The 53,067-nt window shown below is 67.7% G+C and carries 58 protein-coding genes and 1 pseudogene (2 of these 59 only partly in view); 20 read left to right on the top strand and 39 right to left on the bottom strand.

Features of this window, described 5'->3' with window-relative positions; translation table 11 throughout:
- The 5 genes in view from paaE to paaA are tightly spaced (at most 24 nt apart) and all read right to left on the bottom strand, a layout consistent with a single transcriptional unit that may run on beyond the window.
- Positions 1 to 884 carry the 5' portion of a 1,2-phenylacetyl-CoA epoxidase subunit PaaE gene (gene paaE, locus AHIS1636_RS10300; RefSeq protein ID WP_264795728.1) on the bottom strand. Its footprint begins 301 nt before the window's first position, so only the first 884 of its 1,185 coding nucleotides appear in the window; its start codon is at positions 882 to 884; the stop codon falls past the left edge of the window.
- A complete protein-coding gene (paaD, locus tag AHIS1636_RS10305) occupies positions 885 to 1,424 on the bottom strand; it encodes a 1,2-phenylacetyl-CoA epoxidase subunit PaaD (RefSeq protein ID WP_264795729.1) in 540 nt (179 codons plus the stop codon).
- Positions 1,425 to 1,429: 5 nt separating this feature from the next.
- Positions 1,430 to 2,257, bottom strand: a complete 828-nt coding sequence (gene paaC / locus AHIS1636_RS10310; RefSeq protein WP_264795730.1) for a 1,2-phenylacetyl-CoA epoxidase subunit PaaC — start codon at positions 2,255 to 2,257, stop codon at positions 1,430 to 1,432.
- The gene (gene paaB, locus AHIS1636_RS10315) at positions 2,254 to 2,586 is read right to left on the bottom strand and encodes a 1,2-phenylacetyl-CoA epoxidase subunit PaaB (RefSeq protein ID WP_262106331.1); all 333 of its coding nucleotides are present in this window, start codon (positions 2,584 to 2,586) and stop codon (positions 2,254 to 2,256) included. Before paaB ends, paaC begins: the two co-directional genes overlap by 4 nt.
- 24 nt (positions 2,587 to 2,610) lie before the next feature.
- Positions 2,611 to 3,594, bottom strand: a complete 984-nt coding sequence (gene paaA, locus AHIS1636_RS10320; RefSeq protein WP_264795731.1) for a 1,2-phenylacetyl-CoA epoxidase subunit PaaA — start codon at positions 3,592 to 3,594, stop codon at positions 2,611 to 2,613.
- A gap of 229 nt (positions 3,595 to 3,823) precedes the next feature.
- On the opposite strand from paaA, the gene AHIS1636_RS10325 reads away from it, so the two are divergent.
- The 5 genes from AHIS1636_RS10325 to AHIS1636_RS10345 all read left to right on the top strand — a co-directional run bounded on the left by AHIS1636_RS10325 (position 3,824) and on the right by AHIS1636_RS10345 (position 9,438).
- Positions 3,824 to 6,028, top strand: coding sequence for a S9 family peptidase (locus tag AHIS1636_RS10325; RefSeq protein ID WP_264795732.1), 2,205 nt, complete (start codon positions 3,824 to 3,826; stop codon positions 6,026 to 6,028).
- 141 nt (positions 6,029 to 6,169) lie between these two features.
- Positions 6,170 to 6,664, top strand: coding sequence for a hotdog fold thioesterase (locus AHIS1636_RS10330; protein ID WP_264795733.1), 495 nt, complete (start codon positions 6,170 to 6,172; stop codon positions 6,662 to 6,664).
- Between the two features lie 13 nt (positions 6,665 to 6,677).
- Positions 6,678 to 8,018 (top strand): phenylacetate--CoA ligase PaaK, encoded by a 1,341-nt coding sequence (gene paaK / locus AHIS1636_RS10335; protein WP_264795734.1) that lies wholly within the window; start codon positions 6,678 to 6,680, stop codon positions 8,016 to 8,018.
- A gap of 41 nt (positions 8,019 to 8,059) precedes the next feature.
- Positions 8,060 to 8,689: a TetR/AcrR family transcriptional regulator gene (locus AHIS1636_RS10340; protein ID WP_262105931.1), complete on the top strand. Its 630-nt coding sequence runs from the start codon at positions 8,060 to 8,062 to the stop codon at positions 8,687 to 8,689.
- Between the two features lie 101 nt (positions 8,690 to 8,790).
- Positions 8,791 to 9,438 carry a nicotinamide mononucleotide transporter gene (locus AHIS1636_RS10345; protein WP_264795735.1) on the top strand — a complete coding sequence of 216 codons (648 nt, stop codon included), beginning with the start codon at positions 8,791 to 8,793 and terminating at the stop codon, positions 9,436 to 9,438.
- 23 nt (positions 9,439 to 9,461) lie between these two features.
- Here the strand turns inward: AHIS1636_RS10345 and paaZ are convergent, their stop codons facing one another.
- The 3 genes from paaZ to AHIS1636_RS10360 form a co-directional block, all read right to left on the bottom strand.
- Entirely contained in the window at positions 9,462 to 11,534 is a 2,073-nt protein-coding gene (paaZ, locus tag AHIS1636_RS10350) for a phenylacetic acid degradation bifunctional protein PaaZ (RefSeq protein ID WP_264795736.1), read from the bottom strand.
- A gap of 209 nt (positions 11,535 to 11,743) precedes the next feature.
- Positions 11,744 to 12,451, bottom strand: coding sequence for a tyrosine-protein phosphatase (locus tag AHIS1636_RS10355; RefSeq protein WP_264795737.1), 708 nt, complete (start codon positions 12,449 to 12,451; stop codon positions 11,744 to 11,746).
- The gene (locus tag AHIS1636_RS10360) at positions 12,448 to 13,083 is read right to left on the bottom strand and encodes a GNAT family N-acetyltransferase (RefSeq protein ID WP_264795738.1); all 636 of its coding nucleotides are present in this window, start codon (positions 13,081 to 13,083) and stop codon (positions 12,448 to 12,450) included. Before AHIS1636_RS10360 ends, AHIS1636_RS10355 begins: the two co-directional genes overlap by 4 nt.
- Positions 13,084 to 13,138: 55 nt before the next feature.
- On the opposite strand from AHIS1636_RS10360, the gene AHIS1636_RS10365 reads away from it, so the two are divergent.
- The gene (locus tag AHIS1636_RS10365) at positions 13,139 to 14,008 is read left to right on the top strand and encodes an SGNH/GDSL hydrolase family protein (RefSeq protein WP_264795739.1); all 870 of its coding nucleotides are present in this window, start codon (positions 13,139 to 13,141) and stop codon (positions 14,006 to 14,008) included.
- Here the strand turns inward: AHIS1636_RS10365 and AHIS1636_RS10370 are convergent, their stop codons facing one another.
- The 5 genes from AHIS1636_RS10370 to AHIS1636_RS10390 form a co-directional block, all read right to left on the bottom strand.
- Positions 14,009 to 14,872, bottom strand: a complete 864-nt coding sequence (locus AHIS1636_RS10370) for a 3-hydroxyacyl-CoA dehydrogenase family protein (RefSeq protein WP_264795740.1) — start codon at positions 14,870 to 14,872, stop codon at positions 14,009 to 14,011. It abuts the gene before it with no gap.
- Positions 14,869 to 15,645, bottom strand: coding sequence for an enoyl-CoA hydratase/isomerase family protein (locus tag AHIS1636_RS10375; RefSeq protein WP_264795741.1), 777 nt, complete (start codon positions 15,643 to 15,645; stop codon positions 14,869 to 14,871). Before AHIS1636_RS10375 ends, AHIS1636_RS10370 begins: the two co-directional genes overlap by 4 nt.
- The gene (locus tag AHIS1636_RS10380; RefSeq protein WP_264795742.1) at positions 15,645 to 16,859 is read right to left on the bottom strand and encodes a thiolase family protein; all 1,215 of its coding nucleotides are present in this window, start codon (positions 16,857 to 16,859) and stop codon (positions 15,645 to 15,647) included. Before AHIS1636_RS10380 ends, AHIS1636_RS10375 begins: the two co-directional genes overlap by 1 nt.
- A 194-nt stretch (positions 16,860 to 17,053) precedes the next feature.
- The gene (locus AHIS1636_RS10385; RefSeq protein ID WP_264795743.1) at positions 17,054 to 17,542 is read right to left on the bottom strand and encodes an SRPBCC family protein; all 489 of its coding nucleotides are present in this window, start codon (positions 17,540 to 17,542) and stop codon (positions 17,054 to 17,056) included.
- On the bottom strand, positions 17,535 to 18,011 hold the full coding sequence (locus tag AHIS1636_RS10390; protein ID WP_264795744.1) for an SRPBCC family protein: 477 nt from the start codon (positions 18,009 to 18,011) through the stop codon (positions 17,535 to 17,537). Before AHIS1636_RS10390 ends, AHIS1636_RS10385 begins: the two co-directional genes overlap by 8 nt.
- Positions 18,012 to 18,176: 165 nt before the next feature.
- Here AHIS1636_RS10390 and AHIS1636_RS10395 point away from each other — a divergent pair, with 165 nt between their 5' ends.
- The 4 genes from AHIS1636_RS10395 to AHIS1636_RS10410 are packed head-to-tail and all read left to right on the top strand — an operon-like array spanning position 18,177 to position 21,741.
- Complete coding sequence (locus AHIS1636_RS10395; protein WP_264795745.1) at positions 18,177 to 18,614, top strand: VOC family protein; 438 nt, start codon at positions 18,177 to 18,179, stop codon at positions 18,612 to 18,614.
- Positions 18,615 to 18,671: 57 nt separating this feature from the next.
- The gene (locus AHIS1636_RS10400) at positions 18,672 to 19,649 is read left to right on the top strand and encodes a 1,4-dihydroxy-2-naphthoyl-CoA synthase (protein WP_264795746.1); all 978 of its coding nucleotides are present in this window, start codon (positions 18,672 to 18,674) and stop codon (positions 19,647 to 19,649) included.
- A 9-nt stretch (positions 19,650 to 19,658) separates the two neighbouring features.
- Entirely contained in the window at positions 19,659 to 20,804 is a 1,146-nt protein-coding gene (locus AHIS1636_RS10405; RefSeq protein ID WP_264795747.1) for an AMP-binding protein, read from the top strand.
- A gap of 55 nt (positions 20,805 to 20,859) precedes the next feature.
- Complete coding sequence (locus AHIS1636_RS10410; RefSeq protein ID WP_264795748.1) at positions 20,860 to 21,741, top strand: 1,4-dihydroxy-2-naphthoate polyprenyltransferase; 882 nt, start codon at positions 20,860 to 20,862, stop codon at positions 21,739 to 21,741.
- A gap of 13 nt (positions 21,742 to 21,754) precedes the next feature.
- Here AHIS1636_RS10410 and AHIS1636_RS10415 read toward each other — a convergent pair whose 3' ends face one another.
- Positions 21,755 to 22,069: a DUF4229 domain-containing protein gene (locus AHIS1636_RS10415; protein ID WP_264795749.1), complete on the bottom strand. Its 315-nt coding sequence runs from the start codon at positions 22,067 to 22,069 to the stop codon at positions 21,755 to 21,757.
- A 106-nt stretch (positions 22,070 to 22,175) separates the two neighbouring features.
- On the opposite strand from AHIS1636_RS10415, the gene AHIS1636_RS10420 reads away from it, so the two are divergent.
- Entirely contained in the window at positions 22,176 to 22,565 is a 390-nt protein-coding gene (locus tag AHIS1636_RS10420) for a PLD nuclease N-terminal domain-containing protein (protein ID WP_264795750.1), read from the top strand.
- 144 nt (positions 22,566 to 22,709) lie between these two features.
- Here the strand turns inward: AHIS1636_RS10420 and ccsB are convergent, their stop codons facing one another.
- The 5 genes from ccsB to AHIS1636_RS10445 are packed head-to-tail and all read right to left on the bottom strand — an operon-like array spanning position 22,710 to position 27,505.
- Complete coding sequence (gene ccsB, locus AHIS1636_RS10425; protein WP_264795751.1) at positions 22,710 to 23,732, bottom strand: c-type cytochrome biogenesis protein CcsB; 1,023 nt, start codon at positions 23,730 to 23,732, stop codon at positions 22,710 to 22,712.
- 14 nt (positions 23,733 to 23,746) lie between these two features.
- Positions 23,747 to 25,390 carry a cytochrome c biogenesis protein ResB gene (resB, locus tag AHIS1636_RS10430; RefSeq protein WP_264795752.1) on the bottom strand — a complete coding sequence of 548 codons (1,644 nt, stop codon included), beginning with the start codon at positions 25,388 to 25,390 and terminating at the stop codon, positions 23,747 to 23,749.
- Positions 25,390 to 26,172, bottom strand: coding sequence for a cytochrome c biogenesis CcdA family protein (locus AHIS1636_RS10435; protein ID WP_264795753.1), 783 nt, complete (start codon positions 26,170 to 26,172; stop codon positions 25,390 to 25,392). The genes resB and AHIS1636_RS10435 overlap by 1 nt, the downstream gene beginning before the upstream one ends.
- Before the next feature lie 2 nt (positions 26,173 to 26,174).
- Positions 26,175 to 26,789, bottom strand: a complete 615-nt coding sequence (locus AHIS1636_RS10440; protein ID WP_373875816.1) for a TlpA family protein disulfide reductase — start codon at positions 26,787 to 26,789, stop codon at positions 26,175 to 26,177.
- A 53-nt stretch (positions 26,790 to 26,842) separates the two neighbouring features.
- Entirely contained in the window at positions 26,843 to 27,505 is a 663-nt protein-coding gene (locus tag AHIS1636_RS10445; protein WP_264795754.1) for a histidine phosphatase family protein, read from the bottom strand.
- Between the two features lie 138 nt (positions 27,506 to 27,643).
- On the opposite strand from AHIS1636_RS10445, the gene AHIS1636_RS10450 reads away from it, so the two are divergent.
- Together AHIS1636_RS10450 and AHIS1636_RS10455 are read left to right on the top strand one after the other, a co-directional pair.
- Entirely contained in the window at positions 27,644 to 28,189 is a 546-nt protein-coding gene (locus AHIS1636_RS10450; RefSeq protein ID WP_264795755.1) for a YceI family protein, read from the top strand.
- Positions 28,190 to 28,366: 177 nt separating this feature from the next.
- Positions 28,367 to 29,209 (top strand): hypothetical protein, encoded by an 843-nt coding sequence (locus tag AHIS1636_RS10455; protein ID WP_264795756.1) that lies wholly within the window; start codon positions 28,367 to 28,369, stop codon positions 29,207 to 29,209.
- Positions 29,210 to 29,218: 9 nt separating this feature from the next.
- On the opposite strand, the gene AHIS1636_RS10460 is transcribed toward AHIS1636_RS10455, so the two are convergent.
- A complete protein-coding gene (locus AHIS1636_RS10460; protein ID WP_264795757.1) occupies positions 29,219 to 29,932 on the bottom strand; it encodes a redox-sensing transcriptional repressor Rex in 714 nt (237 codons plus the stop codon).
- A 76-nt stretch (positions 29,933 to 30,008) separates the two neighbouring features.
- Positions 30,009 to 30,266, bottom strand: coding sequence for a glutaredoxin family protein (locus AHIS1636_RS10465; RefSeq protein WP_264795758.1), 258 nt, complete (start codon positions 30,264 to 30,266; stop codon positions 30,009 to 30,011).
- 150 nt (positions 30,267 to 30,416) lie between these two features.
- Between AHIS1636_RS10465 and AHIS1636_RS10470 the strand changes: the two genes are divergently transcribed.
- On the top strand, positions 30,417 to 31,235 hold the full coding sequence (locus AHIS1636_RS10470; RefSeq protein WP_264795759.1) for an HAD family hydrolase: 819 nt from the start codon (positions 30,417 to 30,419) through the stop codon (positions 31,233 to 31,235).
- A 130-nt stretch (positions 31,236 to 31,365) separates the two neighbouring features.
- On the opposite strand, the gene AHIS1636_RS10475 is transcribed toward AHIS1636_RS10470, so the two are convergent.
- The 7 genes from AHIS1636_RS10475 to AHIS1636_RS10505 form a co-directional block, all read right to left on the bottom strand.
- Positions 31,366 to 31,464, bottom strand: coding sequence for a 30S ribosomal protein bS22 (locus AHIS1636_RS10475; RefSeq protein WP_003792170.1), 99 nt, complete (start codon positions 31,462 to 31,464; stop codon positions 31,366 to 31,368).
- A gap of 176 nt (positions 31,465 to 31,640) precedes the next feature.
- Positions 31,641 to 31,853, bottom strand: a complete 213-nt coding sequence (locus tag AHIS1636_RS10480) for a helix-turn-helix domain-containing protein (RefSeq protein ID WP_264795760.1) — start codon at positions 31,851 to 31,853, stop codon at positions 31,641 to 31,643.
- 178 nt (positions 31,854 to 32,031) lie between these two features.
- Positions 32,032 to 33,141, bottom strand: coding sequence for a 3-deoxy-7-phosphoheptulonate synthase (locus AHIS1636_RS10485; RefSeq protein ID WP_264795761.1), 1,110 nt, complete (start codon positions 33,139 to 33,141; stop codon positions 32,032 to 32,034).
- A gap of 245 nt (positions 33,142 to 33,386) precedes the next feature.
- Positions 33,387 to 34,277, bottom strand: coding sequence for an N-acetylglucosamine kinase (locus AHIS1636_RS10490; RefSeq protein WP_264795762.1), 891 nt, complete (start codon positions 34,275 to 34,277; stop codon positions 33,387 to 33,389).
- A 23-nt stretch (positions 34,278 to 34,300) separates the two neighbouring features.
- Positions 34,301 to 35,641, bottom strand: a complete 1,341-nt coding sequence (gene gdhA / locus AHIS1636_RS10495; RefSeq protein ID WP_264795763.1) for an NADP-specific glutamate dehydrogenase — start codon at positions 35,639 to 35,641, stop codon at positions 34,301 to 34,303.
- Between the two features lie 149 nt (positions 35,642 to 35,790).
- Positions 35,791 to 36,261: an ArsR/SmtB family transcription factor gene (locus AHIS1636_RS10500; protein WP_264795764.1), complete on the bottom strand. Its 471-nt coding sequence runs from the start codon at positions 36,259 to 36,261 to the stop codon at positions 35,791 to 35,793.
- 64 nt (positions 36,262 to 36,325) lie between these two features.
- Positions 36,326 to 37,537 (bottom strand): acetoin utilization protein AcuC, encoded by a 1,212-nt coding sequence (locus AHIS1636_RS10505; RefSeq protein WP_373875817.1) that lies wholly within the window; start codon positions 37,535 to 37,537, stop codon positions 36,326 to 36,328.
- Positions 37,538 to 37,661: 124 nt separating this feature from the next.
- On the opposite strand from AHIS1636_RS10505, the gene AHIS1636_RS10510 reads away from it, so the two are divergent.
- Positions 37,662 to 39,071 carry a TrkH family potassium uptake protein gene (locus AHIS1636_RS10510; RefSeq protein WP_264795765.1) on the top strand — a complete coding sequence of 470 codons (1,410 nt, stop codon included), beginning with the start codon at positions 37,662 to 37,664 and terminating at the stop codon, positions 39,069 to 39,071.
- A gap of 37 nt (positions 39,072 to 39,108) precedes the next feature.
- Positions 39,109 to 39,747: a potassium channel family protein gene (locus tag AHIS1636_RS10515; protein WP_264795912.1), complete on the top strand. Its 639-nt coding sequence runs from the start codon at positions 39,109 to 39,111 to the stop codon at positions 39,745 to 39,747.
- 4 nt (positions 39,748 to 39,751) lie between these two features.
- On the opposite strand, the gene proC is transcribed toward AHIS1636_RS10515, so the two are convergent.
- Positions 39,752 to 40,609, bottom strand: a complete 858-nt coding sequence (gene proC / locus AHIS1636_RS10520) for a pyrroline-5-carboxylate reductase (RefSeq protein WP_264795766.1) — start codon at positions 40,607 to 40,609, stop codon at positions 39,752 to 39,754.
- A gap of 424 nt (positions 40,610 to 41,033) precedes the next feature.
- On the opposite strand from proC, the gene AHIS1636_RS10525 reads away from it, so the two are divergent.
- The gene (locus tag AHIS1636_RS10525; RefSeq protein ID WP_264795767.1) at positions 41,034 to 42,815 is read left to right on the top strand and encodes an HNH endonuclease signature motif containing protein; all 1,782 of its coding nucleotides are present in this window, start codon (positions 41,034 to 41,036) and stop codon (positions 42,813 to 42,815) included.
- 58 nt (positions 42,816 to 42,873) lie between these two features.
- Complete coding sequence (locus AHIS1636_RS10530) at positions 42,874 to 43,170, top strand: cupin domain-containing protein (protein ID WP_264795768.1); 297 nt, start codon at positions 42,874 to 42,876, stop codon at positions 43,168 to 43,170.
- A gap of 210 nt (positions 43,171 to 43,380) precedes the next feature.
- Here the strand turns inward: AHIS1636_RS10530 and AHIS1636_RS10535 are convergent, their stop codons facing one another.
- From AHIS1636_RS10535 to AHIS1636_RS10570, 8 genes and pseudogenes are all read right to left on the bottom strand, one after another.
- The gene (locus AHIS1636_RS10535) at positions 43,381 to 44,430 is read right to left on the bottom strand and encodes a HoxN/HupN/NixA family nickel/cobalt transporter (protein WP_264795769.1); all 1,050 of its coding nucleotides are present in this window, start codon (positions 44,428 to 44,430) and stop codon (positions 43,381 to 43,383) included.
- Between the two features lie 56 nt (positions 44,431 to 44,486).
- The gene (locus AHIS1636_RS10540; RefSeq protein WP_264795770.1) at positions 44,487 to 45,341 is read right to left on the bottom strand and encodes an urease accessory protein UreD; all 855 of its coding nucleotides are present in this window, start codon (positions 45,339 to 45,341) and stop codon (positions 44,487 to 44,489) included.
- Positions 45,338 to 45,952 carry an urease accessory protein UreG gene (gene ureG, locus AHIS1636_RS10545; RefSeq protein ID WP_264795771.1) on the bottom strand — a complete coding sequence of 205 codons (615 nt, stop codon included), beginning with the start codon at positions 45,950 to 45,952 and terminating at the stop codon, positions 45,338 to 45,340. The genes AHIS1636_RS10540 and ureG overlap by 4 nt, the downstream gene beginning before the upstream one ends.
- A gap of 251 nt (positions 45,953 to 46,203) precedes the next feature.
- Complete coding sequence (locus AHIS1636_RS10550; protein ID WP_264795772.1) at positions 46,204 to 46,926, bottom strand: urease accessory protein UreF; 723 nt, start codon at positions 46,924 to 46,926, stop codon at positions 46,204 to 46,206.
- Positions 46,907 to 47,380, bottom strand: coding sequence for an urease accessory protein UreE (gene ureE / locus AHIS1636_RS10555; protein WP_264795773.1), 474 nt, complete (start codon positions 47,378 to 47,380; stop codon positions 46,907 to 46,909). The genes AHIS1636_RS10550 and ureE overlap by 20 nt, the downstream gene beginning before the upstream one ends.
- An 88-nt stretch (positions 47,381 to 47,468) precedes the next feature.
- Positions 47,469 to 49,181, bottom strand: coding sequence for an urease subunit alpha (ureC, locus tag AHIS1636_RS10560; RefSeq protein WP_264795774.1), 1,713 nt, complete (start codon positions 49,179 to 49,181; stop codon positions 47,469 to 47,471).
- A gap of 149 nt (positions 49,182 to 49,330) precedes the next feature.
- Positions 49,331 to 49,765 (bottom strand): annotated as a pseudogene (locus AHIS1636_RS10565) (urease subunit beta); the annotation flags it as partial.
- Positions 49,766 to 49,779: 14 nt separating this feature from the next.
- Positions 49,780 to 50,082, bottom strand: a complete 303-nt coding sequence (locus tag AHIS1636_RS10570) for an urease subunit gamma (RefSeq protein WP_264795775.1) — start codon at positions 50,080 to 50,082, stop codon at positions 49,780 to 49,782.
- Between the two features lie 208 nt (positions 50,083 to 50,290).
- Between AHIS1636_RS10570 and AHIS1636_RS10575 the strand changes: the two genes are divergently transcribed.
- Positions 50,291 to 50,752, top strand: coding sequence for an SRPBCC family protein (locus tag AHIS1636_RS10575; RefSeq protein ID WP_264795776.1), 462 nt, complete (start codon positions 50,291 to 50,293; stop codon positions 50,750 to 50,752).
- A gap of 8 nt (positions 50,753 to 50,760) precedes the next feature.
- Here AHIS1636_RS10575 and AHIS1636_RS10580 read toward each other — a convergent pair whose 3' ends face one another.
- Together AHIS1636_RS10580 and AHIS1636_RS10585 are read right to left on the bottom strand one after the other, a co-directional pair.
- Complete coding sequence (locus AHIS1636_RS10580; protein ID WP_264795777.1) at positions 50,761 to 50,994, bottom strand: hypothetical protein; 234 nt, start codon at positions 50,992 to 50,994, stop codon at positions 50,761 to 50,763.
- 222 nt (positions 50,995 to 51,216) lie between these two features.
- Positions 51,217 to 52,287, bottom strand: a complete 1,071-nt coding sequence (locus AHIS1636_RS10585; RefSeq protein ID WP_264795778.1) for an enoyl-CoA hydratase/isomerase family protein — start codon at positions 52,285 to 52,287, stop codon at positions 51,217 to 51,219.
- A gap of 162 nt (positions 52,288 to 52,449) precedes the next feature.
- On the opposite strand from AHIS1636_RS10585, the gene AHIS1636_RS10590 reads away from it, so the two are divergent.
- Positions 52,450 to 53,067, top strand: partial view of an MFS transporter gene (locus AHIS1636_RS10590; RefSeq protein ID WP_264795779.1) — the 5' portion only. Its footprint extends 579 nt past the window's final position; 618 of the gene's 1,197 nt are visible here — the first part of the coding sequence; it begins with the start codon at positions 52,450 to 52,452; its stop codon lies beyond the right edge, outside the window.

Raw genomic sequence — 53,067 nt, forward strand, 5'->3', positions numbered from 1 at the left:
TCGACCGGGCGGCCGATGTTTCCCTGCGGCTTCGTCGGCTCGCCGGTGGTGAACAGTTCGAAGCGGATCTTCTCCGCGGGAACGCCGCGGGCCGCGAGGGTGTCGCGGCACAGCTGGACCAGTTCGAACGGGCCGCAGAGGAACCACTCGTCCACGTCGTCGGTGCGCAGCACATTGTCGAAGAGGCTGGTGAGCTTCTCCGCATCGATGCGGCCGGACAGCAGCGGCGAGATGCGCTGCTCGCGGGAGAGGACGTGGTGCAGCGCGAAGCGGGACGGGTACTTGTCCTTCAGGTCCGCCAGCTCCTCGACGAACATCACGTCCATGGCGGCCTTGTTGGCGTAGACCAGGTCGAAACGGACCGAGGGATCGGCGGCCAGCACCGTCCGGGCGATCGAGATGACCGGGGTGATGCCCGATCCGGCAGCGAAGGCGACGAAGACATTCTCCGCGGAGGTATCGATGTTCTCGGGGTGGTTCATCTCCGTCATCGTGTGCTTGGAGATGAACGCACCGGTGGGGCTCATGACGTCCAGGACGTCGCCGGCTCTCAGATTGTCGTTGGCCCAATTGGAGAACAGGCCGCCAATATCGCGCTTGATGGCCACGCGGATCTCGCCCGGCTTCGGCTCGGCGCAGATCGAGTAGCTGCGGCGGACCTCCTGGCCCTCCATCTGCGTCCGCAGCGCCACGTACTGGCCCGGGACGTAGTCGTACTGGCCCTGCAGTTCGCCGGGAACGGCGAAGGTGACCTCGATGGCCTCGTCGGTGAGGCGGCGGACCTCGGAGACCGCCAGCGGGTGGAAGGTGCCGCGGCGCTTGCCGGTGTCGGCGCCGTCGGCCTGGTTCCGGGCCGCGTCGGCCTCGGGAATGGAAGTAGTCATCTAGAGCACCTTGAAGTAATCGAAGGGTTCCTTGCACTCATTGCATTGGTAGAGCGCCTTGCAGGAGGTCGACCCGAAGCGGGTCAGTTCACGCGTATTCAGTGAGTTGCAGCGGGGGCACTTCACGCTCAGGCCCAGGCTGACGGGACCGGTCCGCACGCCGGCCAGGCCGGTGGGCGGCGCGATGCCGTACTCGTTGAGCTTGGCCTTGCCCTCGGCCGTCATCCAGTCGGTGGTCCAGGCCGGTGCCAGCACCAGCTTGACCCGGACGTCGCCGTAGCCGTTCGCCGCGAGGGCGGCCACCACGTCGTCCCTAATGGCATCCATCGCGGGGCACCCCGAGTAGGTGGGCGTGATGGTGACTTCGACCGCCGGGTTGCCGGCGCCGTCGTACTCCCCCTCGATGGTGCGGACGCTGCGGAGGATACCGAGTTCCGCGATGTTGATGACCGGGATCTCCGGGTCGCACACCGTGGCGGCAATGTCCCAGGCCTTGGCGGCCTCGGCGTCGGCCGGACGGACTGCAGTGTTCGTGGACATGGCCGTTACCAGGTGGCGCCCGGATGTTCGCGTGCCAGCACCTGCATCTCGGCGAGCAGGTAGCCCAGGTGTTCGCTGTGCCGGCGCCGGGACTTGTCCGTCATGGCGTTGGGCACCTGCGGCACTTCGAGACCTGCCTCGGCGAGCACCGCGGCAATGTAGGCGTCGAACGGTTCGCGCAGTTCCGAGGGACGGACCGCGACGCCATCAAGCCGTTCGATCAGCTCGTCGTCCTGGAACAGCTGGTCGACGTACGGCCAGACCGAGACCAGGCCGGCCGTGATGCGGCGGTTCGATTCCTCCGTGCCGTCACCGAGCCGCAGGGTCCACTGTTTGGCGTGGTCGCGGTGGTAGTCCACTTCCTTCAGCGCCTTGGCGGCGACGGCTGCCAGCGTGGCATCCGTGGAGGCGACCAGGCGCGAGTAGAGCTCGTGCTGGTAGACGGAGATCACCAGCTGGCGGGCGATGGTCTTGCCGAAGTCGCCGTTGGGCTGCTCGACCAGGTAGCTGGAGCGGAAGCCGTCCTCGCCGCGGAAGTAGGCCAGGTCGTCTTCGCTCTTGCCCCAGGCCGCGCCGGCGTAGGTCAGGAAGGACCGGGCATGGCCGATCTGGTCCAGCGCGATGTTGCCCAGCGCGATGTCCTCTTCCAGCTCCGGGGCCCGGGAGATCCACCAGCCGAGCCGCTGCGCGAGGATCAGGGCGTCGTCGCCGAGGCGCAGCGCGTATTCGGCCACATCCTCGCCGACCTGCAGGCCCTGCGCCACCTGTGCGGCGACGTCCTCGGGACGGAAGGCGTTGCCCGGGGTGATCCGGGTTGCGCTTTCTCCGCTCACAGGTGCTTCACCCCTTCGCTCTTGGTGTAGTACGTCGCATGCCGGTAGTCCTTGCCCTTGGGGGACTCGAAGAACTCGTCCTTGGCGTCCGGGTCGCTGGCCACAATGGCCGACGCCGGGACCACCCAGAGCGAGACGCCTTCGTTCCGCCGGGTGTACAGGTCGCGGGCGTTGCGCACGGCCATCTCGGCGTCGGGCGCATGCAGGGACCCTGCGTGGACGTGGGAAAGCCCGCGGGAGGAGCGGACAAAGACTTCCCAGAGCGGCCAGGTCTGCTTGCCATGGCCTTCCGCAGCGGGCGTCTCCACCGTCTCGACCGGCTTGGCCATTGCTGTCTGGTCTCCTGTTGCCATCTAGGCCACCTGTGCTTTCTGTGCCTTCTTCTCTGCGTAGGCTGCGGCGGCTTCGCGCACCCACGCACCGTTCTCATGTGCTTCGCGGCGGCGTTCCATCCGCTGGGCGTTGCAGGGGCCGCGGCCGGCGAGCACTTCGTGGAATTCGTCCCAGTCGAGCTCGCCGTGCTCCCACATGCCGGTCTCTTCGTTGTAGCGGATCTTGTCGTCCGGCAGCGTGAGGCCCAGGACCTTGACCTGCTCCTGGATCATGCCGACGAAACGCGAGCGCAGCTCGTCATTGGAGAAGCGCTTGATGTTCCACGCCATGGACTGCTGCGAGTTGGGCGAATCCGTGTCCGTCGGGCCGAACATCATCAGCGCCGGCGCGTAGAAGCGGTTGACCGCATCCTGGGCCATCTGCTTCTGGGCGGGGGTGCCGTTGGACAGCTCCAGCAGGATCTCGAAGCCCTGCCGCTGGTGGAACGACTCTTCCTTGCAGATGCGCACCATGGCACGGCCGTAGGGGCCGTACGACGCGCGGCAGAGCGGCACCTGGTTGGCGATGGCCGCGCCGTCCACGAGCCAGCCGATGGCGCCCATGTCCGCCCAGCTGTTGGCCGGGTAGTTGAAGATCGACGAGTATTTGGCCTTGCCTTCCAGCAGCTGCTGGTTGAGCACGTCGCGCGGGGTGCCCAGCGTTTCCGTCGCCGAGTAGAGGTAGAGACCGTGTCCGGCCTCGTCCTGCACCTTGGCCATCAGGATTGCCTTGCGCTTCAGCGAGGGCGCGCGGGTAATCCAGTTCGCCTCCGGCTGCATGCCGATGATCTCCGAGTGGGCATGCTGCGACATCTGGCGGACCAGCGTCTTGCGGTACTTTTCCGGCATCCAGTCAGCCGGTTCGATCCGGGAGTCCTCGGCGATGATCTTGTCGAAGTAGGCCTGCCCTGCTTCGTCTTCTGCCGACGGAACAGCCTGCAGCGTTGCCTGCGTCTGCACTGCCATTGGTGTCACCTCACTGTGGGGAAAGTCTGGGCGCAAATATTTACCGACCGTTCGTTCAGAATATAGCGTCGCCCACGGGCCGTCAAGACGTTCGCGGGACTGAGCCGGGCCGGCCGGACCGGCTCAGCCAGCCCGGGCAGCCGGGCCCCTTGGCTTGCCGGCCATCGGCACGGTTCCGCTGGCCGCGATAGCCATACAGGCGGCCGGGCGCCGTCTATATATTGGTGCCATGACGCACACCCCCGCCGAAACAGCTCATCCCGCCGCACCGGGCACCGCACCGGGCACCGTGCCGCAGCCGCCCCAGGCGCGGAAAGTTCCCGTCGAGCGCGCGCACCACGGCGATGTCTTCGTCGATGACTACGAGTGGCTCCGCGAGAAGGACAACCCGGAGGTGGTGGCCCATCTCGAAGCCGAGAACGACTACACCAACGCCGTAACCGCAGGACAGCAACCGCTTCGCGAAGCGATCTTCAACGAGATCAAGAAGCGCACGCAGGAGACGGATCTCTCCGTTCCGGTGCGCAAGGACGGCTGGTGGTACTACGGGCGGATGGAGGAAGGCAAGCAGTACGGCATCCAGTGCCGGACCAGGGCGTCGGACACCGGCGACCCGGCAGCGGACTGGACGCCGCCCGCTGTGGAGCCGGGGACGCCGGTGCCGGGCGAGCAGATCCTGCTGGACGGCAATGCGGAGGCCGAGGGCAAGCCCTTCTTCTCCCTCGGCGGCGCGGCGGTCACCAAGGACGGCCATCTTTACGCCTACGCGGAGGACAATGCCGGCGACGAACGGTTCACCCTGCGGATAAAGGACCTGCGGACCGGCGAACTCCTGCCGGACGTGGTGGAAAACGTGTTCTACTCCCTGGCCTTCTCGCCCGACGGGACCCGGGTCTTCTACACCGTCGTGGATGAGTCCTGGCGGCCGTACCAGATCAAGGCCCACACGCTCGGCACCGAGGTGACGGACGACGTCGTTGTCTTCCAGGAGGACGATCCTGTCATGTGGACCGGATTCGACCTCTCCGCAGACCGGCGGCACTTGGTAGTGGGCATCGGATGCTCCGAGTACAGCGAGACGCGGCTGCTGGACTTCGAGCGTCCCGACGAGGGGCTGCAGGTGCTCGTCCCGCGCAGCGAGCGGCTGCTCTACGACGCCGAGCCCTTCATGCTGGACGGCGTGCAGAAGGTACTCCTCACGCACAACAAGGACGCGGTCAACTCGATGGTCTCGCTGGCGGACCTCGCCGAATTCGGCAAGCCGCTGGCAGAGCAGCGCTGGGCCACCGTGCTGCCGCACGACGACGCCGTCCGGGTCAACGGCGCAGGCGTCACGGCCACGCACGCCGTGGTGTCGGTCCGCAAGGACACGATCGAGCGCGTCCAGGTCATCCCGCTGGAAGGGCTCGGCACCCCGGATCAGGCCCCTGCGGCCGAGCCCGACTTCGACGAGGAGCTCTACACGGCCGGCATGGGAGGCTCCGACTATGAGGCGCCGCTTATCCGGCTGACCTACACGTCCTACTTCACGCCGCCGCGGATCTACGACTACGAGCTTGCCACCGGCCGGCTCTTCCTCCGCAAGGAGACGCCGGTGCTGGGCGGCTACGACCCCTCGGACTACGTCGCCGAACGCGCCTGGGCCACGGCAGGGGACGGAACCCGGATCCCGCTCTCCGTCCTGCGCAAGGCCACCCTGGAGCGGGACGGCGCGAACCCGGGCCTCGTCTACGGCTACGGCAGCTACGAGGTCAGCATGGATCCGGGCTTCAACACCGCCCGGCTCTCGCTGCTGGACCGCGGCGTGGTGTACGTGGTGGCCCACGTGCGCGGCGGCGGCGAGGTCGGCCGCAAGTGGTACGACGACGGCAAGAAGCTGCAGAAGAAGAACACCTTCACCGACTTCGTCGCCGCCACCGACTGGCTGGCGGCCTCCGGCTGGACAGACCCGGCGCGGATCGCCGCGATGGGCGGCTCGGCCGGCGGCCTGCTAATGGGCGCCGTGGCCAACCTGGCGCCGGAGAAGTACGCCGCCATCCTCGCGCAGGTGCCGTTTGTCGACGCGCTCACCTCCATCCTCGATCCCGACCTGCCCCTCTCCGCGCTGGAATGGGAAGAGTGGGGCAACCCGATCAAGGACGCCGAGGTTTACGCGTACATGAAGTCCTACTCCCCCTACGAAAACGTCCGCCCCGCCAACTACCCCCGCATCGCGGCCGTGACCAGCTTCAACGACACGCGCGTGCTGTACGTGGAACCGGCCAAGTGGGTCGCCAAGCTGCGCGAGGCCAATACCGGGACCGAGCCGATCGTGCTCAAGATCGAGATGGCGGCCGGCCACGGCGGCGCTTCCGGCCGCTACGAGGGCTGGAAGGACCGGGCCTGGGACTACGCGTTCGTACTCGACGCCCTGGGGGCCCGGGAACTGCTGTAGCCGCGCCCCGGGAAGGGGAAGTACGACGGCGCCGCGCGGCAGTGCGCGGCGGTGCGCGGCGCCGTCCAAGCCGGACTTGACTTGAATCACAAATCAGGATTACCTAATGAACATTCGGTAAATACCACTGAGAGGGCTCACATGACGGACATCGAGGTCGGTCCGGTGGCCGGACCCGCCCCGGCCGGGTCCCCGGACTCCGGGAATCCGCCGGTCCACCCCGCCTTCGTGAACGATCGTGCCGCCGAGTGGCTGGGCGTGGAGGTTCTCAAGGCCGAGTTCGGCGACGTGCTGATCCGCATGCAACTGCGCGAAGAGATGCTCAACGGGTTCGGTATGGCACAGGGCGGCATGGTGTTCGCCTTCGCCGACGTGGCCTTCGCCCTCGCCTGCAACGACCCCCGCGGCGACGGAAGCACCGTGACGGTAGCGTCCGGCGTCGACGTCAACTTCATGAATCCCGGCCGTGCCGGACGGACCCTCACCGCCAGCGCCACCCTGGTCAACCAAACCGGCCGCAGCGGTCTCTTCGACATCCGTGTAACCCAGGAGACGCCCGATGGCGGCGAAGAGATCATTGCCGAACTGCGCGGCCGCTCCCGCACTATCCCCAATCCCGCTGCCCGCAATGATTAGCAAGGACCGTTCAATGACCATCACCACGGGAACCAAAGCCCGCAAGTCCACTCCAGCCGAGCCCGAGACCCTGGATCCCGAGGAGCTGATGAGCCGCGACGAGATCGAGGCCCTCCAGCTCAGCCGACTGAAGCACACCGTGGCGTATGCCTATGAGCGCGTGCCGATGTACAAGAAGAAGTTCGATGATGCGGGGGTCCGGCCCGAGGACCTGAAGGAACTGGCCGACCTCAAGAACTTCCCCTACACCGACAAAGAAGACCTGCGCCAGGCCTACCCGTTCGGCATGTTCGCCGTCCCGCAGAACGAGGTCGCGCGGATCCATGCTTCCTCCGGCACCACCGGGCGGGCCACCGTCGTCGGCTACACGAAGGGCGACCTGGAGCGCTGGGAAACCCTCTTTGCCCGCTCGCTGAAGGCCTCCGGAGTCAAGCGCGGCTGGAAGGTCCACAACGCCTACGGCTACGGCCTGTTCACCGGCGGCCTGGGCGCCCACTACGGCGCGGAGCGGCTCGGCTGCACCGTGATCCCGATGTCCGGCGGCCAGACGGAAAAGCAGATCCAGCTGATCCAGGACTTCGAGCCGGACGCCATCCTCTGCACGCCGACGTACCTGCTGACCATCGTCGACGCCATGGAAAAGTCCGGGATCGATCCCGCCAAGACCTCGCTGAAGGTCGCCGTCCTCGGCGCGGAGCCGTGGACCGAGGAGATGCGGCACGAGCTCGAGACGAAGCTGGACATCGACGCCTGCGATATCTACGGCCTGTCCGAAGTCATGGGCCCCGGCGTGGCCGGCGAATGCATCGACTACAAGGACGGCTCGACGATCTGGGAGGACCATTTCCGCCCGGAGATCATCGACCCGCTGACCGACGAGGTCATGCGCGACGGCGAGCACGGCGAGCTGGTCTTCACCTCGCTGACCAAGGAAGCCATGCCGGTCATCCGGTACCGCACCCATGACCTGACCCGCCTGCTGCCCGGAACCGGCCGGCCGAACATGCGGCGCATCGGGCGCATCACCGGCCGCAGCGACGACATGATCATCCTGCGCGGCGTGAACCTCTTCCCCACCCAGATCGAGGAAATCGCCCTGCGGATCCCCGGCCTGAGCCCCCACTTCATCCTGGAGATCACCCGGCCCAACCGGATGGACGAACTGACGGTGAAGATCGAACGCCGCGAGGACTGCTCCGCCGAGACTGCCGCCGCCGCCGCCAAGGACCTGCAGAAGCAGATCAAGATCCACGTCGGCTCCAGCTGCCGGATCGATATCGCCGAGCCGGGCAGCCTGGCCCGTTCCAGCGGCAAGCTGCGCCGGATCTATGATTTGCGCAACCTCAACGGATAGTTTGCCCGCCCACGCAAGAACGCTCTGGAAAGATTAGGACCATGGTGAAGATGAACGGCCAGGAACCGGCCCGTCGGGGACGGCCAGGCTACGACCAGCAGTCAGTGCTCAATGTTGCGGTCGAAGTCTTCAACAAGCATGGCTACGAGGCCACCTCCATGGGAATCCTCGCGGAGAACCTCGGCATTTCCAAGAGCGCCATCTACCACCACGTTCCGTCCAAGGGCGACCTCCTCAGGCTCGCCCTGGAGGAAGCGCTGGGCTCGCTGGAAGCGATTCTGGACGAGCCCGGCGCCTCTTCCGGCCGGGCGGACGACCGGCTGGAGTATGTGGTCCGCCGCACCGTCGAGGTCCTGACCAGCAAGCTGCCCTACGTCACCCTGCTGCTGCGCCTGCGCGGCAACACGGAGATCGAACGCAGCGCCCTTGAGCGCCGCCGGCAGTTCGACCACAAGGTCGCGGGCCTGGTCGACGCGGCGCGCGCGGAGGGCAGCCTGCGCGGCGACATCGACCCGCGCACCACCACCCGGCTGCTCTTCGGCACGATCAACTCGATCGTGGAATGGTACAAGCCGGGCGGCAAGCTCACGGGCAAGAAGCTCGCCGACGACCTGATCTCGATGATTTTCGACGGCCTGCACCTGCCTGCAGCGGCCCGCATCATCGCCTAGGAATTTCCCCGCTTCGCCGGCCCCTGGCCTCCTTCCCCCCTGTCCGCGTGCCGGACCGGCTGCTAACCTAGCCTCAACCACTTCACGTCAGGGGGGACGTCATGGAATGGTTTGGGGACTCTTCCGCCGGGACCGATGCGCTGCTATGGCTGACGGTCATTGTCTCCGTGCTCACCGTCGCGGGCATCGCGCTGTTCGCCTTCCGGAACCGCTGGGCCTGGCTGCCGCCGGCCGCCGGCTTCCTGCACTTCCTTGTCCTAAACTCCGCCTCGGGACCGGCACAGCTGGGCTTCGGCGACCTCTTGCTGCCCGCCGTCTGCGTCTACGGCTTCCTGCGCTGGCAGCACGACCGGGCCGCCAACGAAGGCGTGCTGCCGCTCCGGCGCGCCACCCCGGAGGAATGGGGAATCGGCGCCGGCCTGCTCGTCCTCTTCGCCCTGATCAAGGGGTTCTCCGGCCTTGAGCTGCTGGCTGTTATCGGCCCCGAGCTCATCCTCAACGCCGTACTGTCGTCCCTGCCGCTGGTGGTCTACCTTGGCCTGGCCCACGGCATCGCCGACGCCTGGACCGCAGGCGTGGCCTTCGGCCTGCTCAACCTCGGGAATGCCACCGCAGCGGGAACGCCGCGCATCGCCCTGGTGTATGCCGCCGCGGCGGTCGGGCTGTACGTCCTAGGACTGATTAAATGGCGGACGGCCCTGGAAGCCCAGGACCGTCCGCGCGAGTTGGCCTCTACGGCCAGCCGGTAAACCGGCTTGTTCGGTGAACAGGCCTACTTTTCGACCAGCGTCAGTACATCGTAGGTGGCCACGATCTCGTCGTTCTGGTTGGTCAGCACCGCGTCCCAGGCCACCTCGCCGTACTCGTCGGTCTCGCGCGGGGTGATCTTCTTGGCGGTCAGCGTGACGCGGATGGAATCCCCCGCGGCCACCGGAGTCACGAAGCGCCCGTTGTCGAGGCCGTAGTTGGCCAGCACCGGCCCCGGAGCCGGCTCGACGAAGAGTCCGGCGCCCCAAGCCAGCAGCAGGTAGCCGTGCGCCACGATGCCCGGGAAGAACGGGTTGGCTTCCGCCGCGGCCTGGTTGGTGTGCGCGTAGAAGGTGTCCCCGGTGGAGTTGGCGAACTCGGTGATGTCTTCCAGCGTGACCTGGCGCAGATCGGAGCGGATGGCGTCGCCGATCTTCAGTTCGGCCAGGCTCTTCCGGAACGGATGCACGTCACCGAAGTTGCGGTCCGCGCCGGTGTGCCAGACGCCGGTGATGGCGGTCAGCATGTTCGGGGAACCCTGGATGGCCGTGCGCTGCATGTGGTGCAGCACGGACCGGATGCCGCCGAGCTCCTCGCCGCCGCCGGCCCGGCCCGGGCCGCCGTGGACGAGGTGCGGGACGGGCGAACCGTGCCCCGTCGACGTGCGTGCGTCCTCGCGGTTGAGGACCAGCACGCGGCCGTGGTGGGCGGCGATACCGGTCACCAGCCGGCGGGCGGCTTCGGGATCGTTGGTCGCCACGGTGGCCACGAGCGAGCCGGAGCCCATCGCGGCGAGCCGAATGGCGTCGTCGACGTCCTCGTAGCCGATCACGGACGAAACGGGGCCGAAGGCCTCGCGTGAGTGCACGGCCTCGGCCTCGGCGTCCGCCCAGGTGAGGAGGACCGGGGACATGAACGCGCCGCCGTCGGCCACGCCCACGCTGCCGTCCTGGCGGGTGACCTTCGGCGCGTCCAGCGAGCCATAGGCGAGCTCGCCGCCCGCGTCCAGCATGTCCTGCACCGCGGTCCGGACGTCCGCCAGCTGCTCCAGCGACGCCAGCGCACCCATCGTCACGCCCTCGGCCCGCGGATCGCCGACCACGACCCGTTCGTCGATGCGCGCCTGGACGGCGGCGACCACGTCCTGCACCCGGTCCTTCGGCACGATGGTGCGGCGGATGGAGGTGCACTTCTGGCCCGCCTTGGCCGTCATCTCCGTGACCAGGGACTTGATGAAGGCATCGAACTCGGGCGTTCCCGGGGCGGCATCCGGCCCGAGGATCGCGGCATTGAGCGAGTCGGCCTCGGCGGTGAAGCGGATGCCGCCCTGGGCCACGTTCGGGTGCGACTTGAGCTTGTTGGCGGTCGCGGCGGAGCCGGTGAAGGCCACGGCGTCGCGGTAGTCGAGATGGTCCAGCAGGTCGCGGGCCGACCCGGAGATCAGCTGCAGCGAACCGGCGGGCAGGATGTTCGATTCGATGATCAGCTTGACCGCGGCAGCCGCGACGTAGCCCGTGGGCGTCGCCGGCTTGACGATGGTCGGAACGCCGGCGATGAAGGCCGGAGCGAACTTCTCCAGCATGCCCCAGACCGGGAAGTTGAAGGCGTTGATCTGCACCGCGACGCCTGGGATGCGGGTGTAGATGTGCTCGCCGATGAACGAGCCGTCCTTGGACAGGACCTCGGCGGGGCCGTCGATGACGACCTGCGAGTTCGGCAGCTCGCGGCGGCCCTTGGAGCCGAAGGTGAAGAGCACGCCGATGCCGCCGTCGACGTCGATCATGTTGTCGATCTTCGTGGCGCCCGAGCGGTGCGAGATCTCGTACAGCGCCTCGCGGTGGCCGTTGAGGATCTGGGCCAGCTCCTTCAGCTTCAGGGCCCGCTGGTGGAACGTGAGCTTTCCGAGTTCGGACTGGCCCACGGTCCGGCCGTAATTGACGACGGCGGCCAGGTCCAGCCCTTCGGTGCTGACCTGGGCCAGGGCCTCGCCCGTGCTGGCGTCGCGGACCTCGGCTCCGGTTGTTGCGGTCTCCGGCGTCCACCAGGCGTCCTGGACAAAACTCGGTACGAAATCAAGGCCAACAGTGGTTGAGGTCATCGTTGACTGCCTTTCCCCTCCCGCGGAGCTGGCCGGCGTCCGACGGAAGTCATAAACAAACTGAACGGTCGTTCGGTAACGTGTCTAGCCTACAGGAAGAAGCGCCGCAGCGCAGGGGCGGTTTTGGCGGATGGCAGCCCGGCCGGAGCCGCACGGACCTGCAGATGCCGCCCGCGCCCATGCGTTCGGCCCGCTTAGCTCCAACGCGGTTACTGCAGGCGGCGGCGCAGCCGCTTGAGTTCGTCCTGTTCCAGTCCGTGCTCGATGAGGTAGCGCTCGGCGTCCAGCTCCGCGACCAGGTCCAGCAGCGCGCCGCGGGTGTCCTCCACCCTTGCGGCCAAGTCCGGGCCCGAGATGTAGCGCTCCACCGGATGGCGGTAGGGGCTGATCCGGTGCCATTCGTTGATGCCGCGAAGGCCGAACTCGTAGTGGTCCGCGATCGTTTCCGCGGACTCTCCGCGAAGCTGCAGGAGCAGCGTGGCTACCAGCCCGGTCCGGTCCCGGCCGGCGGAGCAGTGGACGACGACGGCCCCCTCGGCCTGCGCCAGGACCCGCGCGATGGCGACAATGTTGCCGGGGAACAGGCGCAGGTTGTCCGGATACTGCCGCGGATGCGACATGTACGGCCCGGCCAGCCTGCGGAACTCCTCGTGGTCGGGCTCCTCCGTGGGGCAGTTCAGCAGCGTGAAGAGCGAACGGGCCTCCGGCGGCACGTCCGGATCCGTCTCGCGGCGCGTCCGTTCGCCGTCGTTGCGCAGATCGACGATGGTGCGCACCCCGTCGTCGTACATTTGCCGCCAGCCCGCCTCGGTCAGCCATTCGGCGCGGCCCATGCCGTAGATGTCCCCGGCGATCCGGCGGGCGTTGACCGCCCCTTCCCAAGACGCCCGCTTGACCGAGTCCGGCCCGGCGCTCATGAGGCCTGGCTCCCGGCGCCGGCCCGCGGCGTGCCGGACGGACGGGCCTTTTCCAGCCGCGCCTGCAGACCCCGCCGGACGATGGGCCATTCGCTGTCCAGCACGGAGTAGACCACGGTGTCCCGCAGGGTGCCGTCCGGCATCCGGGTGTGGTTGCGCAGCACGCCATCCTGCTTGGCGCCGAGGCGTTCGATCGCCGCGCGCGACTGGTGGTTCATCCAATGCGTGCGGAACTCCACTGCGCGGCAGCCCAGCGTTTCGAACGCGTGCGTCATGAGGAGCAGCTTGCTGTCGGGATTGGTCCCGCTGCCCTGGGTGCTGGCGCGGTTCCAGGTGTAGCCGATTTCCGCCCGGGGCGTCGCGGCGTCGATGTTGCAGAAGGTCGTCATGCCCAGGACGACGTCGTCGGCCAGGCGCCGGACGGTGAACGGCAGCATAGTGCCCTGTTCCTGCTTCTCGAGGCGCTGCCGGATCTCCAGCTCCATGGTCTCCGGGGACGGCACCCGCGTGTACCAGAGATTCCAGAGTTCCCCGTCGCGGACGGCGTCTTCGAGCTCGGGCATGTGGCTCATTCGCAGCGGCTGCAGCCGGACGTACTTGCCGACCAGGGACAGCGGTTCAAACAGGGGCATGGATTCATCGTAGACAACCATTCCGCCCAGGGCGCCGATCGTCTAGCGTAAAGCCATGGTTCCTGAAGTGGATAACCGCACCGGCAAGTCCTTCCGTACGGCCGTGCTGGCGGCCTTGTCTGCGGTCGCGCTGGCCGGTGCCGCGGCGTCGCCCGCAGCCGCGGAACCCAAGACCCTCGACCTCGTGGCGCTGGGCGATTCCTACTCAGCGGGAGTGGGTGCGGGCCCCCTGCAGGAAAGTCCGCTGGCGCCAGGCAGCGGATGCCTGGTCGCCGCGCCGGGCTATGTGGAGGCGCTCGGCCAATTGCCCGCCGTGGGCACCGCGGTTGCCGCCGCATGTTCCGGTGCGACCAGCAGCCAGGTTGCGCAGCAGGTATCGGGCGCCCGGGAGCTGGGTATCCTCGGCCGGCAGACCGAGCTCATCACGGTCACCGCCGGCGCCAACGACATCCATTACGAAGGCGTCATCGCGGCCTGCGCCGTGGGCACTGTCGCCTTCTGCCGGACTGTGGTCAATGCGGCGGTGGCGGCGGCGCGCAGCGAGGTAGCACCCCGGCTCGCGGCCGGCTACCGGCTGATCCACCGGTCCGCACCTCGGGCCGACATCGCCGCGATCGGGTATCCGCATCTGTTTGCCGACGGCGGCGCCGGGCCGGTAATGAGTGCGGACGCGGCCGCCGTGCTCAATGACGGGGTGGATCGGCTCAACCGCATTATTGAACGTGCCGCCCGGACGTCGCCGCGTACCGTGTTCGTGGATGTAGTGGACGACTTCGAGGGCCACGGGATCGGCTCGGCGGACCCGTGGATCAACCTGGGTTCCTACCCGGCGGCCGACGGCACCGACTTCCATCCCACGGCCGAAGGTTATGCCGAGGGCTACGCCGCTGCCGTGGCCGCCGAGGTGAAGTCCCTCAGCCGCTAGTCAGCTGTCCCAGCTGAAGAAGCCCTTGCCGGTCTTGCGGCCGAGCTCGCCCTTGGCCACCTTGTCCCGCAGGATTTGGGGCGGCGCGAACCGGTCGCCCAGCGTGGTGTGCAAGTACTCCGCGATGCCCAGCCGGACGTCCAGTCCCACGATGTCCGTGGTCTTGAGCGGGCCGACGGGGTGCTTGTACCCGAGGACCATGGCGGCGTCGATGTCTTCGGCGGAGGCCACGCCTTCCTCGACCATCCGCATGGCCTCCAATGCGATGGCCACGCCGAGGCGGGAGGAGGCGAAACCGGGGGCATCGTGGACTACGACGGCGGTCTTCGCCAGGGCTTCGACCCATGCCTTGGAGGCGGCGGCCAGCTCGGTGGAGGTCTGCGGCGCCAGGACGACCTCGACCAGCTGCGAGGCCGGAACCGGATTGAAGAAGTGCAGGCCGCAGAAGCTGCCCGGGCGCTGGAGCTGTTCGGCGAGCTTGCCGATGGACAGCGACGAGGTGTTGGTGGCCAGCCACGCCGTCGGCTCCAGCTGCGCCTCGACGGCCTTCAGTGCCGTCGACTTCAGCTCGAAGTCTTCCGGTACGGCCTCGACCACGAGGCCGCAGGAGCCGAAAGCGGCGTAGTCGACGGAAACGGCCAGCCGCTTCACCAGTGCGTCGATGGTTTCCGTGGTGGTGCCGCGCTCCACGCTCTTGAGCAGCGCATCAGTCACGCGGCGGCGGGCGCCTTCGGCCGCGTCCTCGTCGCGTTCAACGACGACGACGCCGGCGCCGGCCGTCAGGAAGGCATGCGCGATGCCGGCTCCCATCCGGCCGCCTCCGAGCACGCCGACTTTTTCCGGTACTGATTGCACTGCGTTCATTTCTTCTTGTCTTTCTTCTTGTCCAGGAAGGCCTGCATGCGGTCGAACTTCGCCTCGGATTCAAACAGGATCCCCTGGGCGATCGTGTCGATCACGGGATGGACCTCGCGCGGCGTATGGAAAACGCTCTTCGTGATGCGCACGGCAAGGGGGTCCTGGGCCCCGATGCGGTCCGCCAGCGCGTGGGCCGCGCCGATGAGCTGCCCGGCCGGATGGACCTCCGTAACCAGCCTCGCGGCCAGGGCCTCCTCGGCATTGAGGATCCGGCCGGCGAGCAGGATCTCCTTGGCCAGCGGCTCCCCCACCAGTTCCTTCAGCCGCCAGGTGGCCCCGGCGGCCGCCATGATGCCGAGGTTCGTCTCCGGCTGGCCGATCCTGACGGACTCCGTCGCGATGCGGAAGTCGGCGGCGTAGGCCAGTTCGGCCCCGCCGCCCAGCGCGAAGCCGTCCAGCGCGGCGATGACCGGCATGGGCAGCTGGGCAATCCGGTTGAAAATCGTGGAGTTGATGCCCGCGAGCGCGTCCTCGCGGCGCCGCTCGCGCAACTGCCCGATGTCCGCCCCGGAGGCGAAGATGCCCTTGCCGTTGACCTCGGTGCCGGACATGATCAGGATCCGCGGCTCGCGCTCGAGGACCGAGCAGACGGCGTGCAGCTCGTCGACCATGGTCTGGTCGATCGCGTTCCGGACCTCGGGACGGTTCAGCTTCAGGTGGACGCGGTCGTCGCGCTCATCGACCAGCAGCGTCTTGAATTCATGGGAGGCGAAGAGCATCAGACCCGCTCAACGATCATCGAGGTGCCTTGGCCGACGCCGACGCACATCGTGGCGAGGCCGCGGCGGGCGTCCTCCCGCTCCATGCGGCCCAGCAGGGTGACCACCAGGCGCGAGCCGCTGGAACCCAGCGGGTGCCCCAAAGCGATCGCTCCGCCGTCGTTGTTCACGATTCCCTGGTCCAGCTTCAGCTCGCGCAGCACCGCCAACGACTGGGTGGCGAAAGCCTCGTTCAGCTCGACGGCGCCGAGATCGTCGATGCTCCAGCCGGCGCGCTCCAGCACCTTGCGGGTGGCCGGGACGGGACCGACGCCCATGATCTCGGGGGCGACGCCGGCGGAGGCGCCGTCGACGATCCGCGCCCGCGGCGTGAGGCCGAACTTCTGCACCGCGGCTTCGGAGGCGACGACGATGGCGGAGGCGCCGTCGTTAAGCGAGCTGGAGTTGCCCGCGGTCACGACGCCGCCGGGCTTGATGATGGACTTCAGGCCGGCGAGGACCTCCATGCTGGTGCCCGGGCGGGGGCCTTCGTCCGTCTCCACCATGGTGGTGGCGCCCTTGCGCCCGTGGACCGCGACGGGGACGATCTCGTCCTTGAGCCGGCCGCCCTCGATCGCCGCAATGGCGCGCTCGTGCGACTGCACGGCGAAGGCGTCCGCGTCCTCGCGGGAAATGTTGTAGACCTCGGCGACTTCCTCGGCCGTTTCCGGCATGGAGTACGTCATCTTGCCGCCGCGCGACAGGTCGCCGTGGGTGAAGTGGTGGTTCACGAAGCGCCAGCCGATCGACGTGTCGAACTGCTCGCCCGGCTTGGCGAAGGCCTTCGTCGGCTTCTCCTGCACCCAGGGTGCCCGGCTCATCGATTCCACACCGCCGGCGACGACGACATCCGCCGCTCCGGCCTTGATCATGTGTGAGGCCATGATGATGGCGCTGAGGCCGGAGGCGCACAGGCGGTTCACGGTGATTCCGGGTACATGGTCCGCATAGCCGGCGAGCAGCCAGGCCATCCGCGCGACGTTGCGGTTCTCCTCGCCGGCGCCGTTGGCGTTGCCGAAGATGACTTCGTCCACCGCGTCCGGATCGACGCCCGCCCGCTGGACGGCTTCCTTGACCACCAGCGCGGCCAGGTCATCCGGCCGGACCGAGGACAAGGCCCCTCCGTAGCGGCCCACCGGGGTACGGGCCCCGCCAATCAGGAATGCTTCAGCCATTGAAAGTCCCTCGACTCTGTGTTCTGTGGGTTCCGTCAGCCGGTTCGCGCGGGAGCAGCCCGGGCAGAAATTACCGACCGACCGTTCTATAAAGAATCCCATGCAGGGTTGCGGCGGTCAACTGCGCCGAAAGGACGGCGCAACAATCCTGCGCCGGTTCGGCGCGGAACCGGCCGCCGCACCGGGGCCGTTGGCTAGTCCAGCGTCCGCTCGTAAAATTCGACCAGTTCGGGAATCGGGGTCTGCGGGACCGGCTCCGCGTCCTCGCCGGAGAGCATGGCGGCGAGCTGTTCGAAACAGCTGTGCCAGCCGGCGGCAACTTTGGCACTGGTCTGCGGATCCTGCAGCGTGTTGGTCATCATGAGCCGGCACCCCTCCCCGTCCGGGTGCAGCTGCCAGCGCAGGACTTCCTCGTCCCAGGTGAAGGCCAGCCGGCTCTCGGACTCGTACTCCAGTACCTCGCCCTGGACGGGCTCCTCGCCGGGAAACAGGAATTCGATCCGCCCGCCGGCGCGTTCCTCGAGCCGCACCTGGCAGGGGAACCAAGCGGACACCTGCTCGTCCACTGTCAGGGCCTGCCACACCCGGGACAGGCTCTGGCCGAACCGGCAGCGGAACCGCAGCAGGGAGCCGCCGTCGATAGTGCTGTCGAGGCTCACGTGGATCCGGAAGGCGTCATTCATGCGAGGCCTCCCGCCGGGCCTCCGCCGCGGCCGCGATGTCGTACAAGTCCTGGTTGATGGCCTTCCGGGCGGCGTGCATTCCCAGCTTGCCAAACAGCGCCATCGCCAGCCGGTGCTGCCAGCCGGGGTCCTGCGCCTCGGCTTCGAAGGACAACCGCAGCTTGGTGCCTTCCCCTGCCGGTGTGAGCGTGAACCTCGTCGTGTAGTCGGTGCCACCGGACGCCGCCTTAACCGTGGTCGAATGAGGAGCGTCCACGTCCGCGACCCACATTTCCTCGGTGGCTTCCTTGCCCAGCATCCGGCGGGTCTCGCGCCAGCGGAAGCCGTCCCGGTAGGCGCCCGGGGTCAGGACCTCGACGCCGGTCACTCCGGAGAGGGTCGACGGGGACCGGCCGATGTCGGTCAGCACGTTCCACACGACGTCGGCGGGCGCGTCAATATAGCGGTCCAGTTCCAGCCCATAGGTCATCGGCTTACCTCCCCCTCATCGCGGCGTTGCTTGCCATCACAGTAGCGGATGCCCCGCGGAGGGGCGGGTATGGCCACGGCGCGGTGGACAAGAAGACCCCGCAAAAGGACCGATTCTGTCCGGTATGCCCTGTCGCCGGAGGGCGCTCGCTCCTAGAGTCGGTGCATGACCTTCAACATCCAGGTAGCCGTAGACAGCGCCGATCCGCACAAGCAGGCCGACTGGTGGGCGGAAACCCTGGGCTGGATCGTGGAGCCGACGGACCAGGAGTTCGTCTCGGACATGATCGCCAGGGGCTATGCCACCGATGAGGACACGATCATCCACAACGGTGTCCGGGTCTGGAAACCCGGGGCGGCGATCTGCCCCGCCGGCGAGTCCGGCGTGCGCGGCCGCCGGCGCATCCTCTTCCAGGCCGTGCCGGAGCCCAAAACAACCAAGAACCGCGTGCACTGGGACGTGGACCTCGCCGGTGAAGACAAGGACGAGGCCAGAGCGAGGCTGGAAGCGCGGGGGGCGAAGTTCCTGCATGACGGACGGGAAGGCCCGCACATCTGGTACACCATGGCCGATCCGGAGGGCAACGAGTTCTGCATCTCCTGAACCGGGTGAACCGGCGGGACCACGGTCTGTCCGGCCGGCGGCGATAGACTCGAGGGCGTGAGTTCAGAACATGCCGCACCAGCACCAGCCGACGTCCTGCCCTCGAAGGTCTCGGACGTGTTCGACCCGACCCGGTGGCGGGAGGTCTCAGGCTTCGGCTTCCAGGACCTGACCTACCACCGCCAGGTGGAGCGCGACGCCGATGGCCGGGTACTTCGCGACCTGCCGACGGTGCGGATCGCTTTCAACCGTCCGGAGGTGCGCAACGCCTTCCGGCCGGGAACGGTGGACGAGCTCTACCGCGCCATGGACCACGCCCGGATGACCTCTGACGTTGCCACCGTCCTGCTCACCGGAAACGGCCCCTCCCCCAAAGACGGCGGACACTCGTTCTGCTCCGGCGGGGACCAGCGCATCCGGGGCCGCGACGGGTACCGCTATGCCGAGGGGGAAACCCAGGAGACCATCGACCCCGCCCGTGCCGGCCGGCTCCACATCCTCGAAGTCCAGCGGCTGATGCGCACGATGCCCAAGGTAGTCATCGCCGTCGTGAACGGCTGGGCCGCGGGCGGAGGGCACAGCCTGCACGTGGTCTCCGACCTGACGATCGCGTCGCGCCAGCACGGGAAGTTCAAGCAGACGGACGCCACGGTCGGCAGCTTCGACGCGGGCTACGGCTCGGCGCTGCTCGCCCGCCAGATCGGGCAGAAGGCCGCTCGGGAGATCTTCTTCCTGGCCCGCGAGTACTCGGCCGAGGATATGGTCCGGATGGGCGCGGTCAACGAGGCCGTGGACCACGAGCGGCTCGAGGAAGTCGCCCTGGAATACGCCGCCGACATCGCGCGGCAGTCCCCGCAGGCCATCCGCATGCTCAAGTTCGCCTTCAACCTGGCCGACGACGGCCTGGCCGGACAGCAGGTCTTCGCCGGAGAGGCGACCCGGTTGGCCTACATGACGGACGAGGCCGTCGAGGGCAAGGACGCCTTCCTGCAGAAGCGCGACCCGGACTGGTCCCGCTTCCCGTACTACTTCTAGGCGCCGCCAATGGAACTGGCAGCAGCGTTGGAGGCCTTGTCCGCGGCAATGGCCGGGCGGGGCCCCGCCATCGAACTGGCGGCTGACGGCACGCCCAACCCCGTAGTGTCCGGCGGCTTGGCCCCGGGAACCGCGGCCGTGGTGCGCACCTCGGGCTCCACCGGCACGCCCAAGGCCACGATGCTCGGCGCCGAAGCGCTGGCCGCATCCGCCCTCGCCACTGCGCAGCGGCTGGGCGGCGAGGGGCAGTGGCTCCTGGCACTCGGACCGAACTACGTGGCCGGCTTGCAGGTGCTGGCGCGCTCGATCCACGCGGGCACGCGGCCGGAAGTGATGGACCTGTCCGCCGGGTTTACGCCCGAGGCCTTCATGGAAGCCGCAGGGGGCCTGACCGGTCGCTTCCGCATCACGTCCCTGGTGCCGACCCAGCTGCACCGGCTGCTTGAATCCCCCTCGGAGGAAGCGGTCAAGGCACTGCGCCGGTTCGATGCGATCCTCCTCGGCGGCGCGCGGCTGCCGGACAGCCTGCGCGCCGAGGCCGCCCGGCATTCCCTCAAGATCGTGCGGACCTATGGCATGAGCGAAACCTGCGGAGGCTGCGTGTACGACGGCGTTCCGCTGGAGGGGGTGCGCCTGGCCTTCGACCAGGGCCGGATCCTGATCGGCGGCGACGTGGTTGCCGCCGGCTACCTGGACAACCCCGAACTGACGGCCGCCCACTTCCACCACGCCGAGGGGACACGCTGGTTCCGAACCTCCGACCTCGGCGCCCTGCACGACGGCGTCCTCTTGGTCAGCGGGCGGGCGGACGATGTCCTCATCACCGGAGGCGTCAAGGTGTCGGCCGCAGCCGTCGCCGCCGCCATCGAGGCCGTGCCGGGGGTGCGGGCGGCCCTGGTGGCCGGTATCGACAACCCGGAATGGGGCACCCAGGTGGGCGCCGCCGTCGTCGGCACCGCCACCGAGGACGAGATCCGGGCGCACGTGCGCAGGGAACTCGGCGGACCGGCCGCCCCGCGCCACATTGTGCCGCTGGACGCGCTGCCGCTGCTGGAAAACGGCAAGCCGGACCGGCTGGCCGTCGCCGAGCTGCTGCGAAGCACGGCCAAGGTGCCGCCGGCTGGACGCCGCCCGCCGCCGGGTGCGGGAGAATAGAACGTTGCGGCCGCGTGCCGCCCCCCTGAGCTTCGAGACTGAGAAGGACCTAACCGTGGCAACAGCCGGCCAATGGATTGAAGGCGCCCGCCTTCGTACCCTCCCGATGGGCATCGCGCCCGTGATCGTGGGCAGCGCCGCCGCCTACGACCTTGAGGCGTTCCACCCGCTGCGCGCGCTGCTGGCCCTACTCACCGCGCTGCTCTTCCAGGTCGGCGTGAACTACTCCAACGACTACTCGGATGGCATCCGCGGCACCGACGACGTGCGCGTGGGCCCGCTGCGGCTGACCGCCTCCGGCCTGGCCTCGCCCAAGTCGGTCAAGTACGCCGCCTTCGGCTGCTTCGGCGCCGCGATGCTGGCCGGGCTGGTGCTGATCCTGCTGTCCGGCACCTGGCCGCTGCTGCTCGTCGGGGTCGGCTGCGTGATCGCTGCCTGGGGCTACACGGGCGGCAAGAACCCCTACGGCTACATCGGGCTCGGCGAGGTCTTCGTCTTCCTGTTCTTCGGCCTGGTTGCCACCATGGGCACGACCTATACGCAGGCCCTCACCGTCAGCTGGGCCTCGTTCCTCGGCGCCGTCTCGATCGGGCTGCTGGCCAGTGCCTTGCTCATGGCCAACAATGTCCGGGACATCCCCACCGACCGGGAGGCGGGCAAGCTGACGCTCGCCGTGCGGCTCGGCGACGAGGCGGCGCGGATCAGCTATGTCATGATGCTGGCGCTGGCGCTGCTGCTGCCGCTGCTGCTGATCAACGACCACCCGTGGATCCTGCTGGTGCTGCTGGTGTCGCCGCTGTGCATCACGCCGGCCTGGGTGATGCTGCGCAGCCAGCGGCGGCAGGACCTGATTCCGGTGCTGAAGCAGACCGGAATCATCAGCCTGTGCTTTGCCGCCGCCTTCACGCTCGGGATGGTGCTGACCCAGCTGGTCTAGCCGGGGCCGGGGGTCAGTCCTTCGTCGGCCTGGGCTTGCGGTCCGCATCCACGCCCAGCTGGCTATGGCGGTCGACTGCCTCGTCTTCGGCCATCGCGTCCGAGATCTCCGTCGAGGTGCGCAGCGGGGCAGCCTTCCCGGAGAAGCGGTGCTGCAGGCTGGCCGAAGCCGCGTCGCGCATCTTGCGGAAGAACAGGTAGGTCACGCACCAAGCGATCACCACGGCAACGATCGCGGAGTACACGATGCCGAGTTGCAGGAAGAGTCCAATAATGAAGACCAGGACGACAATCCCTAGCCTGAGTGCGGTAAATTTCCAGAAAGCCACCACACAAGTTTACGCCGTCGCGGACGTCAGGGGCCGCCGTCGTGCCCTGAGCTGAATACGCCATCACGCCGCCCGGCTGCAGCCGCCGCTCAACTACAATTTAGACATGGTTCGCGTGTACATTCTGCTCGTCGTGGTGGCTGTCGCAGTCATCGTCTATGCGCTCATCGAGTGCACCCGCTCACGGCCGCGGGAAGTGCGCAGCATCTCCAAGCCTGCCTGGATCCTGACCATCCTGCTGGTACCGCTGATCGGCGCGCTGCTGTGGTTCCTCTTCGGCAGGCCGCGCTCCACGCCGCAGCCCCAGGTCCAGCAGCGCCGGCCGATGGCTCCGGACGACGACGTCGCCTTCCTGCGCAAGCTGGAGCACCAGCGCCGCGTGCAGCAGCGGGAGGCGGAGCGGCAGAAGCGCGAATACGAGGCCAGGAAGAAGGAGCAGGGCGGAGCAGCCGACAAGCTCGGCGAGCAGGATCCTGACAACCCGGGGCCGCGCTAGGCTTCCCCACAGGCAGAAGGGAACGCACCCGCCCTTCCCCCCAGTCCCCGCACAAACCAAGAGCCCCGCAGAATCATCCTGCGGGGCTCTCTGCGTCTCTCTGCATCTTTCCGGTTTCTTCCCGGTCAGAGCAGTCCGTGCCGCCTACTGGAGTCCGGAGTAGCTGTGCAGGCCGGAGAAGAAGACGTTGACGATCGAGAAGTTGAAGATCACGCAGAGGTAGCCGACGATCGACAGCCAGGCCGCGCGCGTGCCGGTCCATCCGCGGGTAGCGCGGGCGTGCAGGTAGCCGGCGTAGACAACCCAGATCACGAAGGTCCAGACTTCCTTGGTGTCCCAGCCCCAGTAGCGGCCCCAGGCCTTCTCGGCCCAGATCGCGCCGGCCATGAGCGTGAAGGTCCAGAGGACAAAGGCGACGGCGTTGATCCGGTAGGCGACGTTCTCGAGGGTCAGCGCGGACGGTGCCAGGCGCATGAACGCCAGCCGGTCCGGCTGTCCGGCGCGGGCGCGGGCCTCGCGGTTCGCCTGCAGCAGCTGCAGCACGGACATCGCGAACGTCAGCGTGAACAGCGACGACGCGATCACAGCCACGGACACGTGAATGACCAGCCAGTAGCTCTGCAGCGCCGGGACGAGGTGGGCGACCGGGGTCGGGAACCCGATGGCGGCCGCGCACAGCATGATGACCACCAGGCCGATCACGAAGGAGCCGAGGAACCGCAGGTCCTTCTTGACCAAGGTCAGCAGGTACACCACGGCCACCACGAGGGCGCCGGTGGTGCAGAATTCGTACATGTTGCCCCACGGGACGCGGTGCGCAGCGATGCCGCGGCTGATCACCCCCGCGGCCAGGATGACGGCGCCGAGGACGCTGACGGCGACGCCGATTCGGGCGGCATTGCGGCGTTCGCCGGCATAGTCCATGGACTCGTCCGCGACGGCGACGTCCGCCGGGGCGCCGGCGGCCGGCCCTGCGCCGCCCCCAACGGTGGCCGGGACCTTCTGCTCGGCGCGCTGTTCGGCCAGCCGGGCCTCCACCGCGCGGATGGTCTTGCTGGAAGTTGCCAGGTCCCAGCAGAAGGCGATGAAGGCCACGGTGAACGCCATGGCCGCCAGCAGTATGAACAGCTCGCTATATTGGCCGAGGGTTTCGTCAATGCTTGGCATGCTCGGGCACGTCCTTAGGATTCGTTGACGCCGACGGCGTCCCGGTCATTGTCGGCAGGCCGGTTCTCGGCAGCCAGCCACTCTTTCTCGAAAAGCTTGCGCAGCGCGGCCGATTCGGCGGCCAGCCGCGGATCCTCGCCGCGGGCCAGCAGGCCCCATTCGACCATGGTACGGCCGTCCTCGTGGGTTCCCGTCCGGACCCAGACGCGGCGCCGTCCGATGAACAGCGAGGCGCCCAGCCCCAGCAGCGCGAGCGTGGAGAACACCAGCGCCCCGCCCTGGCCGGGATCGTGGTCGATGTCCAAGGCGACGTACCGCCTGAGCCCGTCGAAGGTGATGCTCCCCAGGCCCTCCGGCAGCTTCGCGGTTTCGTAGGCGGCGAGTTCGATGCCGCCGGCTTCCTGCTTGCGGTCATTGAGGACCGTCAGGCCGCTGGTGTCGAGGACATAGACGTTCTTCGGATCGCCGTTGTCCAGGCCCAGGTCTCCCTTGTACGAGTTCAGGTACAACCGCGGATTGAACGGATCCGGATCGCTGCCCACGGCCACGCCGTCTTCGCCCTCGACCGCCGTCGGCAGGAAGAAGCCGACAAACCCGAGCTGCTCGGGCTTGGCGTCCGGCACCTTGATGGCCATGGTGGACGTGTAGGCGCCGTCGTTCGGCACCGCGACGACCGGGCCCTGGTACGCCACGTTGCCGTCGCCGTCGCGCACCGTCACCACGGGAGCGTAGCCGTTGCCGACGAGGTAGACGTTGGTTCCGCCGATCGCCAGCGGCTCGTTCACCTTCAGGACCTGCTTCTTCGCCTCGGCCCCCGGAGCGTCGCGCGTGGTCATGGTCGCGGTGAAGTCCAGCGGCTGGCCGTAGTGGGTCTTGGACTCGCGGTCGAACTCCACCTCGAATTTGTCCAGCTGCAGCGAGTACGGCGCGAGCCGGTCCTCGTGGAAGTTGCTGCCCGGCGTGAAGTTGTCGTAGCTGACCAGCGTGTTGACGAAGGACTCGCCCTCCACAATGATCTTCTGCCCGCGGTAGCCGAACAGGCCTCCGACGGCCACGGATACCAGCACCCCGATCAGGGACACGTGGAAAACCAGGTTGCCGACTTCCTTGAACAGGCCGCGCTCCGCCCCGACGGACGGGCGCTCCGTCCCGGTGTCGCGCACATGGACGCGGTAGCCCCGGCGCTTCAGCATCCGGGCGGCATCTTCGATGGCGGACTGCCGGGTCACCGACGAGCCCGCCGGCAGCGCCATCGCCGCATACTCGGGCAGCCGGGAGAGCCTCCGGGGGGTCCGCGGCGGCTGTGCGCGCATGGCCTGCCAGTGCTTGATGGCGCGCGGGATCACGCAGCCGATCAGCGAAACGAACAGCAGCAGGTAGATCGCGGAGAACCAGACCGAGGAGTACACGTCGAACAGCTGGAAGCGGTCCAGCCACGGTCCGGTCTGCGGATGGTCGGCGATGTACTGGGTCACCACGGCGGGATTGGCCGGGCGCTGAGGGAACAGCGAACCGGGGACCGCGGCCACCGCGAGCAGCAGCAGCAGGAACAGCGCGGTGCGCATGCTCGTCAACTGGGACCAGATAAAGCGCACGGTGCCGAGGAAGCCCAACTTGGGCAGCTCGACGTCGTACTTCTTGTCAGTTGTCTTGCTCATCAGATGGGGAGCCTCACTTCGTTGGCGAACCAGTCCTGCAGTTGCGTGACCCAGCTCCCCCACAGGCCGCTGGCCATCAGCAGGCCCAAAACTACCAGCAGGCCGCCACCGGCCCGCTGGAGGAACAGCCGGTGGCGGCGGAAGAAGGCCATCGCGCCCATGCCGCGCCGCACGCCGAGGGCAATCAGCAGGAAGGGGACCCCGAGGCCAAGGCAGTAGACAAAGGCCAGAAAGGCGCCCTTCGTGGCGTCGGCGCCGCCGGAGAAGGCGAGCGCCTGGACGGCGGAGAACGTCGGCCCGATGCACGGCGCCCAGCCCAGGCCGAAGGTCATGCCCAGCACCGGCGCGCCCCAGAGGCCGGCCGGCGGGCGGGAGTGGATCTTCCGGTCCCGCTGGAACCAACTGAGTCCGCCCATGAAAACGATGCCCATGACAATAACGACGACGCCGAGCAGTTGCGTTACCCATGCGGCTTCCGTGCCCTTGAGCCAGGCGCCCAGTTGGCCGAAGACCGCTCCGATCGCCACGAACACGGCGGAGAAGCCAAGGACGAACAGTCCGATTCCGGCGAACATGCGGCCGCGCCGCTGGCTGTGCAGGTCGACGCCGGTCAGGCCCGTGACATAACCCAAATATCCCGGCACTAGCGGGAGCACGCATGGGGACATGAAGGACACGAGTCCCGCCAGCATGGCTACCGGAATAGCCAGCAGCACGGAACCGCTGAGCACGGTTTCGCCGAAGAGGTTGCCGACCGAGCCGGGGAGGTAGCCGATTCCCACGGTCAGGCGGCCGCGGTGTCGCGGATCAGGGTCTTCAGCGTGCCTTTGTCGGCGACCCCGAGAATCCGGGCGGCAACGCGGCCTTCCTTGTCCAGCACCAGTGTGGTGGGGACGGCCTGCGGGGGGACGTAGCTGGTCATCGACAGCAGGATGCCGCCGTCCTTGTCCTTGAAGCTCGGGTAGGTCACACCGAAGTTGCGCTCGAAGGCCTCGGCGGTCGCCTTCTCGTCACGCACGTTCACGCCGTAGAACCGGGCGTCCTTGCTGAATTCCTGGCTCAGGGCCTGCAGGTCCTTGGCCTCCAGCCGGCAGGGCGCGCAGGCCGCGTACCAGAAGTTGAGCACCGTCACCTTGCCCGCCCAACCGGACGAGTCGACTTTGCTGCCGTCGAACAGCGTTCCGGTCAGCTGGACGGGTTCGCCGCGGCTGCCCGGGTCGTATTCGGTGACCGATCCGTCGCCGGCGATATAGTTCTTGTTGTCGCCGGCATTGGCCTGCTGGGCCAGCGAGTCCTCCACCGTGCAGGCGGCCAGCGGCAGCGCGAAGGCAAGCGCGGCGCTCATCTTGAGCAGGGACCGGCGGTTCAAAGGCTCAGGGGTATTCGCAGTCACAATCACACTTTTCTACGTGGGCTGGGGGCTTCCCACTTCTACAACGCGTAGTAATTCTATTACGCTCCCGGGATATTGGCCGCACCGGGCAGCAGGTCCGCGCTCGGCTCGCAATACTCCACCCCGGCGAGGTGCTCGCCGTCGAACTTCAGGCTGGTCACGGATGCCAGCGTGCACTGCCGGCGCCGCGGGTCGTGCCAGAGCCGGCGGCGCTCCGCAGCCAGGCGCGTGACCCAGATGGGCAGCTGGTGGCTGACCATGATGGCCTCCGCCCCCGGCCCGCCGATTTCCTCGGCGGCCTTCCGCGCATCCTCCGCCGCCGCCATCACCCGCAGGACCTGGGCCGTGTAGGCCTCGCCCCAGGAAGGCCGGATCGGATTGCGGAGGGAGGCCCAGTGCCGCGGATCGCGCAGCTGCCGCTTGATGTCCGCCAGTCCCTCGAAGCGGTTTTCCGCCTCGATGATGCGTTCGTCCGTGACGATTTCGAGGTTCAGCGCGGCCGCCGTCGGCTGGGCCGTCTCCTGCGCCCTGGTCAGCGGTGACGAGACGAGATAGCAGATGTTGGCGCCGTGGGCGACCCGGTCGGCGAAATAGTCTGCCGCCCGCTGCGCCATCTTCTGGCCCAGCTCCGACAGATGGAACTCGGGCAGCCTGCCATAGAGCACTCGGCCCGGATTATGGACTTCGCCATGGCGGAGCAAATGAACAGTCGTTGGCGGCATGGTCTTAAGTGTCTCAAAGGAGGCCGCTATTGCCCAAAGCGCGGGCCGCCGCAAGAATGGCCCTCGAAGGGCCCCCGAGCGCGGGCCCTTCGAGGCACGAACCGTCGATCCAGGCATCTACCGTTCCAGGAGTTCACGATGACACTTCCCCAAGGCCTCACCGAAGGCGTTTGGAAACTCGACCAGGCCCACAGCGAGATCGGCTTCACGGTCCGTCACGCAGGCATCAGCAAGGTCCGCGGACGGTTCACCGATGCGGACGCCGAAGCGCGCGTCGGGTCGACGCTGGCGGACTCCACCCTCCACGCGACCGTCAGGACCGCCAGCTTCAACTCAGGCGAGGCCAACCGCGACGCCCACGTCAAGGGCCCCGACTTTTTCGATGTCGAGCAGTTCCCGGACATGACCTTCGTCGCGACGGGAGTTGAGGGCGACGGCGAGGCATACACCCTCACCGGCGACCTCACCATCCGCGGCGTCACCAGACCGGTCGAGGTCGAGGTGGAATTCACCGGCGTCGCCGTCGATCCGTTCGGCGCCACCCGTGCCGGCTTCACCGGCGAAGCCGAGATCAGCCGCAAGGAGTTTGGCCTGACCTGGAACGCGGCGCTCGAGGCCGGCGGCGTGCTGGTCAGCGACAAGGTTAAGATCAGCCTGGACGCAGCGCTCGTCAAGCAGTCCTGATCCGTCGCCCGCGGGCCGGGAGCTTGTGCGTTCCGCCCTCCGCCGGCGGCACCGAATATCATCCTTTCGGGCTAGTCACAGCGCGCTCGGCGCCGCTGTAGTGTTGGCATAACAGGCCCTGCGAAGGCGCCTGCAAGCTTCCGCCGCTTCCTGTGCAGCCAAGAAAAGGATCCGACCATGTCCACTCCTGAAAACCAGCCCGATCCCTCCGGCCAGCCGGAACAGCAGCGCGGCCAAGGCGCCAACGGTTCTGGCCAGGAGCAGCCCCGGTACGGGCAGAACCCGCCGCAGTACGGCCAGAATGCGCCCCATTACGGCCAGTCCGCCCCTCAATACGGGCAGAACCAGCCCCAGTACGGCCAGAACCAGCCCGGTCCCTACGGCCAGTCCGCTCCCCAGTACGGCCAGTCCGCACCCCAGTACGGGCAGAGCGCCCCGCAGTACGGGCAGAACGCACCCCAGTACGGCCAGCAGCCGGGCCCCTACAGCTACCAGAGCGCACAGCCGGGCCAGTACAGCTACCCCTCCTCGCAGCCGCAGGCGGGAGCCATGCCGACCCGGCCGAAAGAAGTGGTCATCGCCTTCTGGCTGATCATCGCCGCGGCCGTGCTGACCGCCATCGGGATCATTACCTCGCTCGCCACTATGGATACCCTCCTGGCGGGCATGGCGGATGACCCCGCCGTGCGCGACGCCCTGGCCCAGACCGGCGGCGAGATCAGCGAACAGCAGTTCATGGACATGATGAGCGGCACGGCGGGCGTCGTCCTCGTCATCGCGGGCCTGATCGTCATCGGCCTCTACCTGATGGTGGCCTTCGGCGTGAAAGCCGGCAAGAACTGGGCCCGCATCACCGGCACCGTTTTCGCGGCCCTGTCCCTCGTGGGCCTGGTGCCGTTCAGCCTCAACACGCTGACTGCGCTCCTGGGCATCGCGGCGATCGTGCTGCTGTTCATGCGGCCGTCCAACGAGTTCTTCAAGGCCGTCTCGGCCCGGAAGTACGGCATCTACGGCCGCTGACCCTCGGCTCTAGCGGGCGCTGCGGGCGCGGGATTGGGAACTTTGTTCCGATTCCTGCGCCCGTTGTGCGTGGTAGGCAAGAATCTGCAGTTCGGTGGCCATGTCCACCTTGCGCACCTCCACGCCGGGCGGCACCTGCAGGACGACCGGAGCGAAGCTGAGGATACTGCGCACCCCGGCAGCCACGAGTTCGTCGCAGAGCTCCTGTGCGGACCGGGCCGGAACCGCCAGGACAACCATATTCACTCCGGTGCGCGCCAGCACCTTCTCCAGGTCCATCACCGCGCTGACTTTCAGCCCGCCGACCTCGGAACCGATGACGGCCGGGTCCGCGTCGAAGATCGCCGCCACCTCGAAGCCCCTGGTCGTGAAGCCGGAGTAGCCGGCCAGGGCCCGGCCCAGGTTACCGGCGCCGACAATGGCGACCCGCCACTCCTGGGTCAGGCCGAGGCGCGCGGCAATGGTCCGGGTGAGGAGCTGGACTTCGTAGCCGACGCCGCGCGTGCCGTAGGAGCCCAAATAGGACAGATCCTTGCGCAGCATGGCCGACTTCACGCCGGCGGCTTCCGCGAGTTCCTCCGAAGAAACGCGCTCGACGCCTTCGGCCAGCAAGGAGTTGAGGGCCCTGAGGTAGATGGTCAGCCGGGCCACCGAAGCGGGAGGAATGGCCCGACCGCGCGTCTCCGGTCCCGCAGCGGGACCTGAAGGATCGTGGGTAGTCACGGTTCGGTCCTTACGGTATCGGTCTGTATCCCAACTGTAGGGGCTCGGTTCGGCGCCCACCAATCCGTCCGCACCGTCAGGCGGTGAGCAAACGCCGCAGCCGGTCCGGGTCGATGTGCCAGAAGTCCCGCTGCACGCCGTCGATCATCACGACCGGAATTTCCTCCGCGAAGCGCCGCTCCAGCTCGGCATCGTCCAGGATCGACTGCTCGCGCCACTCCACCCCAAGTTCCCCGGCGACCTCGGCCACGGTGCGCCGTGCAGCCTCGCACAGGTGGCAGCCGGGCTTGGTCAGCAGCAGCAGGTCGTGCGAAGGTGCGGGTGATTCACTCATGGCTCCAAGGTAGCGCGAGCCGTGCTCGGGGCGCCACGCGGCAGCACCGGACGGTCACAGCCTTGGCAGGGGCCCTGGTACGGCGGTCAGGCGGCACGGCGAGTTCCCGGTCGGTCTGCACCCGTGGACCTCGGTCGCTAGACTCGAGACATGCCGACAGCCGACCAGGATCCAGCCTCCCGTCCCTCCGGCCCACCGGAGCGGCAGGCAGCGGCCGCATTTTTCGACGTCGACAACACCCTGATGCGCGGGGCCAGCCTCTTCCATGTCGGACTGAAGATGTACCAGCGCGGTTCCTTCAGGCTGCGCGACGCCGCCGGTTTCGCCATCAAGCAGGGCCGCTTCCTGCTCACGGGCGAGAACCTCAAGGACATCCACGCCGTCCGCGATTCCGCGATGGCCATCGGAACCGGCCTGCTGGTGAGCGACGTGAAGGCCCTGGGCGAGGAGGTCTACGACGAGATCATCGCCTCCAGGATTTGGCCCGGCACGCGCGCACTGGCCGACCAGCATCTGCGCGCGGGACGCCGCGTCTGGCTGGTCACGGCCACTCCCCTGGCAGTCGCCGAGGTCATCGCCGACCGCCTGGGCCTGACGGGTGCGCTAGGCACTGTGGCGGAAATTGCCGACGGCGCCTACACCGGAGCGCTCGTCGGCGAGATTCTGCACGGACAGGCCAAGGCGGACGCCGTGGTGGAACTGGCCCGGCTGGAAGGGCTCAAGCTGGAGCGCTGCTGGGCGTACAGCGACTCGTACAACGACGTGCCGCTGCTGTCGCTGGTCGGCAATCCCGTGGCCATCAACCCGGACGCCCGGTTGCGCCGTCACGCGCGCGAGCACAACTGGCCGGTCTACGATTTCCGCAGCGGTCGCCGTGCGGCGACGCTGGGCCTGAAGGCCGCGACCGGCGCGGGAGCCGTCTACGGCCTCTGGCGGGGCCTGAGCAAGGTCCGGCGTCCCCGCACCTGATTCCCGGGGCTGTCCGGCCGCGGGCGGCAGCCGAGCCGAAGGCCACGTCGGAGGCCATCTCGAAAGCCGGCCTTAAAGACAGCAGGCCCGCCGGTTTCCCGGACGGACCTGCGAACTGCCGGCTGTGCGGCTACTTCTTGTTGCGGCGCTGGTGGCGGGTCTTGCGAAGCAGCTTACGGTGCTTCTTCTTGGCCATACGCTTGCGGCGCTTCTTGATAACTGAACCCACGAGTTCCTCACAAATCACTTCGGTTGGCATCCGCCGGCCCCGACTGCCCGAAAGGCCGGGCAGGCCAGCAAATCTTACGACGACGTAAAACGTTCCTTAACAGGGTACCGCCTAATTCGGAACAGCTTTGACGCGGCCCGGACAACCCGACCGGCGCCGCGCCCCGTCCGACCGGGTCAGGCGGTGCCGCTCTGGCCGTCCACTACCGCTCTCTGCACATACTGCTCCACCGCGGATTCCGGAACGCGGTAGGAGCGGCCGAAACGGACGGCAGGCAGATCGCCGGCGTGGACCAGGCGGTAGACGGTCATCTTCGAGACGCGCATGACCTCGGCAACCTCCGCGACGGTCAGGAAGCGGACGTTTGAGAAGTTCTTCTCCTCAGCCATTGCACATCAATCCTTAGCTCCAGGCAGGCCCCTCGCTCCGGGCAAGGGCCCAACGGCGTGCCGCCTTGCCACGCGAGTAAGTGCCGTCTCACTCGATACTCTAGATGCATGAGTGGCCAAAGTGAAAGTTGTCCTTGTCGCTTAACCGTTAGATGACTAGGGCTTTTTATGGCCGAACCTACGAGCGCCCTGCCGCTGCCCGGCTTGCGGCCGCCAGCTGCTCGAGGACCAGATCGGTCGTCTCCCACCCCATGCAGGCGTCCGTCACGCTCCGGCCGTAGACGAGCTCAGCCTCTCCCCTGGCCACCTCGGCGACGTCCAGCTTCTGCGCTCCGCCGGACAGGAAGCTCTCCAGCATGACGCCGGCCAGAGCACCGGTCCCGGCCTCGTCGGCCTCAAGCTGGGCAGCAAGCTCCAGCGCGACTTCGGCCTGCCGGTGGTGGCTCTTTCCGCTGTTGGCATGGCTTGCGTCGACAATGACCCGCGGGTTCACACCCGCGGCGGCCAGTTGTCGGGAAGCCTCGAGCACGCTGGCCGCAGAGTAGTTCGGGCCGCCGCTGCCGCCACGCAGGATCAGGTGAGTGTCCGGGTTGCCGGGCGCCGCCACCACAGCCGCGCGCCCGTCGTCGTCCATGCCGAGGTAGGCCTGTTCCGCCGCTGCCGCCAGGCATGCGTCGACCGCAACCTGGATGCCGCCGTCGGTCCCGTTCTTGAAACCGACGGGCAGCGGCAGGCCCGCGGCGAGCTGCCGGTGGATCTGGCTCTCGGTGGTGCGGGCCCCGATAGCGCCCCAGCTGACCAGGTCGGCGAGGTAGGGGGCGCTGACCGGCTCGAGGAACTCGGTCGCGACGGGCAGGCCCAGCGCCGTCACATCCAGCAGGAAACGGCGCGCCGTGCGCAGTCCGGCCGCAACGTCGTGGGAGCCGTCCAGGTGCGGGTCGTTGACCAGGCCCTTCCAGCCAACGGTGGTGCGCGGCTTCTCGAAGTACGTCCGCATCACCACCAGCAGGTCGGCGCTGTGCCGCCGGGCCGCCTCCGCCAGCCGGGCGGCGTAGTCCAGCCCGGCCTTCGGATCATGGATCGAGCAGGGTCCTGCGATCACGAGCAGCCGGTCATCTAGTCCGTCGAGGATCGCCCGGATCCCCGTGCGTCCGCGTTCGACGGCGGCGATCGCCCCGGGCGCCGCCGGCAGTTCCGCCGTCAGCTCCCCCGGCGAGGGCAGCGCGCTGAACGTCGCGGCGCCGGTCGAAGGGCTGTGCGTGGCAGTGAGGCTGGATAGTGTCGGCATGTGAGTTCCCGTCTGGATAATGGCGGGAACGGTAGCCCAGAACCCGCCGTGGAAATGGCGAAGGGCAGAGAATGATCTCTGCCCTGTTGGCTCTGGAGGTTCGTTGGATGCGTATGCCGCTAGGCAGTCACGTTAGGCCCCTCCAGAGCCAACGGAAAATACGCATACCAACGGGTTGTCATGTAGCGAGGGTACGCCTCGCGCAATCCGGGCCGCCACTTGTAACGGAAAATGACGCGGCACCCTCAGGCCTGTTCCCGGTCCGCTTCCCAACCCGCCAGGAAGGCCGCTCCCAGCACCGGCGCCCGGTCGAGGGGCCGCACGCCGGTGATTCCGTGGGCGGCGACCTCGGCCGCGATGCCCTGCGCCATCCGGGGAACGTTGGCCCCGATGCTTCCGCCGAGGATGACCGGGCCGCTGCTGCCGATCCGGCGCGCCACCAGGACAATCAGTTGCGACAGCTCCGCGATGGCTTCCTCCAGCAACGCTGCCGCCGCGGGATCCGAGCCGGCCGCGTCGATCACCACGCGCGATCTTTGCGCCCAGTACGCCCGGCCTGCCCCGCCATGGAAGGCGGCTATCAGTTCCACGGGTTTCGACAGGCCGCAGTCCGCCAGCAGTGCCCGGGTGAGTCCGTCCGGTTCCAGGCCCTGATCGCGGCGCCGAAGGGCATGCCGGACGGCCTCGCGGGCCAGCCAGTAGCCGCTGCCCTCGTCGCCGAGCAGGTAGCCCCAGCCGCCGGCGCGCGCCTCGCTTCCGGCGCCGTCGGTCCCCCAGACCGCGGACCCCGTGCCGATGATGACGGCGATGCCGCTGCCGGCGCGGCCCGCGGCCAGGATGAGCCGCGAGTCGTGGACGGCCTCGATCCTGGCCCCCGGCGCAAGGGGGGCGATAAGCGATACGAGGGCACCGGCGTCGTCCGCGGTATCAATGCCTCCGGCGCCGGCTACGACGCGGTGCGCCCCCGCACCCACCGCGGCGAACACCTTCGCCAAGGCTTCCGCGGCCTCTGCGCGCGAGACGTTCTGCACGTTCGCGCTGCCGGCCACGGCCTCGCCCACCGGCACACCGTCTTCGAAGCGGACGGCACGCGTCTTGCTGCCGCCGATGTCCAGCCCAATCAGGACGTCCGTCATGGGCAGAGCCTACCGGGAAACTGCTAGATCAGGCCCTGGGCCAGCATGGCATCGGCCACGCGGCGGAAGCCGTCGATGTTGGCACCGGCAACATAGTTGCCCGGCATGCCGTACTCCTCGGCGGTCGCGGCACAGCTTTCATGGATGTTGACCATGATGTCGGTAAGCCGCTCCTCCGTGTGCTCGAAGGTCCACGCGTCGCGGCTGGCGTTCTGCTGCATTTCCAGGGCGGAGGTGGCCACGCCACCGGCGTTGGCGGCCTTTCCCGGACCGAAGAGGGTGCCTGCTTCCTGGAACAGGGCGGTTGCCTCGGCCGTGCACGGCATATTGGCGCCCTCGGCGACGGCGATCAGGCCGGAGTCCAGCAGGCGGGCGGCGTGCTTGTCGTTGAGTTCGTTCTGCGTGGCGCACGGCAGGGCCACGGTCGCGTCGACGTCCCAGACGGATCCGTCGGGAACGTAGCTCACCGAGGACCCGCGGCGCACCGCGTAATCGGAGATCCGGCCGCGCTCCACTTCCTTGATCTGGCGGAGGAGTTCGACGTCGATGCCTGCCTCGTCCACAATGTAGCCGCCGGAGTCGGAAGCGGTAACGACCTTGGCGCCGAGGGACTGGGCCTTCGCAATGGCGTTGATCGCCACGTTGCCGGAGCCGGAGACGGACACCCGCTGGCCGTCGAAGGTCTGGCCGCGGGTCTTGAGCATCTCCTGGGCGAACAGGACGGCACCGTAACCGGTTGCCTCCGGGCGCACCAGGGAACCGCCCCAGCCGATGCCCTTGCCGGTAAGCACGCCGGACTCGTAGCGGTTGGTGATGCGCTTGTACTGGCCGAAGAGGTAGCCGATTTCGCGGCCGCCGACGCCGATGTCCCCGGCCGGGACGTCCGTGTACTCGCCGATGTGGCGGTAGAGCTCGGTCATGAAGGACTGGCAGAAGCGCATGACCTCGGCATCGGACTTGCCGCGCGGGTCGAAGTCAGCGCCGCCCTTGCCGCCGCCGATCGGCATGCCGGTCAGCGCGTTCTTGAAGATCTGCTCGAAACCGAGGAACTTGACGATGCCCAGGTAGACGGAGGGGTGGAACCGAAGGCCGCCCTTGTACGGGCCCAGGGCCGAGTTGAACTCCACGCGGAAGCCGCGGTTGATCTGGACCTTGCCGGCGTCATCCACCCACGGAACGCGGAAGATGATCTGCCGCTCCGGCTCGCAGATCCGCTGCAGGATGGCGGCGTTGGCGTATTCCGGGTGCCGGGCCGAGAGCGGCGCTAGAGACTCGAAAACCTCATTGACGGCCTGGTGGAACTCGGTCTCTCCCGGGTTGCGGCGGAAAACTTCGTCACGGATCTCGAGCAATTGGGCGTCCAAGGCCTGCTCCTTCTGTTGCGTTTTTCGGCGCACGCATCCGGCGTGCATGGACCGACTAACGATGGAACCACAGACCTGTGAGAAAAACGAAACACAATCGACACGTCGGGAGTCAAGCGTGTAATGAAGGCTGCGCCGCGGCGCGCGGTTCAGGTCCGCCGGCCGCGCCTCAATTTCGGCAGGTGCGCGAGTAGGTCCGCGGCCTGTTTCGCTGCCTGGTTGGCGGCCTGTCCGAACGACCGGCCTAGTGGCGCGGCCCCTGCGGCTTCGCCCTCCGCAGCCGGGGCCATCGCCACTGCCGGCTCGGGAACCAGCGCTACGGCCGGCGGCAGCGGCTGGGCCGCGGGCGCCGCCGCCATTCCGAGCCCGAACGATGCGACCCAGTCCGCGACGTCCTGCAAGGGTCCGGGCTGCAGGCCGTAGTAGCGCTTCTGCCCCTGCGCCCGCATCGAGACGAGGCCGGCTTCGCGCAGGACCTTCAGGTGTTTTGAAACCGTGGGCTGGCTGACTTCGAGTTCGTCCACCAGTTCGCCGACGGCCTTGTCGCCGTCCCGGAGCGCCGCCAGGATCTCCCGCCGGGTTGTCTCCGCGATAACGGCGAAGACATCATCGATGACCATTCCATTACCCTAACCGCATATACGCTCTCTGGCATCCTCCTCGGCCGGGCGCGCCGCCGCATGTTCAGTCGAACCAGGGGTCCAGTCCGTGCAGCGGGAAGATTTCCTTGCGCGTAGCCATTACCGTGCGGTCGACGGCGTCGTTGGGGTCGTAGCCCACTTCCCATGAGCGCCACCAGAGCCGGGCGTCGTCATTCATGACCAGCGGCGCCGATTGGCCGTACCGTTCATGGACGTAGGCGCGCCAAGGACGGGGCACCTCGGCCTGCAGGGGAACCGGGTGGCCCGAGACGATGGCCAGCAGATGGGTCCAAGCGCGGGGAACGACGTCGAAAATGTTGTACCCACCGCCTCCCGTGGCGATCCAGCGGCCGCCGGAGACCTGGTCAGCGAGCTCCGCGACGTCCAGCATCATCTGCCGCTGCGCGTCGACGCTCAGCCGAAGACTGCTCAGCAGGTCCTGGGCGTGCCCGTCGCAGCCGTGCTGGCTGACGATGACTTCAGGCTGGAACGCCTTGGCCAATTGAGGTACGACGGCGTGGAAGGCACGCATCCACGCGGCATCTTCCGTGCGCGGCGGCAGCGCGACGTTGACGGCGCTGCCGAGAGCATCCGGCCCGCCAACCTCGTTCGAGAAGCCGGTACCGGGGAAGAGGGTCCGTCCGGTTTCATGCAGCGAGATGGTCATCACGCGCGGGTCGTTCCAGAAGATATTCTGCGTGCCGTCCCCGTGGTGCGCGTCCACGTCCACGTAAAGCACCCGCTGCACACCGCCGTCGAGCAGCCGCTGGATCCCGACCGCGCAGTCGTTGTAGATGCAGAACCCGCTGGCCTTGCTGCGCGCCGCATGATGCATGCCGCCGCCGAAATTCACGCCGCGGACGGCCCGGCCGTCGAGCAGTGACTCGGCCAGGTGCAGGGTTCCCCCGGCCAGCCTGGCGCTGGCCTCATGCATCCCGGCGAACACCGGATCGTCCTCCGTCCCCAGTCCGCGGTCCTCGTCCGGTTCGTCCGGATTGGCGCTCACCTTCCGGACGGCCCGGACGTACTCGGGTTCGTGGACCGTTTCCAACTGGGCATCCGTAGCCACTTCGGGCCGGACCACGGTGACGTTGCGGCGCTCGAGGATGTCGAATTCTGCGGCCAGCCGGGCGGTCAATTCCAGCCGGATCGGCGACATCGGATGCTGCGGCCCGAAGTTGTACGCCAGCATCGATTCATTCCAGACGATTTCCGCAGGAAGGGCGGCTGCTGGGTTCTCGGACATCTCAGACATCCCCGTCAGGGTACGCGAATCGGCGCCGAGGCGCATGATTCTGCTCACTGTGACGAAGGGAGGATGATTTACTACTGCAAGGACCACCTTCCCGCCCGACCACCGACCCGTCAGAAGCGTATCCATGACAGTAAACCAGCGGTCCCGCCTGCAGCAGGGCAACGGACTGCGTTCGGCCTTCGGCAACATCCGGGACTTCGTCGACCGGGTTGCCAACAGCTCCCCCGCGCGGCTGGCGCTGATCGTCTACGCCGCCGTCATCTTCGTTTTCGCGGGCCTGCTCTCCCTGCCCGTGGCGGCTGCGGACGGGCAAGTCACTCCGCTGCACGATGCCTTCTTCACGGCAGTCTCGGCCGTCTGCGTCACCGGGCTGACCGTGGTTTCCACCGCGACGCACTGGACCTTCTTCGGCCAAGCCGTCATCCTGCTCGGCATCTTCATCGGTGGCCTTGGCACGCTGACGCTGGCCTCCATGCTGGCGCTTATGGTGAGCAAGCGGCTCGGCGTCCGCGGCAAGCTCATCGCCCAGCAGGCCATGAGCAACGCCGGGCGGCTGGGAGAGGTCGGCACCCTGCTGCGGATCGTTATCACCACCTCCGTCCTGATCGAGGTGGTGCTGGCGCTGATGCTCATCCCGCGGTTCATCATGCTGGGCGAGCCCTTCGGCCAGGCAGTCTGGCATGGCATCTTCTATTCCATCTCCGCCTTCAACAACGCCGGTTTCACCCCGCATTCCGACGGCCTGGTTCCATACGAGGAGGATCTCTGGATCCTTACTCCGTTGATGCTGGGCGTCTTCCTCGGCAGCCTCGGCTTTCCCGTGGTCATGGTCCTGCTCGAACGCGGCTGGCGCTTCAGCAGATGGAACCTGCACACCAAGCTCACCATTCAGGTCAGCCTGATCCTGCTGGTTGCCGGGACCCTCAGCTGGGGCGCCCTCGAGTGGAACAACGCCAACACCATCGGCGGACTGACCGATGGCGACAAGATCATCCACGCCGCGTTCGCCTCCGTCATGATGCGCTCGGGCGGATTCAACCTGGTGGACCAAAACGCGATGGAGCAAACCAGCATGCTCCTGACCGACGCCCTGATGTTCGCGGGAGGCGGCTCCGCCTCCACCGCCGGCGGCATCAAGGTCACGACGATCGCCATCGTCTTCCTCGCCATCGCGGCGGAGGCCCGCGGCAACCGGGACGTGACCGTGCACGGCAGGACGGTCCCCGAAGGCGCCATGCGGGTGGCCATCTCCGTCATCGTCATGGGGGCAACCTTCGTGGCCGTCGCCGCCGGCATGCTGCTGACGATCTCCGGCGATTCCCTCGACCGCGTGCTGTTCGAAGTCATCTCGGCCTTCGCCACGGTGGGACTGAGCACCAACCTCAGCGCGGAACTGCCGCCCGAAGGCAAGTACATCCTCTGTATCCTGATGTTCGCAGGGCGCGTGGGAACGATCACCCTGGCCTCCGCCCTAGCGCTGCGCGAGCGGCGCCAGCTCTACCACTTCCCGGAAGAAAGGCCGATCATTGGCTGACAGATCCTCAGGCAACCGCCCCTCGCACAACGCTCCGGTGCTCGTCATCGGACTGGGACGTTTCGGGGCTGCCACTGCCGAGCAGCTGGTCAAGCAGGGCCGCGAAGTCCTGGCGATCGAACGCGACCCCGCGCTGGTGCAGAAGTGGTCCGACCAGCTGACCCACGTCGTCGAGGCCGACGCGACCAACATCGACGCCCTCCGGCAGCTCGGCGCACAGGACTTCACCTCGGCCGTCGTCGGCGTGGGCACCTCGATCGAGTCCTCGGTGCTCATCACCGTAAACCTTGTGGACCTGGGCATCGAACATCTGTGGGTCAAGGCCATCACCGCTTCGCACGGGAAGATCCTGACGCGCATCGGCGCGAACCATGTGATCTACCCGGAAGCCGATGCCGGCCGCCGTGCCGCGCACCTGGTCGGCGGCCGCATGCTGGACTTCATCGAGTTCGACGACGGTTTCGCGATCGTCAAGATGTACCCGCCCAAGGAAACCCAGGGCTTCACGCTGGGCGAGTCCTCCGTCCGGTCCAAGTACGGGGTGACCGTCGTCGGCGTGAAATCACCGGGCGAGGACTTTACCTATGCCCGGCCGGAAACCAAGGTCTCCGGCCGGGACATGCTCATCGTTTCAGGCCACGTCGACCTGCTCGAACGCTTCGCCGCCCGCCCTTAGCGGGTCAGCCCAGCTCCCTCGAAAGTTCCGCGGCCCGGTCCGCCGCGGCGCGCATTCCGGCGGCGATAACGGCCGGCAGCCCGGCCTCGTCGAAGGCCGCGATCGCTCGTTCCGTCGTGCCGTTCGGGCTGGACACGGCCTTGCGCAGGGCCGTCGGATCCGCCCCTTCCTGGGCCAGCATGGCGCCCGCCCCGGCCACGGTTTCCTGCGCCAGAGTCAGCGCCAGCTCGGGCTCCAGTCCAAGCTCCGCGCCTGCCTTGGCCATAGCTTCCGCCAGGTAGAACACGTACGCCGGACCGGACCCGCTGACCGCGGACACCGCGTCCAACTGGTCCTCCGGCACGACCACTACGGTCCCCGCGCCGGAAAACAACGCCTCGCCCAGCTTCAGCTGCTCCGGGCCGGCGTGGGTTCCGGCGGCGATTCCGACGGCGCCGCGCCCCACCTTCAGCGGCGTGTTCGGCATGCTGCGCACCAGCGGCTGTCCCTCGGGCAGGGCGGCCTCCATGGTCTTCACGGTGATAGCTGCGGCAACACTAACGACGACGGTCTCCCGCGCCAGGTCATCCGAAATCCGCCGGCAGAGGTCGGCGATGCCAGCCGGCTTGACGCCCAGCACCACAAGCCCGGCACCCTGCACGGCCTTGCTGTTGGCCTCGGAATCTTCGTTCTCCGCCAGCACCGTCAGACCCGGATACCGGGTGCGCAGCTCCTCGGCGCGCTCGGTGCGGCGGACCGTAGCGGTGACTGATTGCGCATCTGTCCCGCTGGACAGCAGCCCCGCCAGAATGGCCTCGTTCATGGATCCGCAGCCGAGGAAGACGGTGCGGCCGGAAGAAGAAGTGGAAGTCTGTGCAGTCATGCTGACATTGAATCACGGGTCGAAACCGGGCTCCGGCGAGAGAGCATTCACAGACTTCTTCCAGCTTCTTAAGGGTTTCGTCCCAAATTCTCTCCCTACAGTCTTAACTACCTCATAAAGGTGCGAGTGATTACGGATCAGGCTTCCTGGTCTGATCCGAGTACTGGCAGGTCAGCGGATGTCTCCCCCAACCGTCCGCAGGACCTGCCGGTACTTCTCTTTAACCAGAACCCATACCGGCCCCGGGGTCATCTCCCCGCCGCGGCCGCAAGCGAGCGGGGCATAGATACCGTCCGAGGGCGCCGGATTCCCAGGTCAACCGCCTCCTCGCAGGCCCCGTCTCAGACCCGATTCTGCCGTTTCACTCGTCCTACACTACGAAGATTTATCGTGCTATCAGAACATATCTTCGATAGAATGAGGCATGGCGATCGCACCACTCGAAGCGACTCAGGAAGCCACCGGCTTCCTCGCTTCGATGCGCGACGAACTGCGCGAATTCGCCGCCGGCTTCCGCGAGAACGCCGGCCTCCAAGACCCGCAAACAGTGGCTGAATGCGTGGGGCTCTTCGAGGACCTCTCCCGGACCGTCGAACAGCTCCAGTTCACCGGGGCCCACGCCATCGAACAAACCGGCGTCGCCGCGATCACCGGCCAGCCCCCGGAGGCGAAGTGCGAGTTCCGGGACACCGCGGACTACCTGCGCGCCCGGCTGCGGATCAGCCGCACCGAAGCCCGCCGCCGCCTCCGCCTCGGGGCCGGCACCATGCCGCAGCCCCTGATCTCCGGCGGCGAAGCCCCGCCGAAATACGAACACCTCGCCGAAGCGCTGGCCGCCTCCGGGATCGGTTGCACGGCCGCGACCCTTATCCATGACACCCTCGAACGTGTCCGCCCGGCAGCGGCCCCCGAGGACCTGACCGCGATGGAACACCAGCTCACCCGGCAGGCCACCGAAACCGACCCCGACACCCTGCGCGTCATCGCCCGCTCCTGGGAAGCGGCCATCGACCCGGACGGACGCGAACCCTCCCCTGAACAGCTCGCCGCCCGGCAGGGCGTCTTCCTCAAAGGCAAACGCCGGGGGCTGCACCGCTTCGAAATCGCCGCGACCGACGAACAATACGAACACCTCATCACCGCGATGAACACCGCCACCAACCCCCGCCTCCACACCACCTTCGAACCCGAAGGCGACAAGGCTGGCACCAACGGAGGCTCCGAAACTGCCGGCAACGGGCACGACGGCACCGCCGAAGATGGAGCGCGCGGCACCGGGCACGACGGAGCCGGCACCGGACACGACGGCGCTGACGGCGGCGACGGGGACGGAGACGGGGACGCTCGGCCGCACCCGGGCTGGCCGATGCCGACCCGCCCGCAGCAGCTGCTCGAGGGCCTGGTCGGTTCCTGCCGCATCGCGCTGACCACGGACAAGCTGCCCGCCAGCGGGGGCCACCGGCCCCAGGTCATGGTCACCATCGACTACCAGGACCTCGTCCAACAGATCGGCACCGAGACCGGCACTGAGACTGGCGGCTCCGGGCAGGCCGTGTTCGGCGGACTCATCACCCCGGCCACGGTCCGCAGAATGGCCTGCGACGCTGACCTGATCCCCATCGTGTTCGGCGGCAAGGGCGAAGTCCTCGACGTCGGACGCGCCCAACGCCTCTTCACCCCCGCCCAGCGCCGCGCGCTCGTCGCCCGCGACAAAGGCTGCGCCTTCCCCGGCTGCACCATGCCCGCGCACTGGACCGAAGCCCACCACATCCGCTACTGGAAGAAACACAAAGGCCGCACCTCCGTCGCCAACGGCGTCCTCCTGTGCTCCTTCCACCACCACCTCATCCACGCCGGCGACTGGACCATCGAAACCATCGACGGCATCCCCTGGTTCATCCCGCCCGCCTACACCGACCCGTCCCAAGTCCCACGACGCAACCACTACCGGCACCCGCCAACATTCAAGAGAGCCGTACAACCGGCCACTCCCGCCCGCCGGATCGACCGCCCGAACCCCAAACCCGCAGGACCACCCCCGCGGACCGAAGGCAGAAGCCCCAATCGCGCCGCGTTGCTGCCCGCGGACGCAGCCCCGCAATCTCCTGCATCGTCGCCGGAAGCACCGGCACCAACCGCATCAACCGACGGCTGGAGCAGACCTTTCGACGACGGCCCGCTGCAACCGGACACACCACCTTGGTAGAAACGTAAATGCAGCACAACGACAACCCGATTCCGACCACGAAGATTGGTGACCATTCATGCCCACCCAGGCGCAAGCAACTGTCCAGATCGACAACGAACATTTCCGTGTCACCGAATGGCGGTTCCAGCCCGGCACCGAGACCGGCTGGCACCGCCACGAGCTCGACTACGTTGTCGTGCCACTGACGACTGGGCAGCTGAAACTGCAATTGGCTGACGGCGAATCCATCAATGAACTGACAACCGGGCAGTCCTACACCCGGCCAGCCGGCAGCGAACACAACGTCATCAATCCCGGCCCGGAGGAGTTCGTGTTTGTTGAAATCGAAGCCAAGAATCGCACGCGAGACTAGGACCTGAGTCCGTCCATAGCCACTAGCGCATAGGAGGGACCGGGGGTACGACGGGACTGGTCGTCGGCTACCTGCTGGCTTGGACCTTTTTGGTGTGCTGGCCTAAGGGGCGGGGCACGCTAATGGGAAAGGTCGCTGTGGGGACCCCACCACCACCCCTTTGCGCCGCGGCACTCGGCGCAGACTACGGCACCGCAGCGCGCCCGCTAGTCACCCCAGGGCCGGGCGGCGGCGCCAGGCGAGGCGGGCGACGCCCCAGACGGTGAGGAATACCGCCACGAGGATGAGGCCCGCGTGGCCTAGGTCGAGTTCGCCGAGCCAACTGGTGACGGGGTCGGCCAGCCCGGCGCTGTGGAGCAGGCCGGCGATGGTAACGGCTGCGATGAACAGTGCCGAGAATGAGGACAGGCCGGTGACGACCATGTTGAAGCCGATCTTCTTCTCCGGGTCGGAGATCGCCGTGCGGTACATCTTCATCATCGCGAGGCCGTTGGCGGTGTCGCAGAGGGTCATGGCGGCGGTGAAGCCGAGTGGCAGGGCCATGAGGGCCAGGGGCGAGACGCCGGCGAGGGCAGCGGAGGCGGTCAGGAGAAGGAATGCGATAGTGGTGGCGGTGTCGAAGCCTAGGCCGAAGAGGAAGCCGAGGACGTAGATGTCGCGCGGGCGGTTGATACGGGACAGCGGTTTGTCGAGCAGCCGGGCGACGAGTCCCTGAGGGCGGAGTTCCTCGGCAGTGACGTGTTCGCCGGCGCGTACGCGCTGGAAGACATTGGCCGCCCGGCGGAAGGCGGCGCCGTTGAAGACGCCGATGGCCAGCAGGAAGGTGGCGGATACGATGGCGCCTGTCAGTCCGAGCGCGGTGTTGACGGGCGAGCCGTCGTCCAGCACAGTGGCCATGACGGCAGCGCCGCTTACCACGAGGATCCCTGCGACCAGGACGATGCTGCTGTGCCCGAGGCTGAAAGCGAAGCCGACGCTGACCGGCGAACGGCCTTGGGCGGCGAATTTGCGGCTGGAGTTGTCGATGGCGGCGATGTGGTCCCAGTCGTAGCTGTGCTTGACGCCGGCCAGGTACGCGGAGAAGAACATGCCCAGCGCCAGGGGGCTGGCGTCCGCAGTGAAGGAATAGGCGAGCAGGCCGAGGCAGGCCAGATGGAGCAGGCCCACCGCGCCGAAGGTGGCTGCGATGCGTCGGGACAGCGGTAGTTGTTCCCGCTCGAGGTAGCTGAGGCGGGATGGGGAGAACGGCAGGGCGTTCATACTTTGTCTCCTTTGGCCGGTCCTCCAGTCCAGGGGGCCAATGTCGAGGGACCGGATCAGTACTTGCGAAGATTCAGTGGCTGCTGACGGTACCAGCGGTGGCGTAGCAGGTCGACGGCGGCGAACAGCGTTTTGTTCAGGGCGCCGGTGGAGCGGGACAACGCGCGCAAGGCGAAGCCGGGGCCGTTGAGCAGTGAGAGGCCGAGCTGCCCGCCGGGATCCAGCGGGGCGAGCAGATCCCGCAGCTCCTGCACCAGGCCGTCGTCCACCCGCGGGTCGACGACGAGCATCGAACCCAGGTGCGAATAGTCCTCGAGGAAGAGCATGCCGGAGAGCGGCGAGGCCGGATCGCCGGGGCGGATCAGCAGGTTGTCCAGGGCAAGCAGGCGGCCGTCCCTGTGGATCTCGTTGCGGAGGCGGACCTCCTCGTACCGGAATAGTCCGCCGTCCGGCGACCAGCCGGGGGTGACGACGTCGCACATCACCAGGGAGGAGTCCGCGGCGAGTTCGACGACGGTCTGCTGGCGGTAGGTGGCGTCCCGGTAGGCGATGATCTGGTCGGGCAGGTACTCCAGGCTGGCCCCGGGGCCGAGCCTGATTCGGGTGTGCTGCACGGCCGGGGCGCCCGGGGTCCGGTAGATCTTCGTGGCGGACTGCGTGGTCAGGAGCAGGCGGGCCTGCTCCTCGACCTGGATGTCGACGTCGTAAACGTCCCCTCCCAGGTAGCCGCCGCCGGGGTTGACGATCGTGTACGCCACCTGCCCGGACGCGTCCAGGTAATGCGGCCGGATCACCCGGAGGGCGCCCTGGTAGTACTGCGAGGTGGCGACGCCGCGGCCGCCCCGCCGGCCGACCGCCAGGCGCAGCTCCCCGGTGGGCAGCTGCGGGCCGGCTGGTTGGGCCTCGGTCACTGCCCCAGGTCCTGCATCAGCACGTCGCGGCGGAGCCATTCGATGACCTTGTCCAGGCCCTCGTCCGTCTTGAGGTTGGTGAAGCAGAAGGGCCGCTTGCCGCGGAACTCCTTCGAATCGCGCTCCATCACCGACAGGTCGGCGCCGACGTACGGCGCCAGGTCCGTCTTGTTAATGATGAACAGGTCGCTCTTGATCATGCCCTGGCCGGCCTTGCGCGGGATCTTCTCGCCTTGGGCCACGTCGATGATGTAGATGGAGAAGTCCACCAGCTCGGGGCTGAAGGTCGCAGAGAGGTTGTCTCCCCCGCTCTCGATGAACACGACCTGCAGGTCCGGGTGCCGCTGCTTGAGCTCTTCCACGGCGGCCGAGTTCATCGAGGTGTCCTCGCGGATGGCCGTGTGCGGGCAGCCGCCGGTTTCGATGCCGATGATCCGGTCCAGCGGCAGGATGCCGTTGGCGGCGAGGATCTTGGCGTCCTCGATGGTGTAGATGTCGTTGGTGATGGCGGCCATGGAGATCTCGCCGGACAGGTGCCGGGTCAGGCGCTCGACCAACTGGGTCTTGCCCGCGCCGACGGGGCCGCCGACGCCGATCTTGATGGGTTCCATTGCGTCTCCTTGTTCTGGGGCCGCCGCGGACTGCGCGGCGGCGGAAGGTGGTCGGTAGGTGGGCTGGGTAGGCGGATCGGACGTGCGGGCCGAGTCAGCCGGACTGGCTACGGGCGGGTCAGCCGTGCCCGGCCCTGCCGGTCAGGTCAGCCGAGCCCGGCCCTGCCGGTCAGGTCAGCCGAGCCCGGCCCTGCCGGTCAGGTCAGCCGAGCCCGGCCCTGCCGGTCAGGTCTGCCGGTTAGGTCGCGCGGTCAGGACATGAACATGCGGGCCCGCTGCCGTTCGTGGCGCATCTGCGCGATTTCCAGCCCCGGTGCCGTGGCGCCGAAGTCGCTGCGGTCCAGTCCGGCGATGCGCACTGTTGCTGCGGCGATGTCCGGATGGATGCGGCGCAGCACCCGCTGCCCCGCGTCCTGGCCGATCGGGATGCCGCGGATGGCATTCTGGGTCAGCGAGGTCGCCGTCGAAAACAGGTAGGTACTGACCAGTTCCGGAAGCGGAACCTGCAGGCTGCGCCCGGCGAGCGCGAACGCCAGCGCCGGGTGGCCGCTGCAGTCGCCGGCCGCCACGTCCTCTCGGTACTGTTCCACCTCGGCACTGTCGAGGATGGCGGAGGCGATCTGCAGCATCCGGGCACCCATTTTCACGCCGGCTTCCCGCACCTGCCGCGGCAGTGCCTGGGCCGTGAGCAGCGCGTCCAGCTCCCGCAGCTCGGCGGCAGATCCGGCCTCCAGCGCCAGCCGGATAGCCAGTCCGTCACTGTGGGTCAGCTGGGTGTGGATGAAATGGCTGAGCCAGATCCGAAAGGTCTCCTCGTCGCGGACCAGGCCTCGCTCCAGGAAGGTTTCAAGTCCGAACGAGTGGCTGAAGGCGCCCGTTGGCAGCGCGGAGTCGGCCAGCTGCAGCAGGGGCAGCCAGTACGACGGCGGGCGGTGCGCGGGTGCCTCCCGCGGCTCAGTGCGTGTGTTCTGCATGTCGAAAGGGCACTGGCATGACCCGCTCCTGCCGCGAGTACGGCACGTGCATGTGCTGCAGGTAGTCCTCGACGGTGTGGTCGTACTGCACCACCATGACGTCCGCGCGGTAGTCGCTGGCGCCGTCGAAAAACTGCGCCTGCAGGTGCCGGTTGCCCAGGCTGTGGGCCACCACGCCCATTTCCCGGATGCTGCGCGGGGCGATGACCAGGACATCCGTGGGCAACACGCTGACGACGATCATGCTGGACTCGTCGCGGAACAGGATGTCGCCGTCGCGCAGGTCGCCCGGCGTGGCCAGCCGGATGCCGATTTCGCGGCCATGGTCGGTGGTCACGCGCTGGACGCGTTTGACCAGTTCGCTGCTGGGAAGCGCCACCTTCTCTTCATGCAGGCTGGCCAGTTCCGTGTCCGGAAGATCGTGCCGGTTGGCGATGACGCGCTCAATAATCACTGGCTACGTCCTTTCGGGTAAGAATTCAGTTAACTCGGGAAGCCCGCACGCGGGTGCGGAGCGGGAACAGCGTCCGGAAGGGCACCGCCTAGAACAGGAAGTACCGCTGGGCCATCGGCAGCGTGCTCGATGGTTCGCAGGTTGCCACTACGCCGTCGACCGTAACGGTGTAGGTTTCAGGGTCCACCTGGATGTCCGGTGTCTCCCCGTTGAACTTCAGGTCGGATTTGGCGAGGTTCCGGATGCCGTGGGCCGGGCGGACGGTGCGGCGCAGCTGCAGCCGTTCGGGGATGCCTTCGTCGATGGCGATCTGCGGCAGGAAAGTGATCGAGGACGAGTGCACCGCACGGCCCATGGCACCAAAGTTGGGCCGCAGCGTGCGCGGCTGCGGCGTCGGGATGGAGGCGTTGGCGTCGCCCATGATGGACTGCACGATCTGCCCGCCCTTGATGATCATTTCCGGCTTGACCCCGAAGAAGGCCGGGTCCCAGAGCACCAGGTCGGCGAACTTTCCTACTTCGACGCTGCCGACCGAGTCCGCGATGCCGTGCGCGAGTGCCGGGTTGATCGTGTACTTGGCGACGTAGCGCTTGAGCCGGAAGTTGTCCCCGGTTTCGGGATCCTGCTCGAACTTGCCGCGCTGGCGCTTCATCGAATCAGCCACCTGCCAGGTGCGCAGGATGGTCTCGCCGACGCGTCCCATGGCCTGGGCATCCGAACTGGTGATCGAGAAGACGCCGAGATCGTGCAGCACGTCTTCCGCGGCGATGGTTTCCTTGCGGATGCGCGAGTCCGCAAACGCAACATCCTCGGGGATGTCCGGGTTCAGATGGTGGCAGACCATCAGCATGTCCAGATGCTCGTCGATGGTGTTGCGGGTGTACGGCAGCGTGGGATTCGTCGAGGCCGGCAGGACGTTGGGAAGCCCTGCCATCCGGATGATGTCCGGGGCGTGCCCGCCGCCGGCGCCTTCGGTATGGAAGGTGTGGATGACCCTACCGCCGATGGCCCGGATCGTGTCTTCCACGAAGCCGCATTCGTTGAGGGTGTCGGTATGGATAGCGACCTGCACATCGAACTCGTCCGCGATGCGCAGCGACATGTCGATCGAAGAGGCCGTGGCACCCCAGTCCTCATGCACCTTCAGGCCGATGGCGCCGGCCCTGATCTGCTCCGCCAGCGGTCCGCGCGCGCTGGCGTGGCCTTTGCCGAAGAGACCGATGTTGATCGGAAGGTCGTCGACTGCCTGCAGCATCCGGCCGATGTGCCAGGCGCCCGGGGTTACGGTGGTCGCCTTGCTCCCTTCGCTCGGTCCGGTCCCTCCGCCGATCAGCGTGGTGATGCCATTGGCCAGCGCCACGGGCACCTGGTCGGGGCTGACAAAGTGGATGTGGGTGTCGATCCCGCCGGCGGTGAGGATCTTGTGCTCCCCCGCAATCACGTCGGTGGAGACACCGATGGTGATGTCGACGCCGTCGGAAATGTCGGGGTTGCCGGCCTTGCCGATCTTGAAGATGTGTCCGTCGCGCAGGGCGACGTCGGCCTTGTAGATCCCGGTGTAGTCCAGCACCACGACGTTGGTGATGACGGTGTCCGGAATATCCTGGTCCCGGGTCAGCCGGCCGTTCTGGCCCATGCCGTCCCGGATCACCTTGCCGCCGCCGAAGACCGCTTCTTCGCCGTAGCGGGTGTAGTCGTGTTCGATTTCCAGCAACAGCTCCGTGTCCGCCAGCCGGATGGCATCCCCTGTGGTGGGCCCGTACATCTCGGCGTAGTGCCTGCGGCTCATTTCGAAGCTCATCGGTTGTCCTCCCCGCTGCCGGAAACCTGCTCCGCCGGTCCCCCGCCGTCGGACCCGCTGCCATCGCGGTCCGTCTCCGCGCCGTCGGGATCGGTCTGCGGCTGCGGGCCGCGCGACGGGTCCACGGGATCGCTGCCGAAGGTGGGGAGGAAGCCTTCCCGTTCCTTGCCGACGTTTGGCAGGTCGATGTCGTACGCGGCGGCGACCTCCGGCTCGTTCTCGGCGTCGATGCCGGCGGTGCCGCCGATGGCCTCCGTGTGGACGGCGGGGACGCTTTCGCCCAGCGATCCGTTGACCCGGTCCTGGAAGCCGTGAACCTCCCGATTACCGGAAATTTCCACGAGATGCACGCTGCGCGCGTCCCCCGGCTCGAACCGGACCGCAGTCCCGGCCGGGATGTCCAGGCGGAAGCCGCGGGCCGCAACCCGGTCCATGTCCAGCGCCGGATTCACCTCGGCGAAGTGGTAGTGGGAGCCGACCTGGACGGGCCGGTCGCCCCGGTTGACCACGTTCATGATCCTGGTTTCGGCGCCCTCGTTGCAGGCGATGGGCTCCTCGCGGAGGATGTACTCTCCCGGTTTCATTGGCGTGCCCTTCCTCAGCGGATCGGATGGTGGACGGTGACCAGCTTGGTGCCGTCGGGGAACGTGGCCTCGACCTGCACGTCGTGGATCATCTCGGGCACCCCCTCCATGACGTCGTCGCGGCCGAGGATGGTGGCTCCGTAGCTCATCAGGTCGGCAACGGTCCGGCCGTCCCGCGCGCCCTCGACCAGTTCGTAGGTGATCAGGGCGACTGCCTCGGGGTGGTTGAGCTTGAGGCCGCGCTGCTGCCGCCGCCGCGCCAGATCGGCGGCGACCACGATCATGAGTTTCTCGTGCTCACGGGGGGTTAAATGCATATAGAACTCCCTGGTTCGTCAGGAACAAATAGGTGTCCACCCGTTATCTACAACCGGTCAGAGACTAGACCGGGAGGCCCGTGGATATGGCAAGAGTAGCAGAGCTGGGCGAGCCTGCAACTCGGCTGCTTCGCGGCACGCCGGCGGCAGCCGGCTGCCCGCTGCGGGGGGATATCCTCGGCCGGCGGCCCGGGCCTACCATGGAGCCATGCCACGGACTGACAAGGCCTCCCGTGTGGTTGCGGCTGCGCCGGAGAGGGTGTTCGCCGCGCTCCTCGATCCGGGAGCGCTCGCAGCGTGGCTGCCGCCCGAGGGTATGGCCGGCAGGTTCGAGCGGTTCGATGCCCGGCCGGGCGGCTCCTACCGGCTGGTCCTCACCTACCCGGATGGATGGGCGGCATCGGGCAAGGCCACGGCCGACACGGACATCGTGGAAGCCCGCTTCCTCCAGATCGTGCCCGGCGTACGGGTGGTGCAGGCCGTGGATTTCGTCTCGGATGACCCGGCCTATGCCGGGACGATGACGATGACGTGGGAGGTGGCGCGGGCGGAAGGCGGGACGCGGGTGGAGATCCGGGCCGACGATGTCCCGGACGGCATTTCCGCCGCCGATCACGCCGCCGGACTCGCCTCCTCCTTGGCCAACCTAGCGGCGCATGTCGAGCGGTAGCGCCAGGATTATTCGTCGGTCGTGAAGTACCACTGCCCGTTGGAATCGGTGCAGTCGCGGACGAGAGTGGTGTCGGGCTGGTTCAGGACGGACCACTGCTTGACCTTGCAGTGCATGTAGCTGGGCTCCCAATACACGTAGGTCATTCCTGCGGCGTTGGCGGCGGTCATTCCCACTGCGGCGAGGCCGGTGGCCAGGGTCGTGGCGGCGATGGCTCGCGTCATCACGCTACGGATGGACATTGCTTCTCCGTTCGTTGTCGACAGCCAGGCTGGGACCCGACCGCCTACCATCCTAGATCACGTTTCCATAACGGCGGGCGACAGTGGGAGAAAGCGCGGCGAACGCCCCATCACATCGTCTCGGCATCACCGCTGGTCACGGGCTTGTTCGAGACGGCTTCCGCTGCAGGGACAACAGGTTTCAGCTACGGGAGTTCCAGCTACGGGGAAGGAGCGACAGGGTCATGCCTGCGGGCGACCTGCCGGCACGGTTGCGGCGGCGAGCCCCAGTTCGTCCGGGCCAAGGTCGGCGAAGTAGGCCTCGACCGTCGCGCGGTCCACGTCGGCCAGAGTGGCGGGATTCCAGCGGGGGTTCCGGTCCTTGTCGATGACCTGCGCGCGTACGCCTTCGGCAAAGTCCGGGGCGTGCAGCAGGCGGATGCCGAGCCGGTAGTCCTGGTCCAGCACCTCCTCGAGCGTCGCCATGCCGCGGGCGCGGCGGAGGGCCTCGAGCGTGAGCTTCACGGAGGTGGGCGATTTCGCGGCGAGTTCGACGGCGGCCTGAAGCGCCTTGGGTTCGCCGCTGGACTCGAGGGCCGCGAGGATCTGTTCCGCGTCGTCGTGCCGATAGCAGTCATCGATCCAACGGCGGTCCTTGGCCAGGTCCGACGGCGGGACCTCCATGCGGGCGAAGTGGGCAATGGCTTCGTCCGCGGAGGCTTCGGCGAGCGCCTCCACAAGGGCCGGCAGGTCGATGCTGTCCACGTAGTAGTCGGCCAAGCCCAGCACGATGGCGTCGGCTCCGGTGCCGGTGCCGGCGGTGAGGGCGAGGTGCGTGCCGAGTTCGCCCGGCGCGCGCGAGTAGAGGTAGCAGCCGCCGACGTCGGGGATGAAGCCGATCCGGGTTTCGGGCATGCCCACTGTGGAACGCTCGGTGACCACGCGGTGCGAGGCGTGCGCGGAGACCCCGATGCCGCCGCCGAGCACCACGCCGTCCATCAGCGACACGACAGGCTTGGGATAGCGGGAGATGTACGAGTTCATCCGATACTCGTCCTCCCAGAAGATCTCCTTGGAGGCGCCGGCCTGCACGTGCTTGTAGATGGCGACGATGTCGCCGCCTGCGCAGAGCCCCCGCTCCCCCGCACCCGAGATGAGGACGGTGGCGACGCCGTCGTCCGTCTCCCAGTCCCGGAGGGCCGCGGTAATCGCGGTGATCATGGCGTCGTTGAGGGCGTTGATCGCCTTGGGCCGGTTCAGGACGATGTGCCCGACGTGGCCGCGGCGCTGCAGCAGAATCTCGTTCGTCTCCACAGGCACAGCCTAGCGTGCCCCGCGAACCGGCACCTGCCTTCTGCGGTTGCCGGAAGGTACCGGTCTCCGGTCCTGGCCCTGCCTTCAGCGGTTGCCGGAGCGTGCCAGAATGGTGTGAGCTACGCCGCAATCGCGGCAACTACTTCGGGCGGAGGTTGGGGGATGACTGTGTCGGAGCAGACGAAGACGGTGAGGACGGCGCGGCTGGGCTTCGTGTTCCTGGGCATCGTGCTCATCGCGGTCAACCTCCGGGTGGCGTTCGTCAGCGTGGGCCCGGTCCTTTCCGACATCAGCAGCGAATTCGGCTGGTCCGCGAGCACGGCGGGACTGCTGACCGGGCTGCCGCTGATCTGCTTCGCCGTCTTCTCGCCGGCGGCGCCGGGGGTCGCCCGCCGGCTGGGCCTGGACCGGGCGCTGTGGGTCTCGCTGCTGCTCCTCCTGGTCGGCATTCTCACCCGCTCGGTTCCGGTGGAGGCGGCGGTCTGGGCCGGCACCGTGCTGATCGGAACCGGCATTGCGTTCCTGAATGTCCTGCTGCCTTCGCTGGTCAAGCGGGACCTGCCCTCGCGCGTGAGCCAAGTGACCGGGGTCTACACCGCAATCCAGGGCGCGGTGTCCGCGGTGGGAGCCGCCGTCGTCGTACCTATCGCCCAGGCCACGCCCTATGGATGGCGGCTGGCGCTGGGCGTGTGGGCGGGGCTGGCGCTGATCGCGCTGGCTGTACTGCTGCCGCATCTGCGCGCGCGGAGCGCGGGACCCAACGACGGCGGGGGCCGGGCG

This window comes from Arthrobacter mangrovi, from assembly GCF_026011795.1.
GTDB classification, from domain to species: Bacteria; Actinomycetota; Actinomycetes; order Actinomycetales; family Micrococcaceae; genus Crystallibacter; species Crystallibacter mangrovi.

What these genes read in the sequence shown, in the direction of transcription:
- AHIS1636_RS10380 (WP_264795742.1), bottom strand. Translation starts at nt 16,859, where the DNA reads ATGGCTGAAGCATTCCTGATTGGCGGGGCCCGTACCCCGGTGGGCCGC.
- paaA (WP_264795731.1), bottom strand. Translation starts at nt 3,594, where the DNA reads ATGGCAGTGCAGACGCAGGCAACGCTGCAGGCTGTTCCGTCGGCAGAA.
- AHIS1636_RS10365 (WP_264795739.1), top strand. Translation starts at nt 13,139, where the DNA reads ATGGTTCCTGAAGTGGATAACCGCACCGGCAAGTCCTTCCGTACGGCC.
- AHIS1636_RS10395 (WP_264795745.1), top strand. Translation starts at nt 18,177, where the DNA reads ATGACCTTCAACATCCAGGTAGCCGTAGACAGCGCCGATCCGCACAAG.
- AHIS1636_RS10390 (WP_264795744.1), bottom strand. Translation starts at nt 18,011, where the DNA reads ATGACCTATGGGCTGGAACTGGACCGCTATATTGACGCGCCCGCCGAC.
- paaD (WP_264795729.1), bottom strand. Translation starts at nt 1,424, where the DNA reads ATGTCCACGAACACTGCAGTCCGTCCGGCCGACGCCGAGGCCGCCAAG.
- AHIS1636_RS10370 (WP_264795740.1), bottom strand. Translation starts at nt 14,872, where the DNA reads ATGAACGCAGTGCAATCAGTACCGGAAAAAGTCGGCGTGCTCGGAGGC.
- AHIS1636_RS10355 (WP_264795737.1), bottom strand. Translation starts at nt 12,451, where the DNA reads ATGAGCGCCGGGCCGGACTCGGTCAAGCGGGCGTCTTGGGAAGGGGCG.
- paaK (WP_264795734.1), top strand. Translation starts at nt 6,678, where the DNA reads ATGACCATCACCACGGGAACCAAAGCCCGCAAGTCCACTCCAGCCGAG.
- proC (WP_264795766.1), bottom strand. Translation starts at nt 40,609, where the DNA reads ATGACTGCACAGACTTCCACTTCTTCTTCCGGCCGCACCGTCTTCCTC.
- AHIS1636_RS10485 (WP_264795761.1), bottom strand. Translation starts at nt 33,141, where the DNA reads ATGCCGACACTATCCAGCCTCACTGCCACGCACAGCCCTTCGACCGGC.
- AHIS1636_RS10480 (WP_264795760.1), bottom strand. Translation starts at nt 31,853, where the DNA reads ATGGCTGAGGAGAAGAACTTCTCAAACGTCCGCTTCCTGACCGTCGCG.
- AHIS1636_RS10580 (WP_264795777.1), bottom strand. Translation starts at nt 50,994, where the DNA reads ATGTCCATCCGTAGCGTGATGACGCGAGCCATCGCCGCCACGACCCTG.
- AHIS1636_RS10510 (WP_264795765.1), top strand. Translation starts at nt 37,662, where the DNA reads ATGACAGTAAACCAGCGGTCCCGCCTGCAGCAGGGCAACGGACTGCGT.
- AHIS1636_RS10455 (WP_264795756.1), top strand. Translation starts at nt 28,367, where the DNA reads ATGTCCACTCCTGAAAACCAGCCCGATCCCTCCGGCCAGCCGGAACAG.
- paaZ (WP_264795736.1), bottom strand. Translation starts at nt 11,534, where the DNA reads ATGACCTCAACCACTGTTGGCCTTGATTTCGTACCGAGTTTTGTCCAG.
- AHIS1636_RS10500 (WP_264795764.1), bottom strand. Translation starts at nt 36,261, where the DNA reads ATGGTCATCGATGATGTCTTCGCCGTTATCGCGGAGACAACCCGGCGG.
- ccsB (WP_264795751.1), bottom strand. Translation starts at nt 23,732, where the DNA reads ATGCCAAGCATTGACGAAACCCTCGGCCAATATAGCGAGCTGTTCATA.
- AHIS1636_RS10470 (WP_264795759.1), top strand. Translation starts at nt 30,417, where the DNA reads ATGCCGACAGCCGACCAGGATCCAGCCTCCCGTCCCTCCGGCCCACCG.
- AHIS1636_RS10385 (WP_264795743.1), bottom strand. Translation starts at nt 17,542, where the DNA reads ATGAATGACGCCTTCCGGATCCACGTGAGCCTCGACAGCACTATCGAC.
- AHIS1636_RS10570 (WP_264795775.1), bottom strand. Translation starts at nt 50,082, where the DNA reads ATGCATTTAACCCCCCGTGAGCACGAGAAACTCATGATCGTGGTCGCC.
- AHIS1636_RS10450 (WP_264795755.1), top strand. Translation starts at nt 27,644, where the DNA reads ATGACACTTCCCCAAGGCCTCACCGAAGGCGTTTGGAAACTCGACCAG.
- ureC (WP_264795774.1), bottom strand. Translation starts at nt 49,181, where the DNA reads ATGAGCTTCGAAATGAGCCGCAGGCACTACGCCGAGATGTACGGGCCC.
- AHIS1636_RS10445 (WP_264795754.1), bottom strand. Translation starts at nt 27,505, where the DNA reads ATGCCGCCAACGACTGTTCATTTGCTCCGCCATGGCGAAGTCCATAAT.
- resB (WP_264795752.1), bottom strand. Translation starts at nt 25,390, where the DNA reads ATGAGCAAGACAACTGACAAGAAGTACGACGTCGAGCTGCCCAAGTTG.
- AHIS1636_RS10360 (WP_264795738.1), bottom strand. Translation starts at nt 13,083, where the DNA reads ATGCCCCTGTTTGAACCGCTGTCCCTGGTCGGCAAGTACGTCCGGCTG.
- ureG (WP_264795771.1), bottom strand. Translation starts at nt 45,952, where the DNA reads ATGGAACCCATCAAGATCGGCGTCGGCGGCCCCGTCGGCGCGGGCAAG.
- AHIS1636_RS10490 (WP_264795762.1), bottom strand. Translation starts at nt 34,277, where the DNA reads ATGACGGACGTCCTGATTGGGCTGGACATCGGCGGCAGCAAGACGCGT.
- AHIS1636_RS10375 (WP_264795741.1), bottom strand. Translation starts at nt 15,645, where the DNA reads ATGCTCTTCGCCTCCCATGAATTCAAGACGCTGCTGGTCGATGAGCGC.
- AHIS1636_RS10420 (WP_264795750.1), top strand. Translation starts at nt 22,176, where the DNA reads ATGGTTCGCGTGTACATTCTGCTCGTCGTGGTGGCTGTCGCAGTCATC.
- AHIS1636_RS10550 (WP_264795772.1), bottom strand. Translation starts at nt 46,926, where the DNA reads ATGCAGAACACACGCACTGAGCCGCGGGAGGCACCCGCGCACCGCCCG.
- AHIS1636_RS10405 (WP_264795747.1), top strand. Translation starts at nt 19,659, where the DNA reads ATGGAACTGGCAGCAGCGTTGGAGGCCTTGTCCGCGGCAATGGCCGGG.
- AHIS1636_RS10325 (WP_264795732.1), top strand. Translation starts at nt 3,824, where the DNA reads ATGACGCACACCCCCGCCGAAACAGCTCATCCCGCCGCACCGGGCACC.
- AHIS1636_RS10345 (WP_264795735.1), top strand. Translation starts at nt 8,791, where the DNA reads ATGGAATGGTTTGGGGACTCTTCCGCCGGGACCGATGCGCTGCTATGG.
- AHIS1636_RS10535 (WP_264795769.1), bottom strand. Translation starts at nt 44,430, where the DNA reads ATGAACGCCCTGCCGTTCTCCCCATCCCGCCTCAGCTACCTCGAGCGG.
- AHIS1636_RS10530 (WP_264795768.1), top strand. Translation starts at nt 42,874, where the DNA reads ATGCCCACCCAGGCGCAAGCAACTGTCCAGATCGACAACGAACATTTC.
- paaB (WP_262106331.1), bottom strand. Translation starts at nt 2,586, where the DNA reads ATGGCCAAGCCGGTCGAGACGGTGGAGACGCCCGCTGCGGAAGGCCAT.
- AHIS1636_RS10330 (WP_264795733.1), top strand. Translation starts at nt 6,170, where the DNA reads ATGACGGACATCGAGGTCGGTCCGGTGGCCGGACCCGCCCCGGCCGGG.
- AHIS1636_RS10340 (WP_262105931.1), top strand. Translation starts at nt 8,060, where the DNA reads ATGGTGAAGATGAACGGCCAGGAACCGGCCCGTCGGGGACGGCCAGGC.
- AHIS1636_RS10575 (WP_264795776.1), top strand. Translation starts at nt 50,291, where the DNA reads ATGCCACGGACTGACAAGGCCTCCCGTGTGGTTGCGGCTGCGCCGGAG.
- AHIS1636_RS10505 (WP_373875817.1), bottom strand. Translation starts at nt 37,537, where the DNA reads ATGTCTGAGATGTCCGAGAACCCAGCAGCCGCCCTTCCTGCGGAAATC.
- AHIS1636_RS10465 (WP_264795758.1), bottom strand. Translation starts at nt 30,266, where the DNA reads ATGAGTGAATCACCCGCACCTTCGCACGACCTGCTGCTGCTGACCAAG.
- AHIS1636_RS10525 (WP_264795767.1), top strand. Translation starts at nt 41,034, where the DNA reads ATGGCGATCGCACCACTCGAAGCGACTCAGGAAGCCACCGGCTTCCTC.